Raw genomic sequence first — 42330 nt, 5'->3', positions numbered from 1 at the left:
TTTGGTTAAGAGCTTTTCGTCTCAACCGAGGCGCGCATTCTACGCTTTCCTCAGAGCCTGTCAAGCGTTTATTTTGAAGTTTTTTGCGAGAAACTTGTTTAGCTTCAAACACTTGACTCAACAGGGTAGCTAGCATTGCTCGCTACCGCGTTGGAATGGTGCGCATTATAGGGTGGGGAATTTTTTGGTCAACCTTTAATTTCAATAATTTAGAATATTTTTGAAAAAGTCGTGTTGGGGGTGTCAGGTGCTCGTCGTCAGCCTTGCAGCGCTTGGGAGATCGAGCGCCGCCCGCGCGGCGCTTCGCGGCTAAAGCCGCTCCTACGTTTATTTCGGGCCAATTATGCCTGTGACATCGGCGCGCGCATGCTGGGTGCATGGCGGGAGGTGGATATAAAGAGTGGGCAGGGCTGTAAAACTCTCGCCTGGTATCTTGCCCCACAGCCTGATAACTGCGCACTATATTGCTCAGTTGCTCACTTCGCCCAAGGATTGCCGCACACAAATGACAACCCAGCACCGTAGCCTGGCCGCCACCCTCTTCCCGATCGGCCTACTGCTTATCGCCATGGCATCGATCCAGTCGGGTGCCTCCCTGGCCAAAAGCATGTTCCCCATCGTCGGCGCACAAGGCACCACCACCCTGCGCCTCATTTTCGCCAGCATCATCATGCTGCTGATACTGCGCCCCTGGCGGGTACGCATGACCGCCACCACCCTGCGCAACGTGGTCATCTATGGCATGGCACTGGGCGGCATGAACTTCCTCTTCTATATGGCGCTGCAAACGGTGCCTATCGGCATCGCCGTAGCACTGGAGTTTACCGGCCCGCTGGCCGTGGCAATTTTCTCTTCGCGCCGGCCAATCGACTTTCTGTGGATTGCCCTGGCCATTGCCGGCCTGCTGCTGTTACTGCCGGCAGGCCATGGCGGGCAAGCTCTCGACCCAGCGGGTGCCGCCTATGCATTGGGGGCAGGTGTGTGCTGGGCACTGTACATACTGTTCGGGCAACGTGCCGGCGCCGAGCATGGTATCCAGAGTGCAGCCCTGGGGGTGGTGGTCGCCGCCCTGTTCGTCGCCCCTATCGGCATCGCCCATGCCGGTAGCGCACTGCTCACACCCGCCCTGATCCCTGTCGCCCTGGCCGTTGCCGTGCTATCCACTGCCCTGCCCTACAGCCTGGAGATGATTGCCCTGACACGCATCCCCGCACGCACTTTCGGTACCCTGATGAGCATCGAACCGGCATTTGGCGCACTGTCCGGCCTGCTATTCCTCGGCGAAGTGCTGACCACGACCCAATGGCTGGCGATTCTGGCCATCATTGCTGCATCGGTTGGCACTACCTTGTCGATGCGCAAGGAAGCCAGCCCACCCATCGCAGCAGACTGATATGAGAAATATTTTCATTTGAGACAACATTAGTGATTGTAGCGGCCCGCCTCGCTGATTAAGCTGTCACGGAATCATCATCTTTACGCTATCTACTGAAGCGAACACGGACGCTGGGGACACTTCAGGAAAAACCGAAGCGATAACGACAGGGCCTGACATTTGATACGCCCTGCATTTAAGGACAGGAATGAAACGTATTTTTCTCATCCTGGCCATCTTGGCTATTGCTGGATGCGCCGCCACAGCCAAGACAGAGGTCAAAAAGGGCAAGAAGGGCCTGCATATCAATTGTTCCGGCCTTTCGTCCTCGTGGGACAATTGCTACAGCAAGGCCGCGAGCTCTTGCAGCACGCGCGGCTACCGGGTGATCGCACGCTCGGGAGAGAGTGATGGAGAACCTGGTGACTATTTGTTCGGCATCAACCCCGCGGGTTACACCAGCCGCAGCATGATCGTCATCTGCAAGTAGCACGAAGGGCAGCCCAATGGCTGCCCTTTTCATTGGCCATTACAGCGGCGCAGTACGTGCCTGTAACCAGGCCAACGCATCCCCGTTGAGCAAGGGGGCCAGGCGCTCGTACACCGTGGCGTGATAGCCATTGAGCCAGTCCAGCTCTTCCTTGGCCAGCCGCTCGGGCAACAGGCAACGGGTATCGATCGGGCACAGCGTCAGGGTCTCGAAGTTCAGGAAGTCACCGAAGGCGCTTTTGCCCACTTCGCGGTTGACCACCAGGTTCTCGATGCGTACCCCCCACTGCCCCGGGCGGTACGTACCCGGTTCGATCGAGCTGATCATGCCCGCTTGCATCGCCGTCTGCGGTGCCGGTGCTGCCTGATAGGCAATCACTTGCGGCCCCTCGTGCACGTTCATGAAGTAGCCCACCCCATGCCCGGTGCCGTGGCCATAGTCGACCTGGTCAGCCCAGATCGGCGCCCGGGCAATGGCGTCGAGTAGCGGAGACAGGACACCACGCGGGAACGTGGCACGCGACAGGGCGATCATGCCCTTGAGCACGCGGGTGCAGTCCTCCTTCTGTGCCTGGCTGGGGCTCCCCACCGGCACCATGCGGGTGATGTCAGTGGTACCGCCCAGGTATTGCCCACCCGAGTCGATCAGCAGCAGGCCATCCCCTTCGACCCGCGCATGCGACTGCTCGGTGGCGCGGTAATGCGGCATCGCGCCGTTGCCATTGAAGGCGGCAATGGTCGAGAAACTCAGCGACACGAAGTTCGGGCGACGGGCACGCGCGGCGCTCAATTGTTCGTCAACCGTCAGTTCGGTAATCACCTCGCGACCGAGGTTCGCCTCGAGCCAGGCAAAGAACTCGCACAAGGCCGCGCCGTCCTGCTCCATGACCTGACGGATGTGCACCAAGTCGTCATCAGTTTTGCATGACTTGCTCAAGGTGGTGGGGTTCAGCCCCTCGACCAGCACCACCTCTGCCGGCAAGTTGTCGAGCAGGCCGCAAGTGACCCGGGCCGGGTCCACCAGTAGCCGGCTGCCCGCTGGAACGCCCGCTAGCGCCTGGCCTGCTTCGCTGTAGTTGCGGACCTCGATGCCATCCGCCGCTAGCACCTGACGCAAGTGCGCATCCACCTTGTCCGGGCCAACGAAAAGGATCGCCCGCTGCTGGTTGATCAGGGCAAACGCCAGAAACACCGGGTTATACGAGACATCGCTGCCGCGCAGGTTGAGCAGCCAGGCGATGTCATCCAGGGTGGCGATGAAGTGCCAGTCGGCGCCTCTGGCCTGCAGGCTCTGGCGCAACTGCGCGAGCTTTTTCGCCCGGTTTACCGTGGCGTACGGCGGCAGGTGCTGGTACACCGGGTTGGCCGGCAACGCCGGGCGCCCGTCCCATACCTGGCCCAGCAGGTCCTTGTCGGTCACCAGCCGCGCCCCACGCGCCTTCAGCCGCTCTCTCAGCTGACGCGCCGAGGCCAAGGCCATGACGGCACCGTCCACCGCAACGCTGCCGTTGGGCTCGACATGCTCACCCAGCCATTCCAGTGCACCGGGCTTACCCGCAAGCAGCTTCATCAGTTCGATACCACTGCCGGCCAGTTCGTGTTCTGCCTGTTCCCAGTAGCGGCTATCGACCCAAAGCCCGGCAAACCCGGAGGTGACCACCAGCGTACCGACCGAGCCATGGAACCCCGACAACCACTGGCGCCCCTGCCAGTAACCGGGCAGATACTCGGAAAGGTGAGGGTCGGCCGAAGGGACCAGCAAGGCATCGATACCTTCTGCCGCCATGGCCTGGCGCACGCGCGCCAGACGCTGTGGCACGCTTTGTTCTAGGGAGGTCTGGACGTTCATGCGCTCTCCTGCGGCTACATCACGGTTGATCCAATGGGCTGATAATGGAACAGCCACCAGAGCCCTGCAATCGTCCCGGCGCAAACAGGACGCTTCCTACATGAGGACCACCGATCAAGTCCCGCTGAACTTCCCCAAGGCCCCGGCTTCAGACACTGTACATTCATTGCACACAGGCAAATGACCATGCCCAGTGCCTGCAACCCGAAAGCCGGCGTGGTGCTGCTCGACACCCGCGAACACACGCCAGCGCATGAGCATGCCGTGCACCTCAAACTTGCCGATGGCCTGGGCCGCCTGCTGGGCTGCCAGCATGTGCAGCCCGGGCAACCGCCCAGCGCCGCCGACGGCTACTATTACCTGCCCACCGAGACCCTAATCGGCCCTCGCCGTTATGCCGCCTTGGGCATTCAGGGCGAACAGGACCTGTTTGGCGGTTTGGTGTCACACCCCTACATGGCGACCAAGGCAATCTCCCACCCACTGCCGGCTGGTGCGAGTTTTCCGCCAGGCTGGACCGACGCCTTTGCCCGCCAGGCCTGCGACGCCTTGCTGCGCGGCTACACGGTGTTCAGCAAGGCCGATGCCCGCACCGCGGCACAGTTGCTTCTGCTCGACGGCCCGCTGCGGGTCAAACCGGTACTGGCCTGCGCCGGCCGCGGGCAAAAGGTGATCGTCAGCGCGGATGACCTGGAGCCATTGCTGGCCGGCATGGATGACCAGCAACTGGCATTGTGGGGACTGGTGCTGGAAGAGGACCTGAGCGACGTCCAGACCTTCAGCGTCGGCCAGGTGCGCGTCGCCGGCCTGACCTGCAGCTACCACGGCACCCAACAGCTGACCCACGACCACCAGGGCACCGAAGTTTACGGCGGCTCTGACCTGGTAGTGGTCCGTGGCGACTACCAGGCCTTGCTGCAACTGCCGCTGGAGGACCACCTGCGCTTGGCGGTCAACCAGGCCATGGCCTACGAAAAGGCCGCCGAGCAGCATTTCCCGGGCTTTGTCGCCTCACGCCGCAACTACGACATCGCCCGCGGCAGTAACCCTTCGGGCCACCTGTGCAGCGGCGTGCTCGAACAATCCTGGCGCCTGGGCGGTGCCAGCAGCGCCGAGCTGCTGGCCTTGCAGGCCTTCGCCGACGACTCGGCCTTGCAGCAGGTACGGGCCTCCACCCATGAAGTGTTCGGCACCCCTGACCTACCCGCTGACGCCACCCTCTTCTATCAAGGAAACGACAGTGAACTCGGACAACTCAGCAAGTTTGCGCGGATTCGCGAGCATGACCATTCAGAGTGAAACCGTTGAGCTACAGGTCGAGAACGACCGCATTGCCGGCACCCTGGTCAGCCCTGGCAGCAAGATGCCGGGCATTCTCTTCGTCCACGGCTGGGGCGGCAGCCAGCAACGTGACCTGGCCCGCGCCCGGCACATCACCGGGCTGGGCTGCGTGTGCATGACGTTCGACCTGCGCGGCCATGAAAAGACCGAAAGCCAGCGCCTGACCGTCACCCGCGAACAAAACCTGCAGGACCTGCTGGTGGCTTACGATCGGCTGATCAGCCACCCGGCCGTCGACAGCAGCGCCATCGCCATTATCGGTAGCAGCTATGGGGGCTACCTGGCTACCTTGTTAACCCGCGAACGGCCGGTAAAATGGCTGGCCCTGCGGGTGCCTGCCATGTATTGGGACGACGAATGGGGTAGCCCCAAGCAAGCCCTCGACCGACAACGCCTGAACGCCTATCGCCAGCGCTCGCTCGGCCCGGCAGACAACCGCGCGCTGGCAGCCTGTGCCGAATTCGGCGGTGATGTGTTGCTGGTGGAATCCGAGCAGGACGACTATGTGCCGCATAGCACCCTGATGAGCTACCGCTCGGCATTCGTCAGCGCCCATTCACTCACCCATCGGATCGTCGACGGCGCCGACCACGCGCTGTCCAGCGAACAAAGCCAGAAAGCCTACAGCTCTATCCTGGCGGCATGGATCAGTGAAATGGTCATGGGTGCCCGCCTGGACCGCTACCCGCACTATGCACCGTGGTACGCCTGAGGCTCGCCCACCTGGCAATGCAGGCCGCCATCGGCAGCGCGTACCAGGCTGCGCAGGGTCTGGTAGGCGGCGAAGTTGACGCCACGTGCCTGATGCTGGCCCAACAGGTCAAGGAACGGCTCCTCGACGAAGTAAACGGCCGCTGCCGCCCAGGCCTGGCGTGACTGCCATTGCAGGTACTGCAACACCCGGCTGCCATCATCGCTGGCCTGGATGCTGACGCCCTGCAGGCCCTCGCAGCGCGCAGCCAGTGCTTCGCTACGTACCACCAGGGCCTCGGCCAAGGCTTGCTGGCACAGACTTGGCACTTCGTATTCGATCATCTGGGTGAACCACAAGGCTTGAGGGATTGCCGACATCGACGGTCTCCTGACTATGGGCGCAGGCAGCGCAATGCCGAGCAGGGTAAAACCTCAAGCAAAGTTAAGGTCAAGGGGTTTCTGCAAGGCTATCCCGATACGGCCCCGAAACGGCAAAGCGCCGCCGATAGTCACTGGGCGTCAGGCCAGTGATGCGCTGGAACACTTTGCGAAACGCGCCCGGGTCCTGATAGCCGACCCCCCATGCAATCTGCTCGACATTGCGTCGGGTGAACTCCAACAAGCGGCATGCCCGCCCCACCCTCACCTGCTGGCAATACTCGGTCGGGCGCAGCCCGGTGGCTGCACGAAAGCGCCGCAGGAACGTGCGCGCCTCCAGCCCCGCGCAAGACGCCATCGCAGCAAGGTCGGCGTCCTGCCCGCCATTTCCTTGCAACCAGTGCTGCACTTTCAATACAGCCTCATCGCCGTGATCCAGTCGCGGGTTGAACAGCGCCCCGGGCAACGGCGCCGTAACCGGCTCAACCGCCAGATAACGGGCGGTCTCGCGGGCCACCGTCGCCCCTAGAAAGCGCTCCAGCAAGCGCAAGCCCAGGTCAGTCCAGGCCATCAACCCCGCCGAGGTGACGATGTCGCCGTCGTCCAGCAACGGCTGCTGGGCCTCTACCCTCACCCTGGGAAAACGCTGGGCCAACGTATGCACATAATTCCAGTGGGTGCAGGCCGGGCGACCGTCCAGCAGGCCACTGGCGGCGATGAAGAACACGCCGATGCACACCGACGCCAGTACCGTGCCGCGGCCATGCAACTGGCACAGCAACGTGCGATGGCGCGCCAGCAGTTCGCCCTGTGGCGTCGACTCCAGGCTCGGCGGAATGATCAGCACGCGCAGGGCAGGCACCTCGCGGGCCGGGCTATCGGCGGCAGCTTGCAACTGGCCGGCTTCGTTTGCCTGCCAGAAGCTGGTGCGCACCCTTGGCAGCTCGACGGCGCCCAACTCGGCAGCCACCCGGTTGGCCACCAGGAACAGGTCGGCCAGCCCATGCACGGCGGCGCGCTGCACGCCGGGGTACAGCAGCAAGCCGATGTCCAGGCTGGTTGGGGTGTCAGTTTTTGCCCGCATAGTGTCGTTCGCGCCAATCCTCAGGTCCGTGCACACAGCCTATAACTAACGTCATTGAACGACTACTGCCAGAGGAGGCAGCATGAACAAGCAGGCGCTGATCATCATCGATATCCAGAACGACTACTTCCCGGGTGGCAAGTGGACCCTTGACGGCGCCGACACGGCAGCCGACAACGCGGCCCGGCTGCTGGCAGCGGCACGTAAGCGCGGCGACCTGGTGGTGCATGTGCGGCATGAGTTCGACAGCGCCGACGCGCCGTTTTTCGCCCCAGGCTCGCCAGGCGCGGCCATTCACAGCAAGGTCGAGCCGGTGGCGGGCGAGCCGGTGGTGCTCAAGCACAAGGTCAATGCCTTCCTCGGCACCGACCTTGAGCACACCCTGGACCAGCATGGAGTCGAGGCGTTGACCATCGTCGGCAGCATGAGCCACATGTGCATCGACGCTGCTACCCGTGCGGCCGCTGATCTGGGCTATGAGGTGACCGTGGCGCATGATGCCTGCGCGACCCTGCCACTCGCGTTCAACGGCAACCAGGTGCCGGCGGCGCAGGTGCATGATTCGGCGATGGCGGCGCTGGCGTTTGCCTATGCCAAGGTGGTGAAGACCGATGAGTTGCTGAAAAGCTGATCAGGCTCGTGCAGCACCTGTGGGAGCGGGCGTGCCCGCGAATCAGGATGGCACAGGCTTTGCCGGTGCTCGTGGGCTAGCCCCAATGCTAGTCAGTTAAGCGGTTAGGGCTGACGGGTGCTTGCCTTGGGGTTTGGTTGCCTGTTCGATCGAGCGCCGCCCGCGCGGCGCTTCGCGGCACAAGGCCGCTCCCACATCTGTTTCGGGCCAGTTACTCCTGCCACCTGCGCACTCGCTCCCTGGGTTCATGGCTAGAGAGTGATGAAGAGCAGCGCCAATGCCGATGTCGAAGAGAACAAACAGGGCGGCCAGAGGTAGCCTCACAGGAATGATTGGACCGAAACAGATGTGGGAGCGGCCTTGTGCCGCGAAGCGCCGCGCGGGCGGCCTCGATCGAACAGGAGGCGCGGCCCTGCGCGCCCTCAAATCACCACATTACGCACAAAACGCACTGCTACCGCGCCGTCATTGCGATAGGCATACCGGCAATTACTGGGAAACACATGAAACTGCCCCACCTGCAGGCGATGCTCAACATCTTCGATGATCAGTGTCAGTTGCCCTTCAGCCACATAGATCTGCTCACTCCAGCCCTCGGCATCAGCCTCGCTGGAATAGCACTCACCCGGTGCCAGCGTCCACTCCCAGAGTTCAACTTCACGCCGCGCCGGGCTGGTGCCAAGCAACACCGCCCGGCTCTGCGGATGCTCACCGGCCCAGGCCAGTTGCTCGATGCACCCGGGGTCACGCTGGTCGGGCGCCTGGATCAGGGTACTGAAGGCCACGCCCAACGCTTCGGCAATCAGGTCCAGGGTGGTCAGGCTGACATTCTTTTCACCCGCCTCGATTGCCACCAGCATGCGCCGGCTGACCCCGGAGCGCTCGGCCAGTGCGGTCTGGCTCATGCCAGCGGCGTTGCGCAGGCTGCGGACATTGAGGCTGACATGTTGCAGCACCGACGCCCGGTGCGTGGAATCTTTGTGCACGTTATTGCTCGCTGGTCAGAACTGCGCAGTATACTGCCCACTTTGCGGCGATTGTGCGCCGCCTCCCGCCGAGTGTGCAAGACCATGAACCAACCCAGCAGCAAGCCGACCCCCGCCATTGCCTTTCGCCTGAGCAAGGCCGAACTGGTGCTGGTGTTCATCACCATGCTGTGGGGCGGCACCTTCCTGCTAGTGCATAACGTGATGACCGTCAGCGGCCCGATGTTCTTCGTCGGCCTGCGCTTTGCGGCCGCAGCGCTGTTTGTGGGTGTGGTCTCGGCGCGAGCACTGCCCGGGCTGACCTTTACCGAACTGAAGGCGGGCATGCTGATCGGCGTGTCGATCATGCTCGGCTATGGCTTGCAGACCATGGGCCTGCAAACCATCAGCAGCAGCCAGTCGGCGTTCATTACGGCGCTGTACGTACCGTTCGTGCCGCTGCTGCAGTGGCTGGTACTCGGCCGGCGACCGGGCCTGATGCCCAGCATCGGTATCTGCCTGGCGTTTGTCGGCCTGATGCTGCTGGCCGGGCCGGAAGGCGGCAGCCTGCACTTCAGCGAGGGCGAACTGGTGACCCTGGTCAGCGCCGTAGCCATCGCTGGCGAAATCATCCTGATCAGCCGCTACGCCGGCCAGGTCGACGTGCGCCGGGTCACCGTGGTGCAACTGGCGACCGCCTCGCTGCTGGCATTCCTGATGATCGTGCCGACCCAGGAGCGGATCCCTGACTTTTCCTGGTTGCTGCTGGCCAGCGCCATTGGCCTTGGCGCCATGAGCGCGGTGATCCAGGTGGCGATGAACTGGGCGCAGAAGTCGGTCTCGCCGACCCGCGCCACCCTCATCTATGCCGGCGAACCGGTATGGGCCGGCATCGTCGGGCGCCTGGCCGGCGAACGCCTGCCAGGCGTGGCCCTGCTCGGCGGCCTGCTGATCGTGATCGCGGTGGTGGTCAGCGAACTCAAACTGCGCCGCCCGCGCGAAAGCGATGCAGCCGCCGAAGCACGTGACGTGCACGACCAAGGCGAGCGCCAGGCTGGGCTGTAAAGCGGCCAGTTGCGGCTATGCTTTGTAAAGAACTGTTATAAAAAAACTGCTTGTCACAGCCTGTTTGTAGGATTCTGCGACAGCTTGCGTGTTGGTGAACAACACCTCGGCACGTATGATTCTTTGCAAACTTCTCCAGAATAGGCCGCTATGTCTTTGATAGTGCTATTGCTTCTGCCGTTCGTGGGCAGTTGCCTGGCAGCCGTGCTGCCGCACAACGCACGTAACGCCGAGTCCATCCTTGCCGGGCTCGTAGCCCTGGTCGGTACCGTCCAGGTAGCACTGCTGTACCCACAGGTTGCCCATGGTGGCGTGATTCGCGAAGAGCTCCTGTGGCTGCCCAGCCTGGGCCTGAACCTGGTGCTGCGCATGGACGGCTTCGCCTGGCTGTTCTCGCTGCTGGTGCTGGGCATCGGTACCCTGGTGTCGCTGTACGCGCGCTACTACATGTCGCCGCAAGACCCGGTGCCACGCTTCTTTGCCTTCTTCCTGGCCTTCATGGGCGCCATGCTCGGCCTGGTGATCTCCGGCAACCTGATCCAGCTGGTGTTCTTCTGGGAACTCACCAGCCTGTTCTCTTTCCTGCTGATCGGCTACTGGCACCACCGCGCCGATGCCCGCCGCGGCGCCTACATGGCGTTGATGGTGACCGGCGCGGGCGGCTTGTGCCTGCTGGTAGGGGCGTTGCTGCTCGGCCATGTGGTCGGCAGCTACGACCTGGACAAGGTCCTGGCTGCCGGTGACACCATCCGCCAGCATGCGCTGTACCCGGTGCTGCTGCCCCTTATCCTTGTTGGCGCCCTGGGCAAGAGCGCGCAGTTCCCCTTCCAGTTCTGGCTGCCCCACGCCATGGCAGCCCCCACACCGGTATCGGCCTACCTGCACTCCGCGACCATGGTCAAGGCCGGGGTGTTCCTGCTGGCACGCCTGTGGCCGGTGCTGTCCGGTAGCGAGGAGTGGTTCTGGATCGTCGGCGGTGCCGGTGCCATCACCCTGCTGCTCGGCGCCTTCGCCGCGATGTTCCAGAATGACCTCAAGGGCCTGCTGGCCTATTCGACCATCAGCCACCTCGGCCTGATTACCCTGCTGCTGGGCCTGAACAGCCCACTGGCCGCCGTGGCCGCGGTGTTCCACATTCTCAACCATGCCACCTTCAAGGCCTCGCTGTTCATGGCCGCCGGCATCATCGACCACGAAAGCGGCACCCGTGACATCCGCCGCCTCAGTGGCCTGATCCGCCTGGTGCCGTACACCGCCACCCTGGCGATGGTCGCCAGCGCCTCGATGGCCGGCGTGCCGTTGATGAACGGCTTCCTGTCGAAGGAAATGTTCTTCGCTGAAACGGTATTCATCAGCTCCACTGCCTGGGTCGAGGCCGCGCTGCCGGTGATCGCCACCCTGGCCGGTACCTTCAGCGTGGCGTATGCCCTGCGCTTCACTGTCGATGTGTTCTTCGGCCCGACAGCCCAGGACCTGCCGCACACCCCGCACGAGCCGCCGCGCTGGATGCGTGCACCGGTCGAGCTGCTGGTGCTCACCTGCCTGGTGGTGGGCATCTTCCCTGCCCAGTCGGTCGGCCCACTGCTGGCCGCTGCCGCCCTGCCGGTCGTAGGCGGCACCCTGCCAGAATACAGCCTGGCCATCTGGCATGGCTGGAATGCCCCGCTGATCATGAGCCTGGTGGCCATGAGCGGCGGTATCGTCCTGTACCTGCTGCTGCGCAAGCAGTTGCGCCTGGGCCGCTTCCCTTACCCGCCGCTGATCGAGCGTTTCAACGGCAAGCGCCTGTTCGAGCACGGTCAGGTACAACTGATGCTGCTGGCGCGGCGCGTCGAGCGACTGCTCACCACCCGCCGCCTGCAGTCGCAACTGTTCATGCTGGTGGTCGCCGCGCTCCTGGCTGGCCTTACGCCCATGCTGTACAGCGGCCTGAGCTGGGGCGACCGACCGAAGATCCCGGGTTCCGGTGTGTTCGTCGCGCTGTGGCTGATCGCAATCGCCTGCGCCATCGGTGCCGCCTACCAGGCCAAGTACCACCGTTTGGCAGCCTTGATCATGGTCAGCGTCTGCGGCCTGATGACCTGCATTACCTTCGTCTGGTTCTCTGCGCCCGACCTGGCACTGACCCAGTTGGTGGTGGAAGTGGTCACCACCGTGCTGATCCTGCTTGGTTTGCGCTGGCTGCCACGGCGTATCGAAGGCGTGTCGCCGCTGCCCGGCAGCCTCGAGCGCGCGCGCATGCGCCGCCTGCGCGACCTGCTGCTGGCCGTGCTGGTTGGCGGCGGCATGGCCGTACTGTCGTATGCCATGCTGACCCGGCCAACGCCCAACGACATTTCCTCGTTCTACCTGAGCCGGGCGCTGCCCCAGGGCGGCGGCACCAACGTGGTCAACGTGATGCTGGTCGACTTCCGCGGCTTCGATACCCTCGGTGAAATCACCGTGCTGGTGGCGGTGGCGCTGACCGTGTTTGCCCTGCTGCGGCGCTTCCGCCCACCCAAGGAGAGCATGCAGCTGCCCGCACAACAGCGCCAGTTGGCACCCGACGTGGTCACCGACCTGATCAACCCGCGGCATGCCACCGATACCGCGCTGGGCTTCATGATGGTGCCTGCGGTGCTGGTGCGCCTGCTGCTGCCGATCGCCCTGCTGGTGTCGATGTACCTGTTCATGCGTGGCCATAACCAGCCAGGCGGCGGCTTTGTCGCCGGCCTGGTGATGTCGGTGGCGTTCATCCTGCAGTACATGGTGGCTGGCACTCAGTGGGTCGAGGCGCAGATGAGCCTGCGGCCGCTGCGCTGGATGGGCACCGGCCTGCTGTGCGCGACCCTGACCGGGGTTGGCGCGATGCTGCTGGGTTACCCGTTCCTGACCACGCACACCGCCCACCTGCATGTGCCGGTGCTGGGTGATGTGCACGTGGCCAGCGCGCTGTTCTTCGATGTCGGCGTGTATACCGTGGTGGTTGGCTCGACCCTGCTGATCCTCACCGCCCTGGCGCACCAGTCGGTGCGCGCCTACCGCCCGGGCAACCCGGCGAAAACCAGCCAAGCAGGAGCCGCCTGATGGAAGAAGTCATTGCAGTCGCCATCGGTGTGCTGGCCGCCTCGGGCGTGTGGCTGATCCTGCGCCCGCGTACCTACCAGGTGATCATGGGCCTGTGCCTGCTGTCGTACGGCGTCAACCTGTTCATCTTCAGCATGGGTAGCCTGTTCATCGGCAAGGAGCCGATCATCAAGGACGGCGTCACCCAGGACCTGCTGCACTACACCGACCCGCTGCCGCAGGCGCTGGTGCTCACCGCCATTGTCATCAGCTTCGCCATGACCGCGCTGTTTCTGGTGGTATTGCTGGCCTCGCGAGGCCTGACCGGTACCGACCACGTGGATGGCCGGGAGCGTGACGAATGAGTGGCATGAGTCAACTGATCGTCGCGCCCATCCTGCTGCCGCTGCTTACTGCGGCGGTGATGTTACTGCTCGGTGAAAAGCATCGGCGGATCAAGGCCCGACTGAACCTGCTGTCGACCTTCGCCGGCCTGGCCATTGCCGTGTGCCTGCTGATGTGGGTACGCACCCGGGGGCAGGCAGAGTCGATTGGCGTCTACCTGCCGGGCAACTGGCCGGCCCCATTCGGCATCGTGCTGGTGGTGGACCACTTGTCGGCGCTGCTGCTGAGCTTGACCGGGGTCATCGGTTTCAGCGCGCTACTGTTTGCCCGCGCACGCTGGGACAGTGCCGGGGCCAGCTTCCATGCGCTGTTCCAGATCCAGTTGATGGGCCTGTACGGTGCGTTCCTCACCGCCGACCTGTTCAACCTCTTCGTGTTCTTCGAAGTGCTGCTGGCCGCCTCCTATGGCTTGTTGTTGCATGGTTCAGGCCGCGCCCGGGTGCGTGCCGGCCTGCACTACATCGCCATCAACCTGTTCGCCTCGTCGCTGTTCCTGATCGGCGCAGCGATGCTGTACGGCGTGACCGGCACCCTGAACATGGCTGACCTTGCCCTGAAGATTCCGCTGGTGCCGGAGGCCGACCGTGGCCTGCTGCACGCGGGTGCGGCGATCCTGGCCATGGCCTTCCTGGTCAAGGCCGGTATCTGGCCTTTGAACTTCTGGCTGGTACCGGCCTACGCCTCGGCCAGCGCGCCGGTGGCAGCGCTGTTCGCCATCATGACCAAGGTCGGGCTGTATGCCGTGCTGCGCCTGTGGACGCTATTGTTCTCCGGGCAGGCCGGGGCCTCGGCACATTTCGGTGGCCAATGGCTGGTGTACGGTGGCCTGGTTACCCTGGCGGTGGCCGCAGTGTCGATCCTGGCCGCGCAACGCCTGGAACGCATGGCGGCCCTGAGCATCCTGGTTTCCGCCGGCACCCTGCTCGCTGCGGTCGGCTTCGCCCAGTCGGCGCTGACTGGCGCGGCGCTGTTCTACCTGGTCAACTCGACCCTGGCGCTGTGCGCACTGTTCCTGCTCGCCGAGCTGGTAGAGCGTTCGCGCTCGGCCAATGAAGCGCCGCTGGACGAAGAGGAAGACGTCATGCCGCCACCGCTGGAGTCACTGCACCCGCCCAAGGGCATCAACCTCGACGATGAGCAGAAGGCGGTGATCGGCCAGATCATTCCGTGGACCATGGCCTTCCTAGGCCTCAGCTTCATCGCCTGCGCCCTGCTGATCATCGGCATGCCACCGCTGTCGGGCTTTGTCGGCAAGCTCAACCTGATCAGTGCGCTGTTCAACCCGCAGGGCCTGGGCGTACCGGCCGAGCAGCCACTGAGTGCAGCCGGCTGGGGCCTGGTAGCCTTGCTGATCCTGTCCGGCATGGCCTCGCTGATTGCCTTCGGCCGGGTCGGCATCCAGCGGTTCTGGAAGCCCGAAGAGCGCCCATCGCCGGTGCTGCGCCGCTTTGAATGCCTCCCAATCGTCATCCTGCTCGGCCTGTGCATCATCCTCAGCCTCAAGGCCGAGCCGTTGCTGCGCTACACCCAGGACACCGCCGCCAGCCTGCAGGCCCCCGATGCCTATATCGAAGCCGTCATGGCCGCCAAGCCAGTTCCTGGCCCCACCTCGCTCGACGTACAGGTGCAGCCATGAATCGACTGTTCCCCGCGCCACTGCTCTCGGTCTCGCTGTTCGGCCTGTGGCTGCTGCTGAACCTTTCGGTAAGCCCCGGCAACCTGTTGCTGGGCGCCGCCCTTGGCGTGCTGGCGCCCCTGCTGATGGCGCCCCTGCGCCCGCAGCATGCGCACATACGACGGCCACTGGTCATCGCCAGGCTGATCGGCCGGGTCGGTATCGATGTGATCGTGTCCAACCTGCTGGTAGCCCGTGGCGTGCTGCGGGCCGGCAAGCAGCCACCGCATTCGGCGTTCGTCCATATCCCGCTGGCCCTGCGCGACCCGCACGGCTTGGCCGCGCTGTCGATGATCACCACCGTGGTGCCCGGCACGGTCTGGTCCGAACTGGCACTGGACCGCAGCGTCCTGCTGCTGCATGTGTTCGAACTGGACGATGAAGCGGCCTTCATCCAGCACTTCAAGGACACTTACGAACGCCCGCTGATGGAGATCTTCCAATGACTGGCCTGCTCTCCAGTGCCGTTCTTGCCAGCCTGTTCATCTTCGCCCTGGCCATGGGCCTGGCGCTGATCCGGCTGTTCCGCGGCCCCTCTGCCCAGGACCGGGTGCTGGCGCTGGACTACCTGTACATCCTGGCCATGCTGACCATGCTGGTGCTGGGTATCCGTTATGCCAGTGACACTTACTTCGAAGGTGCACTGCTGATTGCGCTGTTCGGCTTCGTTGGCTCGTTTGCCCTGGCCAAGTTCCTGCTGCGCGGCGAGGTGATCGAATGACTGAAACCCTGGTATTGCCGTTCTGGCTGGAACTGGTCACAGCCGTGCTGCTGCTGACCGGCAGCCTGTTCGCCTTGATAGGCGCAGTGGGCCTGGTGCGCCTGAAGGACTACTTCCAGCGCATGCACCCGCCGGCACTGGCTTCGACCATTGGCGCCTGGTGCGTGGCGTTGGCCTCGATCATCTACTTTTCATGGCTGAAGGACGCGCCAGTGCTGCATGCCTGGCTGATTCCGATCCTGCTGTCGATCACCGTGCCGGTCACCACGCTGCTGCTGGCAAGGGCGGCACTGTTCCGCAAACGCATGTCGAAAGAGCCGGTGCCAGAAGAGGTCAGCAGCGGCCACGACCGCGGTAACTGAAGGGCTGCCGCCTCACGCCTGGCTAAGCCGCTGCAACTCGCGGCGGACCATGGCGGCATAAGGTGGCGGGCCAAGCCGGTACAGCTCAGCCGCCACCCAGTTCATCCACGCGCCTTGCAGCTCATCGCGCCGGGCCAGCAAGCGCTCGGCTTCGGCCACGGCATCTGCCTGGTGCTGCCGATGAAACTCCGCCCGCGTGACAGGCGCGTCGTCAGCATCGGTCATTCACTGGCCTTGAAGGTGGTCAGTTCACCCTTGCGCCACTTGGCAACTTTGCCGGTCACCGCCTTGAGCAACTTGCCCAGGCCTTCTTGCACTTGCTGCTGCGCGGCAAACACCAGCATCACGCCCTGGCCTTCACGGAACACAATACCTTCGCCTTCCGGCACGGAGACGAAGGCATAGTCACCTACGCCATACACATTCAGCTTAATTTCGCGAAAGCGCATTTCCAGCTTGCCACCTTCGCGGCTAGGTAATACGGCAGCGCGGAAATGGTCGCCGACTTTCAGCTCCAGGCGCTGCTTGTCATCGACCACCAGTGCACTTTCGGTGTCGATTTCGGCCATGTACAGGCCTTCGGGGCTCTGTTCGGTCACATAGATAAAGCGGCCCTGGAACAGTTGGGCCAATTTACCGCGCAAGTCGCCCAGGGCGAACAACGCATGCGTATCAAGTGTGCTGACTGCCAATGAAGTAATCCTCAACCGGTTACAACCCGCCCTCACCCAAGCTCGGGGAGGCACGGCCATTTCTTATCGATAGGCGAAAAGAGTAATAAAGCGATATGCGAAATGTCTGTGCTCGCTGACGATGCAACGTGCAGGAATCTTTACTCTGGTTTGCCAGAATCGCCCTCACTCGAAGGCGTTTGGCTCATTCCCGACGCGGGAAGCGTGATGCCTGAGATCACTCGCCAGAAAACGCAAACAACGGGGTGAGCCTGTAAAAGCCAAGCCCAAGCGTCGATGTGCGCACTTACTGTAGGACAAATATGCCCGAAAACACTGAAACCCGTCGAGAGGCAATAAACAATTTCAGGCCGCCAGGCCTTTCTTGAGTTGCTGTTGCCACGCAGCCTGGCACTCCAGTGCATCTTCACGTGTGGCAAACGCGGTGCCACGGCGCTCACCATTGACCAGTACTACCCAGCAAATACGCTTGCCCAGCGCCTGCAAGGTGGCCGGCACGCCTGAACCGATCATCACGGCTACATCGACTCGGCTATTCATCATTCCCTCCGGAATTTAATTAGCACCCTAACGATAAGCCATGATACGCCTGCCACCTGCGAGGAAACAGCGCATCCCGGTACAGCAGTGTTACGCACGGGGCAACAAAGCCAGCAACCCGCGACAAACGCAAAAAGCCCCAAGGATCGCTCCGTGGGGCTCGGCACCGCGCGCGGCGTTATACCTGGCGCTGGTGGCGGTCGAGCTGCTCGTGGCGCTCCTGGGCTTCGATGCAGTATTTGGTGGTCGGGCTGATCAGCAGACGCTTCAGGCCGATTGGCTCACCACTGTCATCGCACCAGCCGAAGCTCTCGTCGGCGATACGGTCCAGGGCCATTTCCAGCTGTGGCAGCAGGCGCTGGTCGCGGTCGATGGCATTTACCAGCCAGCTACGCTCTTCTTCGACCGAAGCCACGTCGGCAGGGTCCGACGGGGTGTCCAGGCCTTCGATGGTGGTGCGACTGAGTTCGATGCGTTCATGGGTTTCGACTTTCATCGCCTGCAGCAGCTCAGTGAAGAAGGCCAGCTGGTCGGCGTTCATGTAGTCATCGGCCGACATGGCCAGCAACTGTTCCTTGGTCATCGATTTCTCTATGAAAAAATGTGCATTTGGGCGATTCAGGTGCCGCCGACGCCTTGGCATCGGCAGCGGAATTCTTCAAGCGCCAACTGGCACTCTTTTACAGGGGGCGGCAGTCTAAGGCGCCACGTCGCGTGGAGCAACTGCAAATGGGTGCGAATTTGCTTCCGGGGCTTACAATCCGCTGGTCGGTGCCTGGATGGTAGGGCCTTGGTGGGGCCACCGGGTAGATGACGGAGCATTGGATGAGGGCCACCAAATACATGTCGGGATTTTGGATTAGGGCCACCAGGTGTTTGCCATGACATTTTCAGCGCCTGGGAGATCGAGCGCCGCCCGCGCGGCGCTTCGCGGCACAAGGCCGCTCCCACATCTGTTTCGGGCCAATTATTCCTGTGACAGAGGCGCGCGCACCCTTGGTGCATGACAGGAAATTGAAGAACAGCAGGTGTGCAACCCTCGATATTGAAGGGAACAAACAAGGCGGACAGAGGTGAAGGCCCAGGAGAGACTGGCCAGAAATAGATGTGGGAGCGGCCTTGTGCCGCGAAGCGCCGCGCGGGCGGCGCTCGATCTCACGGCCACCAGACCTCTCAAGGCATGCACCTGAAGGCCCAGCCCAAATTCCCATCCAGAATCAGCAGTCCTTGAACTGCGCCTCGCGCTTGGCAATAAACGCGGCCATACCTTCTTTCTGGTCTTCTGTAGAAAACGCCGCATGGAACACCCGGCGCTCGAAACGCACACCCTCGCTAAGGGTGACTTCAAACGCGCGGTTGACGCTTTCCTTGACCATCATGCTCACCGGGATCGACTTGCTGGCAATGGTCGCCGCCACCTTCAGCGCCTCTTCCACCAACTCCGCCTGCGGCACAATCCGCGCCACCAGGCCAGCACGTTCAGCCTCTTCGGCGCCCATCAGGCGGCCGGTCAGGCACAGTTCCATGGCCTTGGCCTTGCCCACCGCACGGGTCAGGCGCTGGGTACCGCCCATACCCGGCAATACACCCAGGTTAATCTCCGGCTGGCCAAACTTCGCATTGTCGGCCGCGAGGATAAAGTCGCACATCATCGCCAACTCACAGCCACCACCCAAGGCAAAACCCGACACCGCAGCAATGATCGGCTTGCGGCGGTTGGCAATGCGATCGGCATCGCTGAACAGGTCGTCGACGTAGATCTGGGGGTATTGCAGTTCGGCCATTTCCTTGATGTCAGCACCCGCGGCAAATGCCTTGGCCGACCCGGTCAGCACCACGCAGCCGATGTTCGGGTCACGCTCGAGCTGATCAAGGGCCTGGTTGATCTCCCCGACAATTTGCGCGTTCAGCGCGTTCAGCGCCTGCGGGCGGTTGAGGGTGATCAGGCCGACCTTGCCGTGGATGTCCAACAGGATGGTTTCGAATGCCATGCAGTCTGCTCCTTCAAAGATTGCGCGCAATGACCATGCGCTGAATGTCGCTGGTGCCTTCGTAAATCTGGCAAACCCGAACGTCGCGGTAGATCCGCTCCAGCGGGAAGTCACTCAGATAGCCATAACCGCCCAGGGTCTGCAAGGCGTCCGAACAGACCTTTTCAGCCATTTCCGAGGCAAACAGCTTGGCCATCGAGGCTTCCACCAGCGCCGGGCGCCCGGCATCACGCAGTGCGGCAGCATGCAACACCATCTGCCGGGCCACGGCAATTTTCGTCGCCATGTCGGCCAGCCGGAAGGCCACGGCCTGGTGCTCGATCAGCGCCTTGCCAAAGCTTTGCCGCTCGTTGGCATAATCGCGCGCCACTTCGAACGCCGCGCGGGCCATGCCCACGGCCTGCGAGGCAATGCCGATACGGCCGCCTTCCAGGTTGGCCAGGGCGATCTTGTAACCCTCGCCCTCCGCGCCCAGGCGGTTAGCCACCGGCACACGCACGTTGTCGAACACGATCTGGCAGGTGTCGGAGGCATGCTGGCCAAGTTTGTCCTCGACCCGCGCCACCTGGTAGCCCGGCGAGTCAGTGGGCACGATGAACGCGCTGATGCCACGCTTGCCGGCCTCCGGGTCGGTCACGGCAAACACGATCACCACCCCGGCATTCTGCCCGGAAGTAATGAACTGTTTGCTGCCATTGAGCACGTAGTGGTCGCCGTCCAGGCGGGCGCGGGTCTTCAGGCTGCTGGCATCGGAGCCGGCTTGTGGTTCGGTCAGGGCGAAAGCACCGAGCATTTCGCCGCTGGCCAGCGGGGTAAGGAACTGCGCTTTTTGCTGTTCACTGCCAAAGCGCAGGATCGGCACGCAGCCCACTGAGTTGTGCACGCTCATGATGGTCGAGCAGGCACCATCCCCAGCAGCGATCTCTTCCAGAGCCATGGCATAGGCCACATAACCGGTGTCGCTGCCGCCCCACTGTTCCGGCACCAGCATGCCGAACAGGCCCAGCTCGGCCATCTCGCCGATGGCCTCCTTGGGGAAGCGGTGTTCCTTGTCCCATTGCTCGGCAAACGGCTTCAGGCGTTCCTGGGCGAAGGCGCGCACCGCGTCGGTGATCTGTTGTTGCTCGTCAGTTACCAGCATGATTCACCTCAGTACAGGCATTCGACAGCCATGGCCGTAGCCTCGCCACCGCCAATGCAGATAGCTGCCACGCCCCGGCGCAGGTTGTTCTGGCGCAAGGCCGACAGCAAGGTCACCAGGATGCGTGCGCCAGAAGCGCCAATCGGGTGGCCAAGGGCGCAGGCACCGCCGTGGATGTTGACCTTGTCGTGCGGCAGGTCGAGGTGTTTCATGGCCGCCAGGGTGACCACGGCGAACGCTTCGTTGATCTCGAACAGGTCGACCTCTGCCAGGTTCCAACCGGTACGCTTCATCAGCTTGTCGATGGCGCCGATGGGCGCAGTCGGGAACAACGCCGGGGCATCGGCGAAGGCCGAGTGGCCGTGAATCACTGCCAGCGGCTTGAGGCCACGTTTGTCGGCTTCGGAGCGACGCATCAGCACCAGTGCTGCAGCACCGTCGGAAATCGAACTGGCGTTGGCCGCCGTCACGGTGCCGCCTTCGCGGAAGGCCGGTTTGAGCTGCGGGATCTTGTCCAGGCGCGCCTTGGGCGGCTGCTCGTCGTCCTTGACCACGCGCTTTTCCTTACCCTCGGTGACTTCCACCGGCACGATCTCGGCAGCAAAGCGGCCGCTCTTGATCGCGTCCTGGGCACGGGTCAGCGAGGCAATGGCGAACTGGTCCTGGGCTTCGCGGCTGAAGGCGTTGGCCTGGGCGCAGTCTTCGGCGAAGGTGCCCATCAGGCGGCCTTTGTCGTAGGCGTCTTCAAGGCCGTCCATGAACATGTGGTCGATGATCTTGCCGTGGCCCATGCGGTAACCGCCACGGGCCTTGTCCAGCAGGTACGGGGCGTTGGTCATGCTTTCCATGCCACCGGCCACCACTACATCGGCCGTACCGGCCAGCAGCAGGTCATGGGCCATGATCGCCGCCTGCATGCCCGAACCGCACATCTTGTTCAGGGTGGTGCAGGTGGTGTGCTTGTCCAGCCCGGCGCCCAGCGCAGCCTGGCGTGCCGGGGCCTGGCCCTGGCCGGCCGGCAGCACGCAACCGAACAGCACCTGCTCGACACTGGCGGCGTCGATGCCGGCACGCTCGACGGCGCCACGGATGGCGGCGCTGCCCAGTTGCGGCGCAGTCAGGCTCTTGAGGTCGCCCTGCAGGCCGCCCATGGGCGTGCGCACGGCGCTGACGATAACGATCGGGTCGTTGGTGAGGGTCATGTTCGCTCTCCTTACTTGGCAGCCATGCGCAGCGCGCCGTCGAGGCGGATCACCTCGCCGTTGAGCATGCTGTTTTCAATGATGTGACGCGCCAGCGCGGCATACTCCTGTGGGCGGCCCAGGCGCGGCGGGAACGGCACGCCAGCCGCCAGCGAAGCGCGCACTTCGTCGGTCATGCCGGCCATCATCGGCGTTTCGAAAATGCCCGGGGCAATGGTCATCACACGGATGCCAAAGCGTGCCAGCTCGCGGGCGGCTGGCAAGGTCAGGCTGGCAATGGCGCCCTTGGAGGCCGCATACGCGGCCTGGCCGATCTGGCCGTCATAAGCGGCAATAGAGGCAGTGTTGATGATCACCCCACGCTCACCGCCATCATCGGCCGGCCCTTCGGCCATGGCCGCAGCCGCCAGGCGCAGCAGGTTGAAGCTGCCGATCAGGTTGACGTTGATGACCTTGGCGAAGCTGGCCAGGCCATGCGGGCCCTGTTTGCCCAGCACCTTTTCGGCACCGACGATGCCGGCGCAGTTGACCAGCCCGTGCAGGCTGCCCAAGGCGCTTACGGCTGCATCGACTGCCGCCTGGGCGGCCTGTTCGTCGCTGATGTCGGCCACCGCGAAGCGGGCATTGTCACCCAGCTCGCGGGCCTTGGCCTCGACGGCCTGGGCATTGAGGTCGACCAGCATGACCTTGGCGCCGGCCTCGACCAGCATCTGCGCGGTGGCTGCGCCCAGCCCGGAGGCCGCGCCGCTGACGATGAAGTGTTTGTTGGCTATCTGCATGATCGGTTTCCTTTCAGGCGCTGGCAGGGGTGGCCTGTTGCGCTTATTGTTTGGCGACTTCCTGATTGCGCAGGATGAAGCGTTGCAGCTTGCCGCTCGGGGTCTTGGGCAGCTCGCTGACGAATTCGATTTCCCTTGGGTAGGCATGTGCGTACAGGCGCTGACGCACGTGCTGGCGCAAGGTTTCTTCCAGCTCGGCGCAACCGGTGTAGCCGTTGGCCAATACCACAAAGGCCTTGATCAACTCGGTACGCTCGGGGTCTGGTTTGCCGATTACCGCCGCCTCGATCACCGACGGGTGCTCGATCAGCGCACTTTCCACATCGAACGGGCCAACCCGGTAACCGGAGGTGGTGATCACGTCGTCGCTGCGGCCGACGAAGCTGATACTGCCGTCCTGATTCAGCTCGACGGTGTCACCACTGAGGTAGTACTTGCCAACGAAGGCCTTGGTTGGCAGGCCGTGGTAGCCACCGAACCAGCACAGCGGCGACTGCTCACGGTCGACCGCGAGAATGCCTGGCTGGCCGGCGGGTAGCTCGTTGCCCTGCTCGTCCAGCACCACGATGCGGTGGCCGGGGATTGCAAAGCCCGCCGACCCCAGGTGCACCGGATGCGCCAGGGCGTGGTGGTTGCACAGCACCATGCCCAGTTCGGTTTGCCCGTAGTGGTCATGGATAGTCACGCCCAGTTCATCGGCAAACCAGCGGATCACTTCCGGGTTTAGCGGCTCGCCGGCGCTGCTGACCACGCGCAGGCGGCCCTTGATCGGTGCCGCAAAGTCCTTGCCGGCAGCGATCAGCAAGCGATACGCGGTGGGCGATCCAGCCAAGTTGGTGATGCCCAGCTTGTCGATCACTCGCGCGCAGCTTTCGAGGCTGAACGGGCCATCGTAGAAGGTGGTGGCATGGCCCAGCGACAGCGGGCCGGTCACGGCGTAGTACAGTCCATAAGCCCAGCCCGGGTCGGCCAGGTTCCAGAAGTTGTCCTCGGGGCGCAGGTCAATGGCATCGCGCATGTAGCCCTGAAACGCCACAATGGCGCGCAGCGGCACTTCCAGCGGTTTGGCCGGGCCGGTGGTACCTGAGGTGAACATCAGCAGGAACGGGTCGTTGCCCGAGCGCATGACCGGCTCGCATTGGTCTGCGGCATTGTCCAGGCACTGCTGGAAGTCCAGCTCGCCACTGCGGGCATTGACGGTGATGATGGTCGGGCAGGCGTGCACATCGTCCAGCTTGGCACGGTTGTGGCTATCGGTGACGACCACGCGGGCGTGGGACTGCTCAAGGCGATGTTCGATGGCCTTGGGGCCGAACGCGGTGAACAGTGGCTGGTACACCGCCCCGAGACGCCAGGTGGCGAGGATGGTGACCAGCAGCTCGGGGGTACGCGGCATCAGGCCGGCGACCCGGTCGCCGGCGCCTACACCATGCTCCCTGAGCACCGTGGCGAACCGCGCTGCCTGGTCCTTGAGCTGATCGAAGCTGTAGCGCGCGCTATTGCCATCACGGTCTTCCCAGACCAGCGCCAGCTTGCCACCACCGGCGTGGCGGTCGCAGCATTCGACACAGGCATTGAGGGCTTCGAGGCTACCCTGCAGCGCCGCCGCAACAGCCTGGTCATGATCAAACGTACGAGCGGCCTGGGCGTAGTCGCGCATCGTCGAACTCCTGGTTTGTTGTTTTTGTTAACCATCGGTTCGACGATATTCGCGCTGCCCGGGCGTGGCGACAATGGCCAAAGCTGTCAATATGGATGACCGGTTTGGCCGTTTGGGTGCGTCAGACCGGCCGCGCCAGCGCTTCTAGGGTCAGGCGCAAGTTCAGCGCGGCAAGCGCCCGTGCGCGGGCTTGCTGAAGGTTGCGCGCCTGTTGCAGATAGCCAGGGTCACCCAGCGCGGCGGCAGCATTGCGCTGCGCCTGCCCTTGTGCTTCCACTGCCTGCCATTGTTCGAGGAAATCTTCCTCGACCGCGCTGTAGAGCGATGGATGAAGTGCCCGCAAGGACGCGATCCAGAACCCGAGCTTGCTAATGAATGCAGGTCGCTCCTCGCTGGCTTCAGCTGTAAGCACCGAAACATAGGCCCCGTCCAGGTCTGCCGGGCTAACCTCGGCCATGTGCGTAAAATACGTGCTGGTGGGCTGACCGAGCAGATTGAGACGCTGCGCCAGCCCCACCCGATAAGCCAGGCTGACCTCCACCTCCTCTTCGTCATGCTCACCTTGCTCCCAGCGGCCATCTGCATATCTCGCGTTCATGTTCGCGCGGGCGAGCTTTTCGACCTGGTCCAAGCGGAACAGGCGCCGAGCGAGCATCAGGCGTTCCTTGGCAGTTGCCCCGGGTTCACCGTTGTGGGTGAACTCGGCCACATGCATGCCCACCTCCAACTGACTGAAACAATGCGCTACGCTATCGGCACAAGTGCGCGGGTCGGCTGCCAGGTCGAACAGGTCTCTGCGCACCCGGGCATCGCCCTTGGCTGCTGCCACCACCCTCCATACCCTTCGCCCGGTCTCCTGCGGTGCTGCCCTGAAATCGGCGCTGTCCACCAATTCGTCGAGCAGCCCGAAAAATGCATCGCTGTCCGGTTCGACGCGCAGCGCATCCCACAGCGCTTCATGGGCTTGACGCTGGTTGTCATCGAGCGTGCCCAGCCAGGTGTTCTTCGATACGACGGGCTCCAGCTCGACCAGCGTCGGCTGGCCGGGGTGCGCAGGGTTGCGCAGCTGGTCCATCACTTGCTCCGACAATGGGTTGCCAGACAGGATAAGCAGCTGGCGCCGCGGCACTGGCGAATCGATGAGTGCTTGCGGCAGGTCGGTGATCTGGTTGTTACGCATGTCGACATAGGTGAGCTGTTCACAAAGCTCTAGCCCTTCGGGCATTGCCGTCAGGCCAACGCGGCGCAGGCTCAGGGTTTCCAGGCTATGTAGAGCGCCCATCCGCAGGGTCACCGCGCCCAACGGGTTATCGCTGAGCTCGAGGCTGCGCAGTTCGCCAAGGCCAGCCAGCACCGCCGCCTGGTCCTCTTCCAGGCGAACCTGGTTACCGGCAAGGTTCAGCTCGCGCAGCTGGCCAAGGTTCTCCAAGCCGGCAGGCAGAGCATGTAGATCGTTGTAGGCAAGATTGAGTACCTGCACATTGGGGAAAAACGACAGGAAATCCGCAGGCAACGCCGGCAGGCGCAGGTTGACCAACACCAACTGGTCGATGTGGCCAAAATCCGTGCCGGCGGGCAATTCGGGCAGCTCGCCCAGAGGAAGGGAGATCAGAGAAACGTTTGCCTGCCTGCCGCCCTGCGGCCGGGCAGCCAAACGGAAGGTCTCCATTCGCCACGCCCGCTGAAACTCGGTACTGGCCTGCAGGCGACGTTCACGCACATGTCGATTGGCATGCCGCGCCCAGGCATTGAGGCGTTGTGACAGCTGATCGTATTCCTGTTCCAGCCGCAGTATCGAGCTGAACGGTGACGCGGTGTGCTGGTAAAGCAATTCGATGTAATGCTCGGCCTGCACTTCGTTCAAGCTTGGGTAAAGCGCGAGGATCCTGCGGCGTAGCACGCATTCAGGCGAGTCCAGGCACGACAGCACCGGGCCGAGCGGGTAACCGGCCCGGCCATCGCCGAGCCGCTGGAAGGTGGCGCCAAGCGGCCTGGCTTCACGCCAGCCTAACAAGGCCAGCTGCTCCTTGGGTTCAGATGGCAGCCAGGCCTGTATCTGCGCGCGAATGCGCTGCGGCGCATCGTCACCCAGCCAGCCCAGCCGACGGCGGTAGGCAGGGGAAAGGCAGGCCGCGAGCACTTCGAACAAGCCTTGCGGCTGCGCGACATCCAGGTCGCTGCGCCTGCCCACGTCGTCATACAGCTCGAAGCGCCCCGCTGACCAGACCATGTGCAGCCTTTGCGGCGGCTTGCCAAATGCCGGCAGCAAGCGCTCGAGTACCGGGCTGCTGGACGAGCGCTCATGCAGCACCAGGTCGGTCTGGTCGGCAGCGAGCCCCTGACGTTGCAACAGACGAAATACCAAAGTCACGGCATCATGGCTGTAGCTGTCACGCAAACACAATGCCTCGCGCAGGCGGGTCAGCCGAGCACGCTGCTGCTGCTGCCGCGCTTGTTGAGCCAACACCAGCGGCAGGCGCGAACTGCTCTGCATGCTTGCTCGCATTTCGCTGGTGGCCGTTCTGAGGATATCCGACGCATAGGCTTTGGGCAGTTGCGGGAAATGGCGAGCGAACAACGGCCACAACGGCTCTTCGCGCAGGTATCGCTCCGCAAAATGATCCAGCATGGCAGGGCGCAGTTGGCCGGCCTGGTCGCTCGCAGCATCCACTGGCACACCCAGCTTCTGGCTACACCAGTTGAGCCGATCGGCAAAGGCCGCGCCTTCAGCCAAACCGTCAAAAAAGGCTTGGTTCTGAGTATGCACCGCGAACCGCTCGAGGGTGTCGCGCAGCGTCACCGGTAACGGTCGGGATTCGACCACCAGCCGACGCAACCCCGCCTCGTCTGTGCCCGCAACCAGCAGTATCTGCGCCACCTGCTCGGCTGACAGGGTTCTGGCGGCCGGCCACAGGCGTGTGAGCACGAACGCGCTCCCTTGCCATTGCTGTGGCCGGTCCAGGCTCAACCACCAGCCGCGTTCGCCATTACTGCGCAGCAGCGGGCCGAATGTTTGCGGGCCATCCGGGTGCAGCAAGCGCCACGCGCCCTTGCTGTCCTGATACACGCCGTAATATTTCCCGTCGTTGTGCCACCATAGTTCCCCGGCACCGCTGAACAGCCCGTCGTGGCGTTCAGTCATCTCAACATCAGGGCCTGCTTGTCGATACGGCGTCAGATCGGACAACCAGAGTTTTTCCTGCCCCTGCTCAGTGATAACGGGCTCGAGCGTCTCGACAAAAACGCTACGCGCCGTGTAGGCCGCCATGGACGCTACCCCAAGCGTTACAACCGCGCCAGCCACCTCCAGCATATGCTGCAAGGCTTCGTGCTGGTGACCTTGGGACCAGTCGCTGACGCCTTCGTACACATGCCCCAACACTTGCCTGGCCATGTCTGCCAACAGCAAGGTGCCCACCACAGGCACGAACAAACCGGCCAGGGTCAGCAGACCAATGCCGGCGTTTTTCAGTGCGGTCAGGCGCGCCGCAGCCGCTTGGCTATCCACACGAGCCGAGGGAACCGCCAGAAACATCGCGTCGTTCTTGATACGGCGCGCCTGCCAGCGGGCCATATCGATGAACCATTTACCATCGGTTTTCGACCGGCCAGGCTGCAAGTTTTGCTGGGCATCACTCAAGCGCACAGCCAACAAGGCCTGGAAACCCGCCCGATCATGCAAAGCGATGCGCTGCAGCAAAGCACGCTGAAATGCCACTTGCGCCAGCTCACGGGCCAGAGCTTGGTTGACGGCGCCCCAATCCGCAAAACGACGTAACGACGCTGACGCCGCGCCGGGCAGGTAGATAACCACGCCCTTGAGACGGTCAGGCGGTCCCACCGGGAAATCACTCTGCCGCCGGATCGGCTCGCGCAACTCGAAGGCCAGGGCGCCGTCGACCCGTTTTCCCAGAACCTTTAACGCCCCGGTGTCAACGACCAGCCCCTCGGCATGGAGGGCTGGCTTGTCTTGGCAAATCAAGCTTAACGCCATGCCATCGGCACTGTTGAGCTGCCCTTTCAGGCAGGCCAGCTCGATGGCAAGTGCCAGCTCCTGGCGTTTGTCTTGCGCCAGCGCATCGACGAATGCCGGGCTCAGTACCTGGGCAAGATGCGCCTGGTAAGCGGCCCCGACATCGACTTCCCGGCAGACGGCGACCAGGTCACCGATTCGGTCGGTCAATATGACGGACGCTTGCTGGCCCGCAGCCTGTGGCCCGAGCACTGCGGTCTGGTTGGCGAAAGACTCGCCTGCAGTAAAATTTTGCAGCAGTTTTTGCAGCAACGGCTGCTGGACGAAACGTGTTTCAAAGTCTGGCGGAAGCAAACCCGGAATGGGCTCGAATGGCCGCTGGCTGACATGAATGCGCGCTTCTCGCCAGACGGCGGTATCCAGCTCGATCACCTGCCCCAGCCGGCTTGCAATGGCGGGTTGAAGCAGGCCTTTCGCGAACTCCCCAAGTGGCTGCAACTGGCCGCTATAACGGGCCATCTGCTTCTGGCTTTGCAAATGCGCAGTCACACAGTCATGCAAGCGCTGGACTTGTTGCGCACTGGCTTTGGCAAGCCACTCGGGCAAATGGGTGGCAATGAATCCATTGCCAGGGTAAGAGGAGGCGCGGAGCGCCTTTGCGGGACACATAGGCAGAGCCCTGTCTGGTTGAAGGGCCATCACCATGATCAGCCTGCCTCGGTACAGACAGCAGGAACGCTTGCCTCTGGGCAGCAGCCACCTCGCGCAAGCGTCCTGGGCGAGATACGAATTTCACCCTCCTGCGCGACCGATAGCAGGGTGATCAGGCGCCGTGGTCAGGCCTGGCTTGCAATATTGCCTTGGTAAATTCCACCACCAACCTGTAGCGGTCCGAGGTCCGCCTGTATTCAAGCTCATCCCATTCAGCCTGAGGTGCCTGCGCGCCGGCGCCCTGCTCCGTCTGTGCGGACAATGCGTTTGCCTGCTCCGCATAGTGCGTATCGAGCGCCTCGAAGCGTTGCTGATTCTGGCTTTCCACCCAGCCGCTCCAGAACGGTTGCAACGCGAGAAACTCGGCTCGCGCCTCTACGGTCTCGCCCTCGCGGACGAATGCGCGCGCTGCCTCCAACTGAGCTGGGGTAACGTTGGCCAGATCGCCGTACCTGAATGACGAGGGTTGCCCTGGCAAGCCCATTTCCTGCGCCAATGTCACGCTGTAGGCGAGCCTGACCTCTATCGGGTCTACCAGTTGGTGCAGGCTCTCGCGCGTAGCAATGTCCATGCGTGCGAACCTTTGCAACCTTTCCAGCCGAAACAAGCCAAGCCCCAGCTGCAGCAAGCCATCCTGCTGGACGTCGGTGGCTCGGTTAGTCTGGGCGATCAGGGCTTGCAGATGCATTTCGCTGAAGCGTTCGGCAATGCTGTCGGCGCAGGTCGTCCTGTCTTCGGCGATGGCTGTCACCTGGCCGGCAAGCTCCGCATCTTCATCCATCGCCTCGAGCAGCCCCCACACCTGCAGTGTCAGATCGGCTCGGTGCCTGTGGTAGTCCTTGGTATTCTGCAGCGCCTGCAAGATATCCAGCACACGCGCACGGCCCGCCACGCCGAACACTCGGTCCCAACGATCGCGCTGCACCTGGGTGGCAGCCTCGCCCAGCCACAGTTGGCGAGCCGGGACTTGCGCCATCGGAGCGGCTTGTGGGTGCGCCAAATGGGCCGGCGGAGCGTGCAATCTGGCCAACTGGCGTGCAGAGATGGCGTTGTTCTGCACCTGAAAAGCCATACGAAATTCATACGGCATTTGCATGATCGCCTGTGGCACCTCGGTGATCTGGTTGCAGCGCAAATCCACCACGGTGAGCAGGGCACATTGTTCCAGCCCTGAGGGCCATTCCATCAGGCTGCAATGGCGCAGATGCAACGCTTGCAACTGCGGAGCCGGGTTGAAACGCAGTGCCAGGCGCCGCAACGGATTGGCGCTCAGGTCCAGCACGGACAGATGCTGTAACCCGCTCAAGGTTTCGCTTCCCAGCTCGCCCCACTGGATGCGGTTATAAGACAATTGCAAGCTTTCCAGATTGGCCATATGCCGCAGCCCGGCGGGCACCCGGCGCAGGTGGTTTCTGGAAAAATTCAGCCTGCGCACTTCTCTGAAGCAGCTGAAGAACTCGTTAGGCTCCACGACCAGCGGCGTATTGATCATCACCAACGTGGTCACGAAATGGAAGTCGAGGGCCTCTGTCAGTTCCGGCAGGCTACTGACCTGAAAGCCGCTCAGGTCAAGAATCCGCCCCCCCAGTTCCGCATGCATCGTGTCGAGGGGCAATTGCCGGCGCCAAGCCTGGCGTAACCGGGCTGCAAACAACCGCCGCGGTCCCGCCTCGTTACCCCTGGCATACGAAACCCATACGCCTAGACGGTGGTTGAGCAGGCGAAAATTGTGTTCCTCGGCAAGCATCGCTGCGAACGGGTCGTCGCTGCGGTTTATCCTGTCAAGGTGCTCATCGATGTCTGCTTCACTGATGCCATGGTAAAGGCTTCTCAGCCGCGCGCGCAGCTGGCCCACGTAGCCTCTTTCGGTTGACTGCTGACCGCCAAGAGGGTAACCCACTCGCCCGTCAGACAAGCGCTGCCCGGGGTTGAACCAACCTGGCTGCTCTCGCCAGCCGAGCCGGCTGAGTAATTGCGCACGCGTCGCCGGTATCGCCTGGATAATCAGTCGGCGCAGCGCGCCGGCCGGGTTCGCGGGGTCAAGCATCAACCGGCTTTGCTGTTCGGGTGACAGCAGGGCGACAACCGCCGCGAAGATGTCGTCTGGTGCAGCCATCTCAGTATCGAGCGACGCGCCACGGTGGTCATACAGCGTGAATTGCCCCTCGGTGCGCACCAGTACTACCCCGGCCTCTGCGGGCGCTTGTGAGTTGAGGATCGCGATCAGGCGGCCCGATGCGCTTTTCGCGCGCAGCTCCAGCCGCTGGCGGAAAGACCAGTTGGCCAGGCGTGGCAACAGTTGCACCAGCAGGTCACCGCTTTCGTCGCTGTAAGCGTTGCGCAGCAGCAGGCCTTGTTGAGCCCGGCTCAGCCTGGCCAATTGCAGCAACGCACGGGCTTTTTCGGCAACCGGCAGCGGTAGCCGCTGCAACAGCTCGATTTGCTGCCGCTCTTCGCCAGAAACCGAATAGGCCAGCTCCAGGGCATAGCCCACAGGCAACCCGGCAAAGTCACGCATGACTACGCCCGCAACGCGGTCCTCCGTGGTCGCTTCCTGGGTCAGGTGGGCAAACAGCTGCGCACGCAATGTCGAGTTCTGTTCGACAACCGCAGTAGCCAGGCCGGCGTCGTCGACGCCGGCAAATTGCGGACGTTGCCGGCAGTACTGGATGAGCGCTGGATCCGCCCCTGCTTCGGCAGCGCCGAGCGCGGCAAAAAACGTCTCGATGCGCTGATCCGCCGCGAAGCGGCGCAAGGTATCAAGCAGGTTGGCTGGCAAGGCGCGGTTATCGAGAACGATGCCGCGCAGCTCGTCCAGGTCACTGCCTGCTACTTGCAATATTGCCTGGGCACGCTCAGGGTCCAGTGGCTGTGCCTGCGGCCACAGCCGGTTGAGCACCTGCGCTGGATCGTTCCAAGCTGCCAGGCGCTCTTGCGGCAAGTGCCAAAAGCGCTCCCCGTTGAAATCGACTGCAGGCCCGTAGGCTTCACTGCGCAGCGGATGACGCAAGCGCCAGCCGCCACCCGCGTGCGGCTGGTGTACCTCATAGTAATCATCAGCGATGCGTAGCCAGTGCCGCTGACCGGTGCTATAGAGGCCTCGCTCATCGAGTACCGCATTCTGCTCCAGATCACAGGCATAAGCCGTCAGATCACCTTGCCAAAGACGCGCGCCACCACCTTCAAGGCTGACCGGCACCAGGCCGTCGACGAACGTACTGCGCTGTAACAGCCGCACCACAGCCCCGGCACCCGCCACCACGCCAGTGGTGATGGCTACGCCCGCAGCAATCTGCGCAACGCCAAGCAAATGTTCAAATGCCTCGTGGTCATGCCCCTCGGCCCAGTCGGCCATCCCTTCGTAGACATGGGAACAAACCTGGCGCAGCAAGTCGGCCAGCAATGCTGCCCCCACCAGCGGAATGAAGAACCCGGCGAGGTTGGCCAGGTTCCAACCGGCCGAACTCCAGGTCGCCAGGCGCTCCTGACTGGCCTTGGCGTCGGCATCAGCGGTGGGCACCAAAAGCAGTCGCGCATCATCCTTGGCCCGATCGACCAGCGCCGCTACCCAGCGCTCGCCAATGGCGCCATGCCCCGCCTCGCCTTCCACTTCGAGATCGGGTTCAGCATCTGCCAGGCGCAGTGCCAGTTGATCAAGAAACGGCTTGCGCTCGCGCAGGGCTATGCGCTGGCTGAATGCGGCCAGGGGCTCCGGCGTCGATATCCGGCGGACCAGCGCCTGCTCAAGGGCCAGCTTCGAGTCATAGCGGCGCAACGGATGATCAGAGCCATCTGCCAGGTACAGGATTACCCCTTGATCACTGTCATCGGGGCCGCGCAACTGGATGTACAGCGCCTCGTGCACGGCGTGGCCGAGCATGCTCAGCAAGCCAGGGTATGCGATCAATGCGGGAGCGGGATTGTGTGTTGCCCCGGCACTGGGCGCGAAGCAGACATCCAACGCGGCTTTCTCCGTCGCGTCGATCTGCCCGCGCAAGAGCGCGACCTGCGCGGCAAGCCGCAGCGCCGCGAGCTTGTCACCGACCAGTAGCGCCCGGTGGCGTCTGAAGTTGTCGGTGAGCAAGGTCTGGTACCTGCCACCCGCATCCAGGCTTCGGCAGGCAACCACGAGCGAATCGATATCCTCGGACACCAGCGTTTGCGTGACAGGATCGTAAAGGCCACTGCCATCCAGCGGGGTGGCGGCTTCGGCGAAATTCTGCATCAGGCGCCGTAAGGCAGGGCCGGTGTTGTAGGTGTACTTCAGGTAGGGCAGCGAGACACCCAGCAGCTCCACTTCCTTGTCTCGCCACTGCAGCTTACCGAGTGATTTGCCCGCTGGCAGAAACGGGCTCAGAGCCCGGGCAAACTGGGTTGCGGCAAACTGCTGCACTGGGGCGACCGCTTGCGTCGCATCCTTCACTCGCTTCTGGCTGTCCTTGTGCGCGTCGAGCAGGCGGCGTAGCTCGCTGATTTGCGTCACGGATGCCTTCTTTAGCCAGTCTGGCAAGCGCTGCTGGATGAAACGGTCGGTGGCCCGTTGCTCATCCTCCACGGTGTATGCGAAGGGCTTTTGCGAAACGGCGGCAAACTGGCGCATGGAGTGTGCTCTGGTCGGCGGAAAGAGACGCACAATCTTTCACCGAAGCGCTCTGCCGGTCAGGGGGAACTGCCTCACCCGCTTGCTTTTCACGCCCGTTCAGCGCCTGCCGCGGGCCTGGGTCTGCTCACGATATTGCCCTGGGTTGCAGCCAAACCATTTGCGAAAAGCCTTGTAGAACGAGCTGCTGTCGGCAAACCCCAGGCGCTCGGCGATTTCAACCATGCCTGGCTGTGGCTGGCTCAACCAGGCAATGGCGAGCTCGCGCCGGACGCTGTCTTTAAGGCCTTGATACGACTGCCCTTCTTCAGCCAGGCGGCGGCGCAAGGTGGAAGGTGACAAGCACAGACGCCGTGCCAGGCTGTCGCTGTCGGGCCAACGGCCAGGGTCCAAGCCCAATAGATCGCTACGGATACGCAGGCCCAGGCTGGCTGGGTCACGGTATTTCACCAGGATATTGCCCGGCGCTTCGGCAAGAAAGCGCTGCAGCTCTTCTTCGGTACGGCGTGGCGGCTGGTCGAGGCCGTCTGCCGCCATTACCAGCCGGGTCAAGGGCCGCTCGAAGTGCAGGTTGTCCGAGAACATCACGCGATAGTCTTCGCAGAACGGCGGCGCGCTGCAACGCAGGTCGATGGCCAGTATCGGAATGCGTCGCCCGGCCAACCAGCACGCAACGCCATGCACGATCATCCAGAAGGTGAAATAGGTAAACGCCCGGCGGGGTTGATCGCGGGGTTCGTTGATCACGATCTCGGCCAAGCCCTGCTGACGCACCAGCGCCGGTTGCAGGTCCTGCAGCATCAATGACAAAAAGGCCAGGGCCGTTTCCAGGCCGGCGCCGAGGGTAGGTTGCGCCATGCTGGCTCGGCACATGAACGCCAGGCTGCCATTGCGCAAGCCGCGCGGGTCCATGGCAAAAAACTCATCGTTGCAGCGCCGCGCCAACAGGCGCCAGAGCCGGGCATAGGCCTGCGCCCCAACGCGCGCATCCGGCTGGTGCAACTGGTCGGCGTCGATACCGGCGCGCGCCAGCAACCCCCTGTCAGGCTCGCCGGCCGGGCAGGTTTGTAAAAGTGCCTCACGCACCAGGTGCATGGAGATGGTGTCTTTTTCGCTCATCGGCCGTCCTGTCGGCTTGATCTCGGTCGTTACGGCCACCTTGGGCAACCGCCATCAGAGTGTTGCCGCCAGCCCCAGAAAAGCCTGGATCAGGCGCAGTTCGCGGCGCCGCTCCAGGCAGCCGACCAGGTGCTGGTTGACCAGCCCCTGCCCGCCCAGCGGCCGGGCGACCACCCGCGGATCACTGGCGACCTCGGTGGACGAAACCACGCCAATGCCAAGCTCCGCTGCCACGGCCTCGGTGACCGCTTCGCGGCTGTCCAGCTCCAGCAGTACGCGCGGCTGCACCGCCGCCGCCAGGCAGGCCTTGTCGAACGTGCGGCGGGTAGTGGAACTGGGCTCACGCAGTACCATGATCTGCTGATGAAGTGCTGTCAGCGGCAAGTCACCCTGCTCTGCCGCCCAGGCATGCCCCGCTGGTAGCAAGGCACACAGGCGTGACTGGCAAAGGCCCTGCAAATGCAAGCCCTTGCGCGGTTCGATCTCGGTCAGCACGGCGACATCGGCATGTTCACCGAGCAACGCGGCCAGGGTTTCCTGGGCATTGCCCAGCCGCAGGTTGACGGTGATGCCCGGGTAGCGCTCACGCAGTATTGCCAGCATCGGCATGACCCGATGCGGGCCGTCGGCGGCCACTTCCAGCCGCCCGGTCAGTAGTTGCCGGTTGGCTTCGAGCATGGCTTGCGCTTCGTCGGCGAGGCTGAACATGGCCCGCGTGATGGCTGCCAGGCGGGTGCCCTCTTCTGTCAGTTCCACCCGGCGGGCCGTGCGCCGCAGCAAGGTAATCTGATAATGCTCCTCTAGCGCCTTGATGTGACCGGTCACCGCTGGCTGGCTGATGAACAGACGTGCGGCGGCGCGGGTAAAACTGCCTTCACGGGCTACCGCGTCGAAGGCACGCAACTGGAACAGGTTCATGGACATAGGCCTGGCTAATGCTCGAATTATCTGCGAGCAATTTGACTGATGAGTGCGTCAGCTAGCAAGGGCAATCAGCGAAGGCGTGGGTTGCCAGGCGGGAAGAACCCGCCCGGCGTCGTGCGTCAAGGGGTGTCTGGCGTCTGCAGGGCCGCCAGCGTGAGTTCCTGGGCCAATTGGCTCAGCGCCGTATCGCGCGCATCACGTATGGCATTGGAGCGCCTCACATAGGCTTCACTGGTTATGCTGTGCCGCTGTTCATCCAGCGCCTCCTGCTGCTGACCATAAAGCGACTCCACATCGTCGAAGCGCTGCGGCTGCTCGGCGCGGAGCACCTCAAGCCAGAAATCACGCTCACTGATGAAGGCCACGCGCTGGTCGGTGGCTTCCGCTTGCAGCACTTCGAGGTACGCAGCATCAAGCTGCGCCTGGGTGACCTCCGCCAAGCCGGCGAATTGCATGTGCCGCGGCTGGCCAAGCAAATCCAGGCGCCGGGCCAAGCCGGTAAGATAAGCCAGATGGACTTCGACCTCTTCCTCATTGCGTTCCCCTCTGCGCCATCGTCCATCTGCGTAGCGAGCATCCAAGTCGCGCCGTGCGATGCGCTCGACCCAGGCGACCCGAAACAGCCGCCAGGTAAGCTGCAATCGCTGGCTGCGCGTGGCCAGCGGGCTGCCCCCGTGGGTCACTTCTTCAACGTGCATGCGCACCTCGAGCCGGCTGAAAACCGTCGAGACGCTATCGACACAGGTAGGCGGGTCAGCCGCCAGGTCGAACAGCGCGTCTCGCGTTGCGGTGTGCCTGTAGGCAGCGCCGATCATTGTCCATACGCGTGCGCCTATCTGGTTGGGCGCCCAGCGGTACTCGGCAGTGTCGGTCAATCGCTCGAGCAGGTTGAAGAAACTGTCGCCTAGCGGCTCTGCCCGCAGCGCATTCCACCCTGCCCGACCTATGTCCCTTCCTGGTTCGGGGTGGACACGCAGCCAGGCTTCCAGCAACGGATCGGCGGGCACCTCAACGTCGTTGACCAGCAACCGCTCAACCCCATACAAACGTTGCAAGTCTGCAACAGCCAGCGCATTGCCATCCAGATGTAGCGCGCGACGAAGGGGTAACGGCGCCTGGAACAAGGCCGCTGGCAGCTCGCTGATCTGGTTGTTGCGCAGGTCCGCAAACAGCAACAGCCCACACCATTGCAACCCGGCAGGCAGGGTGAGCAACCCGGAGCGGTTCATGCGCAGGATGCGCAAACCGGGAAGCTGATTGAACTGAAGGCTGATGGAGCCCAGAGGGTTGTCACTCATGTCCAGCGAGCGCAATTGGGGCAGGCGGCTCAACACATGAGCCTGGGGCGGCAGCATACGGATACGGTTGCGCGACAACAGCAACTGGCGCAGCCCGCTCAAGCGCTCCAGGCCGGCCGGTAACTCGGTCAGGCTGTTATTGCTCAAGTCCAGCCGGCTCAGGCGGGGGAAGCTCGCCAGAAACCCCGGCGCAATGGCTGACAAGGCCAGGCCAGACAGGCTCAGTTCGGAAATATGCGAGAAGTCAGTACCTGGGGGAAGCATGGGCAGGCCACCAACGGCTACACCTTCCATCGTCAGGCTCAACGCTGCTCGGTTGCCAAGTGCGCCGACCGGGCGCTCTTCGCGCATCTGCCAGGCGCGGCGAAGCGCGTCTTCGATCCGCTGCCGCGTACGTCTCGATGGGCCCGGTTGTTCGTCGGACCAGGCGCGTAAACTCTGATCAAGCTGCCGATACTCCTGCTCGACACGCAGCAGGTTGTCCAGCAACGTACCCGGTAACTGCAGCATGTTCTGCAGGTAGCGCTCAGTCGCCGCAGCGTCCATACCCGGGAACAAGGCACGGATCCGGTTGCGCACCCTTTGCTCTTGCGTCAGCAGGCAAGACTGGCAACCGCCCAGTGGATACCCCAGACGGCCATCGGGCAAGCGGCGCATAGGCGAAGCTGTCGCTTTGGCCTCCCCCCACCCAAGGAGTTTGAGCAACCCGTTGCGGTCGTTCGGCAGCCAGGCTTGCAGCTGGCTAAGTAACCGCACCGGTCCGTCCGCTACGTTCCAGCCCTGACGGGTGCAGTAGTCAGCCGGCAAACCCGCGATCAGCGCCTCGAACAGACCCTCAGGTTCGGCTAAATCACGGTTGTCCGGGCGCCCGAGATCGTCATACAGCTGGAACCTGCCGTCGCTGCGTACCAGCACCAGTTGTGCCTGGGTTGGCTGAGTCAACCAGCGCGCCCGGACCGGGCCGCTCAGGGGGTCGTCGCGCAATAGCAGGTTGGTATGGGCCGTGCTTGGGCCGTGCCGCCGCAACAAGGCGAAGACCAAGGCAACCACGTCGTGGCGGTAGCTATCCACAAGGTATAACCCTTCCCGCGCGCGGGTAAGGCGTGCCAGTTGCAGCGTGGCCCTGGCACGTTCGGCCAACGCCAGCGGTATACGCTGTTCAACTGTCATCCTCGCGCGCATGGCCTCGCTTGCGGTGGCCAGCAGATCAAGCGCATAGGCGTCCGGCAAGGAAGCAAAGTCGCGCTGGATCAGGGCCAGCAACGGGTCAGCCGCCAGGTATGACTGCGAGAAGTGCTCGAGCAGCGGCCCACGCAGCGACGCGGCATTCTGGTCGATGGCCGTGCGCTGCTCTTCAAGAGGCTGGCCTTGCAGGCGCAAACGTTCGGTGCACCATTGAAAAAAACCGGTATCGGCGTACGGATCGGCAAAAAAGCGGTCGATCCGCGCCTGCACCGCGAAACGCTCCAGAGTGTCGCGCAGATTCACCGGCATAGGCCGGCCCTCCACCAGCAAGCCACGCAGGTAGGCTTCGTCCACATCGGCAACACTGAGTATCTGCGCCACCCGCTCGGCATCCACGCCGCGCGCCGCTGGCCAGAGTCGCCCCAGCAACATGGCCTCGCCCTGCCACTCCAGCGGCCGCTCGTACCTCAGGCGCCAGGCGCGTTCGCTGTTGTTTTCCAATGCGGGGGCATATCTGGCCTGCCCTTCCTTATGCAGCAACCGCCAGCCTTTGTTGGCATCGCGCCGCACGCGATAGGTCACGTCAGCCAGCTTCCACCAATAGCCCTGGCCATCGCTCAACAGCCCATTGTCGAGTGTGACCGCTTGCGCGGGTACGCGGGTTTCCTGGTAGGGGGTCAGGTCGTTGCACCATAGCCGTGGCTGCCCGGCTGGGGTGGTGACCGGCTCCAGGGTTTCGATGAATGCATTACGCAGCAGGTGCGCCCCGATTACCACTGCACCTGCGCTGCCCACCGCCTGGGCCACCTGCAACAGGTGCTGCAGCGCCTCGTGCTGATGGCCGAGCTGCCAGTCGAGCACCCCTTCGCATACATCGCCAAGCACGTGCCGCCCCAGATCGGCCAGCAGCAGCGCGCCAATGGCCGGAACGAACATCCCTGCCAGGTTGAGCAATACCAAGCCTGCATTCTCCAAGGCCCGCAGTCGTTGGGCCGCGGTGTTGGCATTGGCCTGCGCTGTGCTTACCGCAAGACACCGCGCATCGGCCTTGATGCGTTGCAGGTGCCATGACGCCAGCGATGCGAACCCATCCTCGGTTTGCAGCACCCTGAGCGGCTTCAGGTCCGGCTCGGCATCACGCAAACGGGTGGCCAGGGTTTGCCGAAAGCCTGCCTGATCGTCCAGCGCGATGCGCCGCAGCAGGGCTCGCTGCTCCTCCTCGCTGGCCAGGATACTGACCAAGGCGCGGTTCATTTCATCCCAATCCTTGAACACGCGTAAAGGCCGGGCTGGCGTGTCGGGGAAATACAGCATCACCTTTTTCAGGCGTTCAAACCCGCCAAACGGGTAATTGGCCAACGCCTGCGGCAACTGCGTCCATTCAAGGCATAGCGCGCCATCGACGCGACACCCCAGTAGTTGCAACGCCGCCTGGCGAAACCTGAACGTGCCCGGCGCTACTGGCTTCTGGCCCGCGCCTAGCTGGCGCAACACTGGCAGATCGTCACTGTCCAGCAGCCCTTTGAGCGCTGCTACCTCGACCGCAACCGAAAATTCCAGGCGCTTGTCGATTACCAACTGCTTCTCGAACGCACCCGTCAGCACATCTGCCAGGTGCCGTTGATAGGCCGCACCGACATCCGCACTGCGGCATACCTGGACGATGCGCGTCACGTCATCCGACACCACGGTATCGGCGCCGCCAGGTTCCGCCTGGTTTGTGAGTGCCGTGCCCAGATAAAAGGACTCGCCCTCCTTGAAGTTCTGCAGCAATTTCTGCAAAGCAGGCACGCGTACGTAATAAGGCTGGAAATCCGGGATTGCGCCTGGCTGCGGGCTCAATCGGGCACGTTCTTCACGCCAGGTCAGCTGGCTCAGATCGACATCAAGCTGCAGCTGCGGGTCTGCGGCGAAAGCCCGCTGAAGCAGTGACTGGGCAAAGGTATCCAGCGGCTGCAGTTTGCCGGTGAACCTGGCCAGTTGTTTCTGGCTGGCCAGGTAGGTCTTGTAGCACGCCTGCAACGCGGCAATTTGCTGGGGGCTGGCCTTGCTCAGCCAGTCAGGCAAGTGTTGCGCGATGAAGTCGTTGATCGGGTGACGAAGCTTGGGCGGTGTCACAGGAGGGGTCATGACGGTTCCTTGCTGTTATCGGCTGGCCACGATGCGCTGGCGGGGCACGCTGGGGCAGCAGGAAACAGGCGCAGAGCAAAGGAACACGCGGTCATTCATCGGCACGACTTATAGCTCGCATAACAACAAACAATTTGATTGATGGACGGACGGATTGCAACCTAGGCCCCGTAGTTTCAGCCCACCGCTTGTGAGGAATAACGGAATGAGCCACGCCCCGATTCTGCTGACCCCCGGTCCCCTGACCACATCAATCCGCACCCGCCAAGCCATGCTGGTGGACTGGGGCTCCTGGGACCGCGACTTCAACCAGCTAACCGCCAGCGTCTGCGAGCAACTGCTGGCAATCATCGACGGTAGCGCCAGCCACCACTGCGTGCCTCTGCAGGGCAGCGGCACCTTCGCCGTGGAAGCGGCCATCGGCACCCTGGTGCCGCGTGACGGCAAAGTCCTGGTGCTGATCAATGGCGCCTATGGCCAGCGCCTGGCGAAGATCTGCAAAGTGCTGGGCCGTGCCTATAGCACCTTCGAAACCGCCGAAGACCAGCCGACCACCGCCGCCGATGTCGACCGCCTGCTGGCCGCTGACCCGGCCATCACCCATGTCGCGCTGATCCACTGCGAAACCAGCACCGGTATCCTCAACCCGCTGCCCGAGATCGCCCAGGTAATCACAGGCCACGGCAAGCGCCTGATCATCGACGCCATGAGCTCGTTCGGCGCACTGCCGATCGATGCCCGTGCGATCCCCTTCGAGGCGCTGATCGCCGCCTCCGGCAAATGCCTGGAAGGCGTACCCGGCATGGGCTTCGTGTTTGCCGAAAAAACCGCCCTGGCCGCCGCCGAAGGCAACGCCCACTCGCTGGCCATGGACCTGCACGACCAGCACGCCTACATGGCCAAGACCGGCCAGTGGCGCTTCACCCCGCCAACCCACGTGGTCGCTGCCCTGCACGAAGCGCTGCAGCAATACAACGAGGAAGGTGGCCTGCCGGCGCGCCACCAGCGCTATGCCGACAACTGCAAGACCCTGCTCGACGGCATGGCCGCCATCGGCCTGCGCAGCTTCCTGCCTGCCGCGATCCAGGCGCCGATCATCGTCACCTTCCACGCACCGAAGGATCCCCGCTATCAGTTCAAGGACTTCTATGAGCGGGTCAAGGCCAAGGGCTTCATCCTCTACCCGGGCAAGCTGACCCAGGTAGAAACCTTCCGTGTCGGCTGCATCGGCGTGGTCGGAGCCGACGGCATGCAGGCTGCCGTGAATGCCGTGGCCGAAGTGCTGCGGGAAATGGAAGTGCTGGATATCTGACCCTTTGCCCACCCAATTTCAGGAACACGCGCACATGAACTACAGCAACCCAACGCAGCTGCAAGCCGCCATCCTCGACTGGGCCGGCACCGTGGTCGACTTCGGCTCCTTCGCCCCGACCCAGATCTTTGTCGAAGCCTTTGCCGAATTCGATGTGCAGGTGTCCATCGAAGAGGCCCGTGGCCCGATGGGCATGGGCAAATGGGACCATATCCGTACCCTGTGCAACGTGCCGGACATTGCCGAGCGCTACCGCAAGGTGTTCGGCCGCACCCCGACCGATGATGATGTCACCGCCATCTACAACCGCTTCATGCCGCTGCAGATCGAGAAGATCGCCGTGCACTCGGCATTGATCCCCGGCGCCCTGGACACCCTCACCGGCCTGCGCCAGGACGGCCTGAAGATCGGCTCTTGCTCGGGCTACCCGAAGGTGGTGATGGACAAGGTAGTAGAGCTGGCCGCGCAGAACGGCTACGTGGCCGACCACGTGGTGGCCACCGACGAAACCCCGAACGGCCGCCCGTGGCCGGCGCAGGCGCTGGCCAACGTGATTGCCCTGGGGATTGACGATGTAGCGGCCTGCGTGAAGGTTGACGACACCGTACCGGGTATTCTCGAAGGCCGCCGTGCCGGCATGTGGACCGTGGCGCTGGTGTGCTCGGGCAATGCCCTGGGCCTGACCTGGGAAGGCTACCGCGCACTCAGTGCGGAGAAGCTGGAAAGCGAGCGCAAGCGCATCCACACGCTGTTTGCCGGCTCGCGCCCGCACTACCTGATCGACACCATCAACGAGCTGCCGGAAGTGATTGCCGACATCAATTGCCGCCTGGCCAAGGGCGAGATGCCGCAGGCCTTCTGACCTGGGTGGAGGGCTCACCGCGAGATTTTCAGTGCCGTTGAGATCGAGCGCCGCCCGCGCGGCGCTTCGCGGGACAAGCCCTAATGCCAGTCAGTTAAGACTGCCGGGGCTGCTGTGCAGCCCATCGCCGGCA

Annotated in this window: 32 protein-coding genes; 14 read left to right on the top strand and 18 right to left on the bottom strand. The window is 63.2% G+C overall.

Going from position 1 to position 42330, the window contains the following annotated elements; all coding sequences use genetic code 11:
• The first annotated feature begins 505 nt into the window (after nt 1-505).
• Together rhtA and ACI2KG_RS27410 are read left to right on the top strand one after the other, a co-directional pair.
• Complete coding sequence (gene rhtA, locus ACI2KG_RS27415; protein ID WP_404664025.1) at nt 506-1393, top strand: threonine/homoserine exporter RhtA; 888 nt, start codon at nt 506-508, stop codon at nt 1391-1393.
• A gap of 190 nt (nt 1394-1583) precedes the next feature.
• A complete protein-coding gene (locus ACI2KG_RS27410) occupies nt 1584-1865 on the top strand; it encodes a hypothetical protein (protein WP_201207250.1) in 282 nt (93 codons plus the stop codon).
• 39 nt (nt 1866-1904) lie between these two features.
• Here ACI2KG_RS27410 and ACI2KG_RS27405 read toward each other — a convergent pair whose 3' ends face one another.
• A complete protein-coding gene (locus ACI2KG_RS27405) occupies nt 1905-3713 on the bottom strand; it encodes an aminopeptidase P family protein (protein WP_404664024.1) in 1809 nt (602 codons plus the stop codon).
• A 180-nt stretch (nt 3714-3893) separates the two neighbouring features.
• Between ACI2KG_RS27405 and ACI2KG_RS27400 the strand changes: the two genes are divergently transcribed.
• Both ACI2KG_RS27400 and ACI2KG_RS27395 read left to right on the top strand, forming a co-directional pair.
• A complete protein-coding gene (locus ACI2KG_RS27400) occupies nt 3894-5012 on the top strand; it encodes a DUF3182 family protein (RefSeq protein ID WP_404664023.1) in 1119 nt (372 codons plus the stop codon).
• Nucleotides 4996-5766: an alpha/beta hydrolase family protein gene (locus ACI2KG_RS27395; RefSeq protein ID WP_400621253.1), complete on the top strand. Its 771-nt coding sequence runs from the start codon at nt 4996-4998 to the stop codon at nt 5764-5766. The genes ACI2KG_RS27400 and ACI2KG_RS27395 overlap by 17 nt, the downstream gene beginning before the upstream one ends.
• Here ACI2KG_RS27395 and ACI2KG_RS27390 read toward each other — a convergent pair.
• Nucleotides 5745-6125, bottom strand: a complete 381-nt coding sequence (locus ACI2KG_RS27390; protein ID WP_404664022.1) for an antibiotic biosynthesis monooxygenase — start codon at nt 6123-6125, stop codon at nt 5745-5747. The genes ACI2KG_RS27395 and ACI2KG_RS27390 overlap by 22 nt on opposite strands.
• A gap of 70 nt (nt 6126-6195) precedes the next feature.
• Complete coding sequence (locus ACI2KG_RS27385) at nt 6196-7209, bottom strand: GlxA family transcriptional regulator (RefSeq protein WP_404664021.1); 1014 nt, start codon at nt 7207-7209, stop codon at nt 6196-6198.
• Between the two features lie 82 nt (nt 7210-7291).
• Here ACI2KG_RS27385 and ACI2KG_RS27380 point away from each other — a divergent pair, with 82 nt between their 5' ends.
• Complete coding sequence (locus tag ACI2KG_RS27380) at nt 7292-7840, top strand: cysteine hydrolase family protein (protein ID WP_404664020.1); 549 nt, start codon at nt 7292-7294, stop codon at nt 7838-7840.
• A 422-nt stretch (nt 7841-8262) separates the two neighbouring features.
• Here the strand turns inward: ACI2KG_RS27380 and ACI2KG_RS27375 are convergent, their stop codons facing one another.
• Nucleotides 8263-8826, bottom strand: a complete 564-nt coding sequence (locus tag ACI2KG_RS27375) for a helix-turn-helix domain-containing protein (protein WP_404664019.1) — start codon at nt 8824-8826, stop codon at nt 8263-8265.
• 84 nt (nt 8827-8910) lie between these two features.
• Here ACI2KG_RS27375 and ACI2KG_RS27370 point away from each other — a divergent pair, with 84 nt between their 5' ends.
• From ACI2KG_RS27370 to ACI2KG_RS27340, 7 genes are all read left to right on the top strand, one after another.
• Nucleotides 8911-9870, top strand: a complete 960-nt coding sequence (locus ACI2KG_RS27370; RefSeq protein WP_404664018.1) for a DMT family transporter — start codon at nt 8911-8913, stop codon at nt 9868-9870.
• 150 nt (nt 9871-10020) lie between these two features.
• The gene (locus ACI2KG_RS27365) at nt 10021-12936 is read left to right on the top strand and encodes a monovalent cation/H+ antiporter subunit A (protein ID WP_404664017.1); all 2916 of its coding nucleotides are present in this window, start codon (nt 10021-10023) and stop codon (nt 12934-12936) included.
• Complete coding sequence (locus ACI2KG_RS27360; protein WP_003250128.1) at nt 12936-13280, top strand: Na+/H+ antiporter subunit C; 345 nt, start codon at nt 12936-12938, stop codon at nt 13278-13280. Before ACI2KG_RS27365 ends, ACI2KG_RS27360 begins: the two co-directional genes overlap by 1 nt.
• The gene (locus ACI2KG_RS27355) at nt 13277-14956 is read left to right on the top strand and encodes a monovalent cation/H+ antiporter subunit D (RefSeq protein ID WP_404664016.1); all 1680 of its coding nucleotides are present in this window, start codon (nt 13277-13279) and stop codon (nt 14954-14956) included. Before ACI2KG_RS27360 ends, ACI2KG_RS27355 begins: the two co-directional genes overlap by 4 nt.
• Nucleotides 14953-15441: a Na+/H+ antiporter subunit E gene (locus ACI2KG_RS27350; protein ID WP_404664015.1), complete on the top strand. Its 489-nt coding sequence runs from the start codon at nt 14953-14955 to the stop codon at nt 15439-15441. Before ACI2KG_RS27355 ends, ACI2KG_RS27350 begins: the two co-directional genes overlap by 4 nt.
• On the top strand, nt 15438-15716 hold the full coding sequence (locus tag ACI2KG_RS27345) for a K+/H+ antiporter subunit F (RefSeq protein ID WP_110748175.1): 279 nt from the start codon (nt 15438-15440) through the stop codon (nt 15714-15716). Before ACI2KG_RS27350 ends, ACI2KG_RS27345 begins: the two co-directional genes overlap by 4 nt.
• Nucleotides 15713-16078: a Na+/H+ antiporter subunit G gene (locus ACI2KG_RS27340; RefSeq protein WP_400621225.1), complete on the top strand. Its 366-nt coding sequence runs from the start codon at nt 15713-15715 to the stop codon at nt 16076-16078. The genes ACI2KG_RS27345 and ACI2KG_RS27340 overlap by 4 nt, the downstream gene beginning before the upstream one ends.
• A gap of 12 nt (nt 16079-16090) precedes the next feature.
• On the opposite strand, the gene ACI2KG_RS27335 is transcribed toward ACI2KG_RS27340, so the two are convergent.
• The 14 genes from ACI2KG_RS27335 to ACI2KG_RS27270 form a co-directional block, all read right to left on the bottom strand.
• The gene (locus ACI2KG_RS27335) at nt 16091-16303 is read right to left on the bottom strand and encodes a hypothetical protein (RefSeq protein WP_404664014.1); all 213 of its coding nucleotides are present in this window, start codon (nt 16301-16303) and stop codon (nt 16091-16093) included.
• Entirely contained in the window at nt 16300-16770 is a 471-nt protein-coding gene (locus ACI2KG_RS27330; protein ID WP_400621221.1) for a hypothetical protein, read from the bottom strand. The genes ACI2KG_RS27335 and ACI2KG_RS27330 overlap by 4 nt, the downstream gene beginning before the upstream one ends.
• A 345-nt stretch (nt 16771-17115) precedes the next feature.
• The gene (locus tag ACI2KG_RS27325) at nt 17116-17310 is read right to left on the bottom strand and encodes a hypothetical protein (RefSeq protein WP_400621218.1); all 195 of its coding nucleotides are present in this window, start codon (nt 17308-17310) and stop codon (nt 17116-17118) included.
• A gap of 178 nt (nt 17311-17488) precedes the next feature.
• Nucleotides 17489-17893 carry a TraR/DksA family transcriptional regulator gene (locus ACI2KG_RS27320; RefSeq protein ID WP_003250099.1) on the bottom strand — a complete coding sequence of 135 codons (405 nt, stop codon included), beginning with the start codon at nt 17891-17893 and terminating at the stop codon, nt 17489-17491.
• A gap of 634 nt (nt 17894-18527) precedes the next feature.
• The gene (locus ACI2KG_RS27315) at nt 18528-19301 is read right to left on the bottom strand and encodes an enoyl-CoA hydratase (RefSeq protein ID WP_404664013.1); all 774 of its coding nucleotides are present in this window, start codon (nt 19299-19301) and stop codon (nt 18528-18530) included.
• Between the two features lie 13 nt (nt 19302-19314).
• On the bottom strand, nt 19315-20442 hold the full coding sequence (locus tag ACI2KG_RS27310; protein WP_404664012.1) for an acyl-CoA dehydrogenase: 1128 nt from the start codon (nt 20440-20442) through the stop codon (nt 19315-19317).
• An 8-nt stretch (nt 20443-20450) separates the two neighbouring features.
• Nucleotides 20451-21644, bottom strand: a complete 1194-nt coding sequence (locus ACI2KG_RS27305) for an acetyl-CoA C-acyltransferase (protein ID WP_404664011.1) — start codon at nt 21642-21644, stop codon at nt 20451-20453.
• A gap of 11 nt (nt 21645-21655) precedes the next feature.
• Entirely contained in the window at nt 21656-22423 is a 768-nt protein-coding gene (locus tag ACI2KG_RS27300; RefSeq protein WP_404664010.1) for an SDR family NAD(P)-dependent oxidoreductase, read from the bottom strand.
• Nucleotides 22424-22466: 43 nt separating this feature from the next.
• Entirely contained in the window at nt 22467-24083 is a 1617-nt protein-coding gene (locus ACI2KG_RS27295) for an acyl-CoA synthetase (RefSeq protein WP_404664009.1), read from the bottom strand.
• A gap of 121 nt (nt 24084-24204) precedes the next feature.
• Nucleotides 24205-28575, bottom strand: coding sequence for an NEL-type E3 ubiquitin ligase domain-containing protein (locus ACI2KG_RS27290; protein ID WP_404664008.1), 4371 nt, complete (start codon nt 28573-28575; stop codon nt 24205-24207).
• Nucleotides 28576-28879: 304 nt separating this feature from the next.
• Complete coding sequence (locus ACI2KG_RS27285) at nt 28880-33367, bottom strand: NEL-type E3 ubiquitin ligase domain-containing protein (RefSeq protein WP_404664007.1); 4488 nt, start codon at nt 33365-33367, stop codon at nt 28880-28882.
• Nucleotides 33368-33466: 99 nt separating this feature from the next.
• Nucleotides 33467-34486, bottom strand: coding sequence for an AraC family transcriptional regulator (locus ACI2KG_RS27280; protein ID WP_326433722.1), 1020 nt, complete (start codon nt 34484-34486; stop codon nt 33467-33469).
• A gap of 54 nt (nt 34487-34540) precedes the next feature.
• Entirely contained in the window at nt 34541-35404 is an 864-nt protein-coding gene (locus ACI2KG_RS27275) for a LysR substrate-binding domain-containing protein (RefSeq protein WP_404664006.1), read from the bottom strand.
• A 125-nt stretch (nt 35405-35529) separates the two neighbouring features.
• A complete protein-coding gene (locus tag ACI2KG_RS27270) occupies nt 35530-40023 on the bottom strand; it encodes an NEL-type E3 ubiquitin ligase domain-containing protein (RefSeq protein WP_404664005.1) in 4494 nt (1497 codons plus the stop codon).
• 205 nt (nt 40024-40228) lie between these two features.
• On the opposite strand from ACI2KG_RS27270, the gene ACI2KG_RS27265 reads away from it, so the two are divergent.
• Together ACI2KG_RS27265 and phnX are read left to right on the top strand one after the other, a co-directional pair.
• Entirely contained in the window at nt 40229-41335 is a 1107-nt protein-coding gene (locus ACI2KG_RS27265) for a 2-aminoethylphosphonate--pyruvate transaminase (RefSeq protein ID WP_404664004.1), read from the top strand.
• A gap of 34 nt (nt 41336-41369) precedes the next feature.
• Nucleotides 41370-42197 carry a phosphonoacetaldehyde hydrolase gene (gene phnX, locus ACI2KG_RS27260; protein ID WP_404664003.1) on the top strand — a complete coding sequence of 276 codons (828 nt, stop codon included), beginning with the start codon at nt 41370-41372 and terminating at the stop codon, nt 42195-42197.
• Nucleotides 42198-42330 lie beyond the last annotated feature (133 nt).

Origin of the sequence: Pseudomonas sp. NPDC089407, assembly GCF_044900445.1 — a bacterium.
GTDB lineage: Bacteria > Pseudomonadota > Gammaproteobacteria > Pseudomonadales > Pseudomonadaceae > Aquipseudomonas.
This window is presented reverse-complemented; position numbering and strand designations above follow the sequence as displayed.

Excerpts from the sequence above, each read along its gene's own strand:
- rhtA (WP_404664025.1), top strand. The coding sequence starts at position 506 with ATGACAACCCAGCACCGTAGCCTGGCCGCCACCCTCTTCCCGATCGGC.
- ACI2KG_RS27410 (WP_201207250.1), top strand. The coding sequence starts at position 1,584 with ATGAAACGTATTTTTCTCATCCTGGCCATCTTGGCTATTGCTGGATGC.
- ACI2KG_RS27405 (WP_404664024.1), bottom strand. The coding sequence starts at position 3,713 with ATGAACGTCCAGACCTCCCTAGAACAAAGCGTGCCACAGCGTCTGGCG.
- ACI2KG_RS27400 (WP_404664023.1), top strand. The coding sequence starts at position 3,894 with ATGACCATGCCCAGTGCCTGCAACCCGAAAGCCGGCGTGGTGCTGCTC.
- ACI2KG_RS27395 (WP_400621253.1), top strand. The coding sequence starts at position 4,996 with ATGACCATTCAGAGTGAAACCGTTGAGCTACAGGTCGAGAACGACCGC.
- ACI2KG_RS27390 (WP_404664022.1), bottom strand. The coding sequence starts at position 6,125 with ATGTCGGCAATCCCTCAAGCCTTGTGGTTCACCCAGATGATCGAATAC.
- ACI2KG_RS27385 (WP_404664021.1), bottom strand. The coding sequence starts at position 7,209 with ATGCGGGCAAAAACTGACACCCCAACCAGCCTGGACATCGGCTTGCTG.
- ACI2KG_RS27380 (WP_404664020.1), top strand. The coding sequence starts at position 7,292 with ATGAACAAGCAGGCGCTGATCATCATCGATATCCAGAACGACTACTTC.
- ACI2KG_RS27370 (WP_404664018.1), top strand. The coding sequence starts at position 8,911 with ATGAACCAACCCAGCAGCAAGCCGACCCCCGCCATTGCCTTTCGCCTG.
- ACI2KG_RS27365 (WP_404664017.1), top strand. The coding sequence starts at position 10,021 with ATGTCTTTGATAGTGCTATTGCTTCTGCCGTTCGTGGGCAGTTGCCTG.
- ACI2KG_RS27360 (WP_003250128.1), top strand. The coding sequence starts at position 12,936 with ATGGAAGAAGTCATTGCAGTCGCCATCGGTGTGCTGGCCGCCTCGGGC.
- ACI2KG_RS27355 (WP_404664016.1), top strand. The coding sequence starts at position 13,277 with ATGAGTGGCATGAGTCAACTGATCGTCGCGCCCATCCTGCTGCCGCTG.
- ACI2KG_RS27350 (WP_404664015.1), top strand. The coding sequence starts at position 14,953 with ATGAATCGACTGTTCCCCGCGCCACTGCTCTCGGTCTCGCTGTTCGGC.
- ACI2KG_RS27345 (WP_110748175.1), top strand. The coding sequence starts at position 15,438 with ATGACTGGCCTGCTCTCCAGTGCCGTTCTTGCCAGCCTGTTCATCTTC.
- ACI2KG_RS27340 (WP_400621225.1), top strand. The coding sequence starts at position 15,713 with ATGACTGAAACCCTGGTATTGCCGTTCTGGCTGGAACTGGTCACAGCC.
- ACI2KG_RS27335 (WP_404664014.1), bottom strand. The coding sequence starts at position 16,303 with ATGACCGATGCTGACGACGCGCCTGTCACGCGGGCGGAGTTTCATCGG.
- ACI2KG_RS27325 (WP_400621218.1), bottom strand. The coding sequence starts at position 17,310 with ATGAATAGCCGAGTCGATGTAGCCGTGATGATCGGTTCAGGCGTGCCG.
- ACI2KG_RS27320 (WP_003250099.1), bottom strand. The coding sequence starts at position 17,893 with ATGACCAAGGAACAGTTGCTGGCCATGTCGGCCGATGACTACATGAAC.
- ACI2KG_RS27315 (WP_404664013.1), bottom strand. The coding sequence starts at position 19,301 with ATGGCATTCGAAACCATCCTGTTGGACATCCACGGCAAGGTCGGCCTG.
- ACI2KG_RS27310 (WP_404664012.1), bottom strand. The coding sequence starts at position 20,442 with ATGCTGGTAACTGACGAGCAACAACAGATCACCGACGCGGTGCGCGCC.
- ACI2KG_RS27305 (WP_404664011.1), bottom strand. The coding sequence starts at position 21,644 with ATGACCCTCACCAACGACCCGATCGTTATCGTCAGCGCCGTGCGCACG.
- ACI2KG_RS27300 (WP_404664010.1), bottom strand. The coding sequence starts at position 22,423 with ATGCAGATAGCCAACAAACACTTCATCGTCAGCGGCGCGGCCTCCGGG.
- ACI2KG_RS27295 (WP_404664009.1), bottom strand. The coding sequence starts at position 24,083 with ATGCGCGACTACGCCCAGGCCGCTCGTACGTTTGATCATGACCAGGCT.
- ACI2KG_RS27290 (WP_404664008.1), bottom strand. The coding sequence starts at position 28,575 with ATGGCCCGTTATAGCGGCCAGTTGCAGCCACTTGGGGAGTTCGCGAAA.
- ACI2KG_RS27285 (WP_404664007.1), bottom strand. The coding sequence starts at position 33,367 with ATGCGCCAGTTTGCCGCCGTTTCGCAAAAGCCCTTCGCATACACCGTG.
- ACI2KG_RS27280 (WP_326433722.1), bottom strand. The coding sequence starts at position 34,486 with ATGAGCGAAAAAGACACCATCTCCATGCACCTGGTGCGTGAGGCACTT.
- ACI2KG_RS27275 (WP_404664006.1), bottom strand. The coding sequence starts at position 35,404 with ATGAACCTGTTCCAGTTGCGTGCCTTCGACGCGGTAGCCCGTGAAGGC.
- ACI2KG_RS27270 (WP_404664005.1), bottom strand. The coding sequence starts at position 40,023 with ATGACCCCTCCTGTGACACCGCCCAAGCTTCGTCACCCGATCAACGAC.
- ACI2KG_RS27265 (WP_404664004.1), top strand. The coding sequence starts at position 40,229 with ATGAGCCACGCCCCGATTCTGCTGACCCCCGGTCCCCTGACCACATCA.
- phnX (WP_404664003.1), top strand. The coding sequence starts at position 41,370 with ATGAACTACAGCAACCCAACGCAGCTGCAAGCCGCCATCCTCGACTGG.